Genomic DNA, 57,671 nt, shown 5'->3' with positions numbered 1-57,671 from the left:
ACCTTTAAGTTTGTAGGTCTTACCAGTTTGCGGGTCAAGAATTGAACCACCATCGTAGCTTGTGCCACCCGTATTTTTCAGACCGCGAACAATGGTCAAACCTTTCAAAGATTTGTTGTGGTACGGACCTTCACATTTTGTACAGGCATTTTCTTCACCAGGTGTTAAAATTGACTGAATACTTGCGGTTAAAGTTCCATTTTTTTGCTCAGTAAATCTTACCGTGGCTTTGGGTTGTTTGGTTTTATCGTCAATTGTTTTCCAAACTGTGCCGTTAAGCGGATCTGCAGCATTGGCTAAAGCGCTTAAACCTAACAGCCCGAATGCAAGTACAATTTTTTTCATTGTTTTGTTTCCCTGGTCTACTATCAGACAACTTTATTATTAAAAAGTCACAACAAATTTGCAATTTTTGAATGTGACCGTTTAGTGTACCCTTGTAAATTATGTTGGTAAATACACAAATATCCGATCAAATAAAGAACAAAATGGAAAAATCATGAAGATTAACCCCATGTGGAAACAAATTATTACAGAGCGGTTTTTAAAAACCACCATCCGCACACCTAGTCAGTTAAATTTACCACCCAATTCTTTACGTTTTGCACTTGAGCAAATGTGTCGTTTGTTTCCTATGCAAAAGTCGGTGCAGGTACGCACATTGCGTTTGGCAGGTTTACGTGCCGAAGAATTAAAACCTCAGGATGCTGCTACACAGCTAATTTTTCATATTCATGGCGGGGCTTTTTTTCTAGGTTCTTTAAATACGCATCGGGCATTTTTAAGCCAAGTGGCGGCACGTACTCAAATGCAGGTCATTCATGTCGATTATCCTCTTGCACCTGAGCATCCGTTTCCTAATGCCTTAGAAGCTGTCTTTGATGTTTATCAAAGTCTTTTAACACAAGGTATTCAAGCCAAAGACATTATTTTGTCTGGCGATTCTTGCGGGGCAAATCTGGCTTTGGCACTGGCCTTGAAAATACGGGATGAGCAATTGCCACAAGTCAGCGCCCTGATGCTGCTTTCACCCTTTCTGGATTTAACGCTCACCAGTGAATCCTTACGCTATAACCGCAAGCATGATGCCCTACTCTCGATTGAAACACTAGAAACAGGCATTGATTATTATGTGCCGCCTGAACTGGATCGTGCTGCGCCACAAATTTCACCCTTATTTGATGATTTACACGACTTGCCCCCTGTTTTGGTACAAGTTGGCTCTAAAGAAATTTTGTTGGACGATGCAGCCCGTTTTAAAGAAAAAGCTGAACAAGCAGGGGGAGAAGTACATTACAAACTCTACACAGGCATGTGGCACAATTTTCAAATGTTTTCGCCATGGTTTGATGAAGCCAAGCAAGCTTTGGCAGATTTGGCTGAATTTGCTCATCTGCAAGATCAAAGCTAAATTTGAAATTAAGCTAAAACCGTTGATGACATCATTGCAGCTCTATGCGCGTAAACGGAGTTTTCAATAAAACTGACAATAAAAAAGCTCAGCATCCTTAAGATACTGAGCTTTTTTATTGGGAAAAATACAGCCTAAATTGCCTGAATTTGTTGCAAGGCCTTAGCAACTGCCTGATCTTTAAATTCAGACATACTCACACCTTCCGCACGAATCACTTGCACATCATTCACGCCTGTAAAATTGAAGATGGTTTTTAGAAAATCTTCCTGAAAATCGGCAGGGCTGTTATCACCATAGACGCCACCACGGCTACTGGCGATATACGCTGTTTTCTCACCCGCCAAGCCCACAGGACCTTGCTCGGTATATTTAAAAGTTTTGCCTGCCACACTAATGCGGTCAATCCATGCTTTCAAGGTAGAAGTCAAACCAAAGTTATACATGGCAGCACCCACGACCACGACATCGGCATCTATATATTGCTGGATAATTTTTTCACCCAAAGCGGCTTGTTCTACATCTTGGCCCATTAAAATTTCGGCAGTTAAATGCGGAATCGGTTGCTGTGCCAAATCTAAATAATCGACCTGCGCATGGGCATGTTTTGCAGTCAGTTGTTGCACAATGGCCTGACTCAACTGACGTGAAACTGAATTTTCACCTAAAATACTGGAGTCGATATGTAAAATTTTCATGGCTGCATCTCAATTCTTTATTCATTCAATAAAGTTATTTTAATCTTTGCGCTAAATTGAATAATCTGGAGAATTAAGACACTCTGTTTTATTTTTGGAACAAAATTGGCAAGATCGCTGCGCCACAACCCACTTTGGTTATGCAATAGCTACTCCAAATTTACACGACTACTCCATTCAGACTTGGCTTTGATAAGGTTCCAAATAATTGACCCACATTGGCTCTTGTAAAGCTGCTTGCATCCAAGCCTGCATAGCGGGATGCTGCATCACCAGTTGCATATACTGCTGACTTTCTGCGCTCACGGGCAAAGCATAAGTCATAAAACGTGTCACCACAGGGGCATAAAAGGCATCGGCAATGCTGAATTCACCACATAAAAAGCCACCTACAGTTGGGCGTGTTGCCCAAATCTGTTCAATGCGAGCCACATCCTGCCTCAAACCTGCATGTTCTTGCCATAATTTTGCGCCAACTTCCGCTAAATTGGCGCGAATATTCATCCCACATAAACTGCGTAAATCTGTAAAACCGCTGTGCATTTCTGCACAAATACTGCGTGCCCAAGCGCGTTGTTGTGCATTACGTGGCCACAGGGCTTGCTCTGGAAATTGCTCAGCCAAATATTCACAAATGGCAAGAGAATCCCAGACCAATAATCCATCATGCAATAAAGCAGGTACTTTACCGTTTGAGTTCACTGCCAGCACCTGCTGTTTAAAATTACCCTGACCACGTTCTGTGGGAAAATTGATCTGAATTTCCTCAAAAGGCAGATGAAATGCTTTTAACACCAGCCACGGACGCAGCGACCAGCTCGAATAATTTTTATTGGCAATATACAGTTGCATCATAATTGTGATTCCTGTGCTGTGTCCAACTGACTGAGCTGTTGCAATAAAGTACGCTCGGTAAATGCACCTGTTAAACGTAAACTGCGAATTTCTTGTTGTTGTGCATCTAAAAACAAGAATGTCGGTGGCCCTAAAATTTCCCATTGATTAAGCAAGGCCTGATGACTTTCATCATAATCACTTAAATCGAGTTTAATCAGATAATACGCTGCCAATGCCTGTTTAACCTCAGCAGCCTTCAATACTTGCTGCTCAATCGGACGACACGCTACACACCAGTCGGCATAAACATCGATCATCACTTGCTGATTTTTAGGGGCTTGAGCCAGTAACTGTTGTAATTCGGCAGCAGTTTTGGCCTGATGCCATTGTAATCCTACTACACTTTTTTGCTGCCAAAAGCGCTGACTGTGTTGATACTGGCTATAAATCAGATAAGGCACAACCAACAATAACGCACTCACATAAAGGGCTCGCAAGCCACCATGATAGCGGCTTAAACGATGCAGCACATAGCCAATAAAACTGAGTCCAAGTGCCAAGCTAAGCCATTGCAGCCATGCTTCACCAATTAAAGGACGGACAAAATATAGTGCTAAAGCCAGCATAATAAAGGCAAACAGCACTTTAATTTGATGCATCCACAAGCCTGCTCGCGGCAATACTTTTGCCCCAAGCACACTGGCCAACAATAACGGCGTACCCATGCCAAAACCGAGTGTAAATAGTAGTAACGCACCCTGTATCTGACTTTGGGTTTGGGAAATAAACAATAATGCCCCTGCTAACGGCGCAGTCATACACGGCCCAACCAACAAGGCAGATAACATGCCCATTAGCGCAGCACCAGCTAAATTACCGCCCTTTTGCATAGATTGCGCCTGATCGAGTCGATTGACCCAAGCACGTGGTAACTTGATTTCAAACAAACCAAATAGGTTTAAAGCAAACAGCACAAATAACAGGCTAAAGGCAATTAAGGTTGCAGGCTGCTGCAACCAACGCTGAAAATTCAAACCTGCTGATGACGCAATTAATCCCAACAGCGCATAGACCATGGCCATACTGCAGACAAAGACCAGTGCAATCATCCATGCTTTGATGCCTTTGTGTTCACGTACCAATAGGGAGGTCAAAATGGGCAACATCGGCAAAGAACACGGGGTAAAAGCCAGCAGCAGCCCCAATCCAAAAAATAATAGCAAACCATAGGCCAACGAGCTTTGTGCCAGTTTTTCAGACCACTGCTGATCTTGTGCCGTTATAGGTTGTGCAGCTTCAGGGCTTGTCTGCAAATCAGTTGGAGAATTGGCAGGTGCAGTTGAAAATCCTTCACGAGTGGAACTACTTTGCCCAGCCCAAATACTTTTTTGTGATGCACTTTGATTTTCTAAAATGACCAAACCTGTGTTATCGGTCTGGAATTCTATGCGCTGCGGTGGATAACAAATCCGATCTTGGGCGCACCCTTGCCAAGTCACTTGATAGTGCTGCGCAGTTTGGGTGGGAATTTTAAAACTCACCTGCCGATAATAAACTTGAGTGTGTCCATAATTTTCATCATAAACATCTTCAGCGGGAGGCAACTCCAAAGCCAGCACTTGCTGCCCATGCTCGACCTTAAATTGATGTCGATACAAATAATACTGTTCAGGCATGTTCCAGCGCAGTTCTGCCTGATGCGAATCTACAGATTCAACACTAAACTGAAAGGCTTTTTCGGGCGGAAGTAATGGCGTTTCTGCCTGCACATTCAAACTGAACAGCAACAGCCAACCCAACAATAAAATACGCACAGCTTTATGCAAATAGTGACTCAGATGATAAGCCACGCCTCGAATCACTGCATTTAACTGTGCTGCACTCGGCTGAAAAAAAGGCGGTGTCATCTTGTTTTAGCTGCCTCCGCATACACTTTGTTGTTATTGAATAAATGCAGCGCGTGAAATCACTGTTTACACGCGCTGCATTTTGAGTTGTTGTTTAAGTGCTGTTCACTTAAAACAGGAACGACATCCCTAAACCTGCACGGTAACTTTTATCTGCACCGTCTAAATCTACACCAACACTGGCATCGAGTTGGGTACGCTCATTCAGTGTATAAATCAGCCCTGAACCCAAACCATATTCATAGTCCTGACTTTCTGCTTTGCGATATACCAACTCAGAAAAACCCGACCATTGATCATTTAAACGATATTGAATATTTGGAATCGCAGTTGCCGCCCAATCACTATTTTGCACCGCATAACGCATGGTGATGCCCGTTTTTAATAGGTCGCTATATTGATAGCTCACCGCTGTGCTTAAACTGTAAATATCGTCATGTTCAGTAAAACCGTCATTGCCTGTGGCAATTAACGCTTCTAACAATACTGCCATCGACAATTTATCGTCATTTAAATCAATTGCTTGTTTTAGGCCAATGCTGACATCGCCCAAACCATCATCTTCAACCGATTGCCCTGCAGTTTTGCTTTGGCTCCACGCGGGACCCTGCCAACCTAGTTGCAACTCTAAGTCCTGCATTAAACCTGTACGCAACAACATGTCAGCATTTAAGCGTGTGGTTTTCACTGTTTCGCCCAAAGCGTTGTTACTTTCCTGATAACTTGCACTTGGTAAAGCCTGTTCCCAAGCCAATTTTCCTACAGGGGTGATGCCTGTGCTCATTCCTGCACCAGGACGATCAAATTCAAACTCGGTTGCTCCAACCTGCATACTGATCGCTGCTGCCACCAGAATTCCAACTGTTTTTAATGCTGACATATTTTTAATCTCTGCAGTTAGGCCAATTCTTTACTCATTTTTGCGCCATGGCGACGCAACAATTCTAAAGTCTGTTGTTCTTCTGGCAAAGCATCAGACCATTGAATTTCATCAAAATCACAGTCAAACAATAAATCACTGATTGAAGATAAAATAGTTAAACCGTCTTCATCTTTGGTATTTGGATCCACTTTTTCATCTAACAGACGTTGTACGGCAGGTGCACATGCTGCACTCGCAGCATCCCAAAGTGGTCCGTAGACTTCTTCGGCATCCCATAAATGCAAATTCACTTTGGCTTGAATCAAGGCTTCTAAAATATCTAGATGGACTTGTAAATCTTGTTGTTTTTGCTGATCACTTAATGGCTGACCCGCTTCATAAGCTTCACAAATTTTTTCCCACCACTGAAATAAACCGTCAGACCAGACCGAAATGACAGGCCCCTTTTCGGCATCCATAAAATTCGGATCCAAACCCTCTGCCAAAAGGCGTTGCACTTGGGCAAGGTCTAATTCTTCTATTGCTTGCACCAAAACTTGTTGTTGCGCAGTTAACATGCAGAAAGCTCTCTTCAATCAATATTCAATTTAAGACTATTATGCCCAATAAAGCGGCATTTGTATGAGATAAATGTCAGCAAATCGTGAATTTACATCTGCACAGTTCTATCAGGCATAAAAAAGCCCCGCAATATTTGCGAGGCCAGAAGTCTGCAGTACTTAAACTGCATGTTTCTTATTCGTCAGCATCGACATCTGTATCTACAAATTCAGGGCGTGCACCACGAGGGTTTTCATTTTTTTCAAACGCATGTTCTAGGCTGCGTTTTAAACGGTCAATCGCACCATGAATTGCAGTATCAATGTTGTGACCACGATGATTTACAACCACTGGTTTTAAACCTGCTGGACGGGCTTCAATCATGCAACGGATGTCGTCATCACCGCCTTTTTCCCCATTTTCATCACTAAAATGTACTGAAAAATGGGTAATACGCTCACTGTGGCGTTGGAATTCATTATTCAGTTCTTCACGAACGTAACTAATTAATCGATCACTGTTTTGAATGTTTTTATCGGTACGGATTTCAATATTCATGATTTCATCCTCTTGCGTTCGTTATTTCTGAATCTTGTTGTGCCAAAATCTTACATATAATTTTATACATATACATTTTAGCGTGTTTATAATGTGCTGTTTTTACAGCATAAAGTACATCTTCAACTTAGTTTGGAATAACTTCCTCCCGTTTGAATGATGAACACTTTTAAGTCTGCAGAACCGTGTCCCTATACCTTGAATATCGGGCCTATCTAAAAAATATGCAAGCGATATTTATAGAAAAGCAGCAAAAGAATAACCCTTTTAGGACAAGTTTTCGCTCAGATGTTCAATAAGCAACCAATTTGACTGTTCAAGCAGATGTGATTGATTTTTCAACACAGAAACTTGATGCTTTTAAGGGGCTTAGCATGGCATGCAAAAAGCTAGACATTATTTTTACCATTGGTTTTAAATCCTGCAAAAATGCAGCGCTTTTAGAATTGGCAAAAAATACCAAGAAATGACCTGTCAATAATCGAATTTTGCTTTATTTTTGCTTAAGAATCTGTATCCTTGAAACGCTTTTCTTGGGGTCTTATTTTATGAAATTTACACATATTGCTGCGCTATGCGCTCTCTCTACTGCTGCAACTTTTACGCAAGCAAATCCTATTGTATGGCAGGATTTCAGCTTGACTGGTCTTTATGGTGAAAACTATGAAGTAGGTACTGAAGATCGTACGACTCTTACTGCTGAATATGCAGCTAAACTCAAATATTCTGATGTGTTCTTCTTCGTTGACCAACAATGGGATGGTAATGATGATGACTCAACCTATTTTGAATTAGCACCACGTTTAAGTTTGGGTGAAATTACAGGTCAAAACCTATCTTTTGGCCCAGTGAAAGATGTTCTCATTGCAACGACTTGGGAACATAATGCAGGACATGGTGCAAATACTGAATTTAATAACTTTTTATACGGTGTAGGTTTCTCTTTAGACATTCCATATACGCAATATGCAAATGTAAACTTCTACAAAGCAGATAACGATAAGAATATCTCTAAAGATGATTATCAAATGACCATCACTTATGCTGTACCATTTAAAATTGGTTCTGAAGAGTTCTTGGCTGATGCGTTCCTAGACTGGTCTACTGCAGAAGATGACCACGCCAGTGAACTCAACTGGACTTCTCAATATAAATGGAATGTGGGTAAACACATTTCACCTAAAACTAAATTATATGTGGGTATCGAACACTCTGTTTGGAACAACAAGTTTGGTATTAAAGGCGTAGATCAAAACGATGTTAGCGCATTGGTAAAATACCACTTCTAAGCCAGCCTGATCGCTATTCAAAAAAGCAAGACTTCGGTCTTGCTTTTTTATTGGCTGTTAAAATTTTTTAATTTATATTCAGGTATAAAATTAGCATGCGACTCATTTGTACTTCACTTAAAACTCCGCTACATTTACTTTAAATTTCAAATAAAAAGCAATGTGACTTCACATGCAAAAAACTGATTTTATTATTCTGCTATTTTGTGCCATTGCCGCAATTTTACATGGCATGAGTGGTTTTGGCTTTCCCATGCTTAGCACCGCTGCAGTGGCGATGCTGTATCCGCTGAGTACCGCAGTCGCCTTGGTTCTCATTCCCTGTTTACTGTTAAATCTATACATGTTGCGGGGTGACACCAAGCAATCTTTATTGAGCAGTTTATATGGCTACTGCAAAAAATATTGGGGCTTAATTCTCAGTGCGTTAATTGGCAGCTATTTAGGCGTCAGTTTGCTGCTGATTCTAAATGAAGGCTATTTAAAATTTGCGATGGGGACACTGATTCTGCTTTACGTGGCCGATCAGTTTAGAACCCGCCCCTTACAAATTTCAGCCTCACTGAAAAATATGCTGATTTTTGGTTTTCTAGCAGGTGTGATTGGTGGAGCCACCAATGCCATGGCACCGTTTTTAATGATGTATTTGCTCAGCACCCAACACAGTAAAACCGATATTGTGGTGATTAGTAATCTTAATTTTATTGTCTCTAAACTCATTCAACTGGCAGTGTTATATCCAGTAATTCAACAATTTAGCAGCACACAATTTAAGGTTTTGGCGCTAATTTGCCTAATTTCTGTAGCAATGGTTTATGTGGGCAGTCTGATTCGTAAAAATATTTCTCAGGCTGTATTTAAGCACATTGTTTTTACTTTACTTAGTTTCATGGCTATTTACGCAATTGCTCAAGGATTAGCCATCATCACAAAACAGCCTGCATTGTTGATATAAATCAATAAAATGAACATAACAAATGGAAAATTATTTAGATTTTTTTTTAGCTTAAATAATTTTTTACACCTATAATTAAGACTAGCTTAAAAAACAGTCTGTTAAGACTGCTTCGGTCGTTTGCACCGACCAATCTTCCAACTTTTCCTTTTATTCCATTTTTACGGAGCGAACTTCTATGGAAAATAACCATATAGAAGTGCCAGCCAGTATTAAGCGAAAAGAACTGATCAAGACTTGGGCCATTGTTATTCTTGCGACCCTGCTCTCTTTCGGTTTGTATAACGTCTTACCCTATGATGAAAACGCCAATAAGGGTCTAAGTCTGTTGCTTTTTATTGGTATTTTATGGCTCACCGAAGCGGTACACATTACCATTACAGCACTGTTAGTACCTGTGCTTGCTGTGGCTTTAGGTATGCCACTTGAAAATGCCAGCAAAGAACTTGTACCAATTTCAACCAAGCAAGCATTAGCAACTTTTGCAGACCCTGTCATTTTCCTGTTCTTTGGTGGTTTTGCTTTAGCAACTGCGCTGCACATTCAGAAACTGGATCGTAAAATTGCGATGTGGATTATTTCCATGTCGGGCGGTCACTTGGGGATTTCGGTTTTATCTATTTTTATCGTCACTGCTGCGTTGTCGATGTGGATTTCCAACACAGCCACGGCGGCGATGATGTTACCGTTGGCACTAGGTTTGTTATCACACCTCGATGCCACCAAAGAGCGTAAAACCTTCGTTTTCATTTTATTGGGGATTGCCTACTCTGCCAGTTTAGGTGGTTTGGGTACGTTGGTGGGTTCGCCACCAAACGCTATTGCAGCCAAAGCATTAGACTATGACTTTGCTGACTGGATGAAAATTGGTTTACCAATGATGCTGATTTTGCTACCAGCGATGTTGGTCAGCTTATATTTGGTATTGCGTCCAAATTTAAATCAAAAAATTCATTTTGAAACTGAAGTGATTCCTTGGACCAAAACCCGTGTTGCAACGATGATTTTATTCGTATGTACTGCAGTGGCGTGGATTTTTGGTAAAAAACTTAGCGAAACCTTCGGCATTAGCCAACCCGATACATGGACTGCATTAGCTGCTGCATGTTTGGTAGTCATGCTAGGTACTGCATCTTGGAAGCAAGTAGCTGAAAATACCGATTGGGGCGTGTTATTACTGTTCGGTGGTGGTTTAACCCTCAGTGCGATCTTAAAAGATTCAGGCGCATCTTTGGTATTGGGTCAAACCCTTGCCAATACCTTTGGTGATACTTCGCCATTGGTAGTGATTTTTGCGGTGACCATCTTCATTATTTTCTTAACTGAATTTACCAGTAATACAGCGTCTGCTGCGTTATTGGTTCCTGTATTTGCTGCAATTGCAGACCAAATGGGTATTCCAAAAGAAATTTTAGTGGTGATTATTGGTATTGGTGCATCGTGTGCCTTTATGTTACCTGTGGCAACGCCACCAAATGCGATTGTATTTGGTACAGGTCAAATTAAACAAAGTGAAATGATGAGTGTGGGCATGGTGTTGAACGTCATGTGCGTATTTATTATTTCATTATTTGTATATTGGTTCTTTAGTTAAGGATCAATAAAAAATGGAGCACAAGATGCTCCATTTTTTTCGCCTCAATTTTAGAATATTTTTAATCATCAAATGGCTTTGTTGCATAAATATGTAAGCATCTGATTTAAATAAATTTAATTTTGGATCAAAAAATAATCAAAACTTTTAAAATCATATAGTTATGAAATCTTTGTGCAACAAAGCCAACACCAATCAAAATTACAATAAAAAGCATCCATTACTTTTTTGAAATAATGGATGCTTTTTCTAAATTAAATCAGCTTAAACCGCCAAATCGGCTAAATTACCTTTTTGCTCTAACCACACTTTACGGTCTGCAGAGCGTTTTTTAGCCAGCAATTTATCCAATAAACCTGCGGTAAAATGACTATCATCCAAATCGAGTTGCACCAAACGGCGTGTATTTGGATCCATCGTGGTTTCACGTAACTGACTGGCATTCATTTCACCCAAACCTTTAAATCGGGTAATTTGCGGATTTTTGGTTTTGGCTTTTTTCAGCGTATTTTCTAGCTCATCTTCATCTAGCGCATAATGCACATCTTTACCGTCATCAATACGGAATAATGGCGGCATGGCGACATATAAATGCCCATCTTCCACCAAGCTTGGGAAATGCTTCACGAACAAGGCACACAGCAAAGTGGCAATGTGTAAACCATCCGAGTCGGCATCAGCCAAAATACAAACCTTACCATAACGCAATTCAGATAAATCATCACTGCCCGGGTCAACCCCAATCGCAATTGCAATATCGTGTACTTCCTGCGAACCCAAAACCTCGTCCGAAGATACTTCCCACGTATTTAAAATTTTTCCGCGAATTGGCATGATCGCCTGAAAGTTTTTATCACGTGCTTGTTTGGCAGAACCACCTGCGGAATCACCTTCGACAATAAACAGTTCCGATTCTTCACGGGTTTGTCCCACGCAATCTGCCAATTTACCCGGCAAGGCTGGGCCTGAAACAATTTTTTTACGTTCTACTTTTTTCGCTGCTTTTAAACGACGACCTGCTTTGGAAATTGCCATTTCTGCCAATTGCATGGCAATGTCAGAATTTTGGTTCAACCACAAGGCAAAAGCATCTTTGGCGATATTCTGCATAATGCTTGCCGCTTCACGGCTCGATAAACGCTCCTTGGTCTGCCCAGAAAACTGCGGCTCTTGGAACTTTAACGATAAAATGTAGTTAACCCCATCCCAAACATCTTCGGCAGATAGCTTTAAATTGCGCGGCAATAAATTGCGTAATTCACAGAACTCACGTAAAGCATCGGTCACACCAGAACGTAGTCCATTGACATGCGTACCGCCTTGCGCAGTCGGAATCAAGTTGACATAACTTTCCTGAATTTGCTCGCCACCTTCTACGTTCCAACAAATTGCAAATTCTGCACTAGCACGTTCTGCCTCACCTGTCGCCACAAAAGCAGGAGCAGGTACAATCTCACGATCTTCCAGCTCATCCATCAAATAGTCGACTAGACCATTTTCAAACTGCCAGACAATTTTTTCATCGTTAATTTCATCAATGTAATGAATTTCTAAACCTGCAGCCAGTACCGCTTTGGCTTTTAAATTGTGCTTTAAGGCTTTTAGCGCAAATTTAGGTGAATCAAAATATTTAGCTTCAGGCCAGAAATGTACCAACGTACCCGAAGCACGTTTTGGCGCTTTGCCTTCCAAGACTTCTAAAGGTGCAGCGGCTTCGCCCTGATCAAAAGCCATTTTATACAGGTTGCCCTGACGCTGTACGGTCACTTCAACCCGACTGGACAAGGCATTCACTACAGAAATACCGACCCCGTGCAAACCACCCGAAAATTGGTAGTTGTCGGTGCTGAACTTACCGCCTGCATGCAGCTTGGTCAGAATAATTTCAATCCCGCTTTGCCCGTATTCTGGGTGAATATCGACAGGCATACCACGGCCATTGTCTTCTACCGACAAAGAGCCATCTTTATAGACTTTTACGGTAATTTTATTGGCATGCCCTGCAAGTGCTTCATCCACCGCATTATCAATAACTTCTTGCGCCAAATGGTTCGGACGTGTGGTGTCGGTATACATGCCCGGGCGACGACGTACTGGATCTAAACCAGATAAAACTTCAAGAGATTGAGCGGTATATTGAGACACGTTGTACTGTTTCCTTAAGCTAGGGAATCCGATAAAAATTGCAGTAACATCGGAATTTTGTCTGCAAAATCATCCATGGCATGATTGCCGTGCGCTTCAGTCATGATCATGGCCGAAGGTGAGGCAGCACTATAATAACGCTGCGCTTCACGATAATCCAAAACTTCATCGCCTTGTTGCAATAACACCAATATTTTGTCTGCATCTTGCGCAACTGGCAACGCAATGTCTGCTAAGTCATCCAATTGCGCTGCAGTTAAGCTCCAGTTCGGATGTACCACATAGGGCAGCACATCGCCAAACAAGTCCTGAAACAATTGCCATGGTCGCATAGCAGGGTTAATCACAACAGCAGGCACATGATGCTGTGCGACCAGTTGTGTCGCATAAAAGCCGCCTAGACTGCTGCCCACCAATGCCACATTGGGCAAACGTCGAATCAATGCCGATACGTTTGCCAAAACCGCTAAAGGTGGAGCATTTAAATCGGGCAAATGCATCTGAATATCAGGGCGATGCTGCTGCACATAGGCATACAATAGCTGCCCTTTCATGGACAAAGGGCTACTTTGAAAACCATGTAAATAAATCAAATTCATTGTTGCTATGCCCTTATTTTTTCTCTCGATCTCGTGAAATTTAGCCACTTTTTATGTGTTTTTAATTTATTTTTCATGGAAAAATGCAATTGTTAGACAAAAAGACGCGTGCATCTTGGCAGTCATCGGTATTTTAAAAGCAGATCGAAATAAACACGATAAAATGAAAGCGTACAAGTTTATACCGCGAACTCAAGTAAAAATAAAGCGTTCGGTATATGGGAACACAAGGGGCAACACAGTATGCCAAGTTTAACACCACTGCATGAAACCTATTGTAGATGGGACCGTACACCTCCAAGTCAGGCCGATATTTTAGAAGGCTTGGCACAACTGGTCAGCACACGTCTGAATGCTGTCATGACCGATGTCATTCAAACCATCCAGCGTGAAGTCCTGCTTAGCGTGTTTGGCATGAGCGAACAACGCTCCAAAAAATTCCAAAAAACAGCCACATTTCAAAAGCTGTATAAATTTGCCTTTAATAGTTTGCAACAATACGGCTACCACTTTGTTGCACCAGGCTTACGCCATATTAATGCACAATTCCCCAATTTACATGACAAAGCTCTAACCCCCAGCCTGCACTTTTTAGTAGGTGTACTCAATGGGGTGTTGGGAGATTATTTACTCGAGCAGCAAAATCCGCTCGCGTTGCCTATGGTGCTATACGATCACTATGGTGCAGTTCAACAAGGCGATTTGTCTGGGCGTATTGTGATTTTTGCGCATGGTTTGTGTCGTAACCATTTAGATTGGACATCACATCAAATGGGTGGTTTTGGTGAAAAACTACTGGCGCAACGTGATCACAACACCATGCTGTATCTGAACTACAATACAGGACGCAGAATTTCAGCCAATGGGCGTAGTCTCGCCAATACACTGGAAGACTTAATTCAGCGTCATCCTCAAATTACCAGTATTGATTTAATTGGCCACAGCATGGGCGGCTTGGTGTCACGCAGTGCGCTGTTTTACGGCAAACAAAATATGCATGGCTGGATTCATTTGGTGGAAAATCTGGTATGTCTAGGTTCACCGCACCACGGGGCAGTACTGGAGCGTTTTGGGTTCCATTTGCAAGATAAATTAGGCCGCTTCCCGATTGTGAAAATTGTCGGGCATTTGGTCAATATCCGCAGTAACGGTATTTTAGATTTGCGGCATGGCAGTGTGCGTGATGATGACTGGGAACATAATCAGGCACGGATTGGACAGGTCGATGACAATCGTAAACCTGCGCCCTTACCGACCCATATCAACACCTACTTTGTTGCAGGCAGTATTGAGCGTGAGAAAAAACAAAAGCTGAACCGCAAAGTGATTGGCGATTATCTGGTTAGCGTGAAAAGTGCTTTGGGCGAACATCCCAACCCACGTTTTGAATTGAAATTGCCCGAATCACATAAAGCGGTGTTTTATGGTTTAAACCATTTTCAGTTGCCTTATCACCCAAGTGTGGCCGAGCAATTGGTGAAGTGGTTTTATCCACCACAAGAAGATGTACCTGAACAGCAAATCCATGAATTTATTGGTGATTGGTCAAGTTTAGAAGGCATTGCCCTGACTTAAAATTTAAGACTCACCAACTAAAAATATAAAAAAAGCGCCATCTCAGTTTTGTAGATGGCGCTTTTTTAAATCCAATACCAGATAGACTGAACTTATTTTTTCTTGATTTTGCCAAATGAAGCAGGCTCAACAAAAGGATAGTTACGCAGTAATTGCCATAAACTGACCAAGGCCAACACACTAAAAAACAGCAATGACCATACTGGTAAAGACTGCCCCAAGAACGTCCAATCAATTACCGCACATTCGCCTGAACCCGACAGCACTTGCTGCAACACAGACTTCATTGGCAAAGCCTCAACCAAGTAATCCAGTCCCGGACCACAGCTTGGAACTTGATCGGGTGGCAGGTTTTGCAACCATACATGCCGTGCTGCCACACCCACTGACCATAAAATGCCAATACTGCCCAACAAGGCATATATGCGTTTGACCACATTGGAGCGTGGGTTATGCACAAAGGCAATCAGTGACATTACGCCCAAGGCGATTAAACCGACACGCTGAAACACACACAATGGACACGGTGCCAAACCTTGCACATGCTCCAAATACAATGCAAATGCCATCCCCACGACACTGGCTAAAAATAAAAAACCACTTAGCAGACGATAACTAATTTGCATGCTCGAGCCTCGGAATGATTAGCGATATTTTGCTAAATAGTCTGTAAAACTCAGACTATGTTCTTGTTCAAGTTGTTGTTGTTGCTGAATTGATTGTAGCGCAGCAGCATCAAAATAAGCCTGTGTTTCTGGGCTAAGTTGATGCTGCTCATATACATGCGCATGTTGCTGTGCCATATAACTGCCAAAGCCCCACGTTCCGCCATGACGAATAGTATCTGTAATCATATGCGCAGACAGCGTTTCATCCACCTCATGTAAACGCACCATCATGTGTGTTAAGGCATTCGAGTACAATTGGGTGTCATAACTTTGGTCAAGTAAAGCAGCCAAAGGTTGCATGGCGGTGACATAGTGCTGCCCCCACGCTTCAATTGGAGTTTTGACTTCGCCTTCCTGAATTTGTGCATTTGGCGCACGACCACGATTGACCACTTCGGCCTGATTTTGCTCAATAATCGTTTGTTCTGCATCAAACAAGGCTGGGCTGTCGCTCAGTAAACAATACAGCGCCAAGACTTCCAAAAAGCCTGCCGTATGTTCATCAATCCCGATTGGGCTGTATGGGTTAACATCTACCGCACGTAGTTCCACATAACCAATACCACGATTCGCCAAGGCTTGTGATGGTGTTTCACCATCCTGCGGCACTTGTTTTGGACGTACCAAACTGTAGTACTCATTTTCAATTTGCAGGACATGGTCATTAATTTGAATCGCTTCACCCGTTTCATCATCCAAACCTAAACGGCTAAATGGTAAATACGGCGTTTTCACGGCCTTTTGCAGACCATCCAAATAACCCGTTAAGTCGTTGTAATGGATACCGAGTTTTTTCTGTGCCGAGTTTTGATAACCAAAATTACCCATACGCAATGCGGTGGCATACGGCAAATACAACGTACCTCGTAACAACGGCAACAAATGGTGTTCACGCCCTGTCATAAAACACTGACATACCGATGGACTCGCACCGAGCAGGAACATCACCAAAGGCGTTAAACGAATAAAATTACGAATTAAACCCAAATAACGATGGCTGCGATAATCCTGCAAACTGAGCGCTTTTAGCTGATCATCGGTTTCGTGTTGTTGAAGGGCTGCAAATAAATGCTCAGGGAAGGATAAATTATAATGCACCCCTGAAATGGTCTGCATACGGCGGCCATAGCGCACACCCAAACCACGGCGATACAGGGTTTTAAAACGCCCAATATTGGAGCTGCCATATTGCGCCAGTGGAATGCCTTCATCGGTTTCATCAAGCATACACGGCATAGACAGTGGCCAAAGCTTTTCGCCCTCACCCAAGTGCTGATGCACCACACTGTGAATATCACGCAAATACGCCAAAGCCTGCGGAATACTGTTTTGCGGTGGAGTAATAAACTCCATCAACGCTTCAGAATAATCTGTTGTAATGTGTGGATGTGTCAGTGCCGAACCCAAAGCTTGAGGATGTGCTTGCTGCGACAAAAAGCCGTCACTTTGCATACGCAGACTTTCGCGTTCAATCCCGCGCAACATCCCTTGAAGCAGCGCAGCGTCTACCCAGTTCGGTAAAACATCTTGCGCATTTGGTTCGGGTTGACTCATTACACTCTCGCTTAATCCAATACACTACGAATACGACATAAACCACAAGCTGATTTTGGGTCGGTTGCAATTTTCTTAATCATGGGCATGATCTAAGATAAAACCATAACCTTTCAAGTATAACTTGATTTGGCAGCAGTACATGCGCTTGGGCTGTTTTTTCTAACAAAATGATGATTTTGGGGCAGGCTGACATTTTATATAGTGGTCAACGTCAATAAATTTTAATTTGGCAATTTTTTATCACAAAGTTGCACTATAAGACACGTTAAATTTGTGATTTTATAATCAAATGAGCAGAGGTAAATAATAAAGCGTATGAATTATCAAGATTTTTTAGATTTTTGGTTTTCTCCAGCTGCAGAAGCAAATTGGTTTGTGAAAACTGCAGAATTCGACGCCTTACTTGCAGAAAAATTTGCAGAAGTGCATCGCCAAGCTGCGCAGGGAGAATTATGGACATGGCGTGGAACACCCGCAGGGCGTTTGGCTGAAATTATTATTTTAGATCAACTATCACGTAATTTATATCGTAATGACCCACGTGCCTTCGCTCAAGATGGTATGGCCTTGGTCTTGGCGCAGGAAATGATTCATTTAAAACTGGATCAGGACTTAAAGCCAATTGAGCGCCGCTTTTTATATATGCCATTTATGCACAGCGAATCGAAACGCATTCACGAAGTGGCCTTAGGGCTTTTTGAAAGTTTGGATGACCCCACTGTTTTGGGCTATGAACTTAAACACAAAGTGATTATTGACCGTTTTGGACATTATCCGCACCGAAATCAGGTGTTAGGACGTCCATCTAGCGCAGAAGAGCTTGAGTTTTTAACCCAACCCAATAGTAGTTTTTAATTGACTCGGTTGTGATAACGGGTTGAATTGCGCAGGAGAGCTTTCTTATGAAATATTCCCTACTCGGTCTTGCCCTTGCAGGCAGTTTGCTATTTACAGGTTGTGCCACTACACCCTCAAAACCCTTAAGTTTTGAGCAATTAGGACGCTACAGCGCAACACCACTCAATGCACAGACCTATCGAATTAGTTTTCTGGCGGGTCACAACATGAGTTTTGGTACAGCCGAAGAAATCACTTTGGTTAAAGCGGCGCAAACCACACTACAACACGGTTTCCGTTTCTTTAAAGTTTTAGATGACCCAAGTAACCGCAGCCAAAAACCGCCTAGACAAGCGGTGGTCTACCCTGCACCGAGTTATTATCCATACAATTATTCACCGTATGGCTATTATCACCGCCGTGCACCGTTCTGGCCTGACCCGTTTTATGACATGCCACAGGTGGTCAATTTAGATCCAATGCAGGTGTCTTACACCATTCAGTGTTTTAAAGATCAGAAATCTGCCCCTGAAGATGCCTTTGATGCCACATTGATTTTACAGTCTTTAGGCGCTAAATATGGGTTAAGTCCAACAGGACAACCGCTGATTGTGCCTGCTGCCCCTGCGACACAGTAAGGCAGTAATTTGCATCAAGCATTGTTATTTGGTCACTCTCGCTTTAGAAGGATGTGTGCATGAATCCAGCACCTGCCAATAGCCCAACTCAGCACTCGGCAAACGTATCTCCAAGTTTGCAGCGCAGTAAACGCTTTGCCACCATTGCCTTGGTGATTGCGGTACTGACTTGGCTGGCATTAATGCTGACCGCAAAATTACTGCCTGAATATACCTGGTTGATTCATATTCTGATGCTATCTGCCGAGGCAGGTGTGGTGGGTGGTCTGGCAGACTGGTATGCAATTACTGTGCTGTTTCGCAATCCTTTTGGCAAAATGCCAATTCCCAAGTTTTTACGTGATCACACCGAAATTATTCCGCGCAACAAAGACCGTATTGCCGAGTCGATGGGACGTTTTGTACAGGAAAACTTTTTGTCGCCACAAGTGGTAGAAAAAAGCCTGCACAGTACAGATTTATCTTTAGCCGTGGGTAAATGGTTAGCCAATCCACAAAATAATACGCAAGTCACGCAAGTCATTCAGCAAACTGTACCGAAAATTTTTGAGTTCGTGGGACAAGAGCAAATTGGGCGCTTTATCCAAAGTAACAGTGTGCAATGGATTCGCAACACTCAGGTAAACCATTTGGCCAGTGAAATGCTGCGTGCCGTTTTAGAAAATGATTTCCACCAAGATGTGCTGCAACGTGGTTTAGACCTAGCTCATGACTGGATGCTAAGACATCCTGAAAAAAGCCGTGAATTAACCCGTCAGTTGTTTAAAGAATTGGGCGTCTGGAAACTGGCTAAAGGTGCTAGCTGGATTGGCATTGATGTACAGCAACGCACCATAGATTCCTTGTTGCAACGAGTCGAATCTATGCTGGCAGACCCAGATCATCCTTGGCGCCAAAAGATTGAAGATGCTGGACAACAGCTGATGCTGCAACTGGCAGACAACAACAGCAGTGCGAGCCTGCGTCTGAATAACACTAAAAACACCCTGTTAGACAGCCCACCGGTCTTGAACTTTATTAGTGGTGCAGTGGTGATTCTCTGCAATGCGATTAAGGAAGATTTGCAAAAGCCTGACTCGGGGATTGCCCAAAACCTGCGTGTCGCAATTCAGCAAGTTGGTGAAAATATCATTGCCAACACGGCTGTGCGTCAGTTACTAAATGAAAAAATGGGCGCTATTGCGGTCAACTTGTCAGATCAATACAGCGAAAAAGTGATTCGTTTTATTAGTGAGCGTATTCATGAATGGGACTCACGCGAAATGATTGGCAAAATTGAAAACGAAGTCGGTGGCGATTTACACATGATTCGGGTCAATGGTGTCGTCGTCGGTGCATTTATTGGTTTGGGTCTAGGGATTATTCGGGCGTTGGTCGAGTTGATTTGAGATTGATTTTGTATTAAACCCCAATACTTTAGTTTAGATAAATCATCTAATTGATGAATTAATGACGGGTAAAAATTTATCATTTTTCAGTTGTAAATTTAGGCAAAATTTATTATTTTAAAAGCAAGGTCGCCTACCGTACTTACGCATGAGTAAAAAAGGGATTTAAACTATAAATTTATAGTTATCAAATTATGTCTGAAATTTAATTTTCTTAAGTATCAACTCGTTTGGTTCTTAGCATTTAAACATGCGTTGCTAAAAGTCTTATGACACCAAAAATTCTTTGAATAAGAGTTTAGAGTTGAAGGTAAAGAAAATTATGTCTATTCAAGAATTCGCTTTTCAATTGTCCAAAAAAGTTCAAGAACAATATTCTGTTAAGCTTGCCCGTTCACATATTTATGAATTAATTGCGTTATACCAAGGCTATAAAACTTATAGTGCCTTTGTAGCTCAAAATCTTTTAATTCTAGCTGAATATGATAATTCTGAAGAATATTATCAGCATGAATTAATTGGAGCTTTAACTTTAGAAATATTACACAATCCCCCCGAAACAGATTATTCAAATTATGACGAAGATGAACTGCACTGGGATGATTACGAAGGTCGTTCATTACTCAAGCATCTTACAACAATTATCATAAAACTTAAGAATCTGTTAAAAGTTGATATTTCAGAACAACTTTATTTTTCAATTTCTAAAACTATCTATCGAGAACTTTTATGGCTAAATTTAGAAGCCATCAACTTTAGATGTTTAAGAGAAGAGCTAAGCTATATCGATTTTGAAAATGGGCCAGTAATTGATCTGGAATTTGAAGATGAATATTTTGATTTTTCAAAAATAGCAGAACATTTTGAAAAAATACTTTCTTATGCAAAAGAACGAAACAATGCAGATGTCTATGCTTTAATCGGGGCTTATTACCGATATTTAGCTAATCAGATTGCGCCTTTTGGTCGCTCTGGCTCAAATTTTGGAAGCCAATGGGACAATAATAAACAAAAATATATCCTTTCTGACGAAACTAAGAAAAATAAAGCTCAGTATGAAGAATATATAAAACAAGCTGAATATTTTGAATCTTATATTCAAAACTCACCACTAAATCTCAATGAAATTAATTGGGATGCAGATACAGAAACAGTCTATAAACAAGTCCTATACTTGTGTAATCGTGGTGACGTTGATGCGATTGAATATTTTCTTTATAACAAAATATTCAAAACTGATGAAGAAGCATGGCTATACATCTATATAGCACAACTTTATGACGTAGATTTTACTCAAGATGATTTCAGAGCTTACAATGCCTACACTGGAGAAGACTATGATGATTATGGGCCTATGGCAATTTCAGGTCGTGAAGCAATTCAGTATGCTATAAATTTGCCTGAGCTAAATAAGGAAAAAGATGATTTAGCTCGAAAGTTTGCCCAAGAGTTATTTGAAGAAATTTAATTTAGTATCTCCATTTACAATATCTAAAAATGGGAGTTATTGTGCTCCCATTTTAGTATTTGAGGGATTATATCTCTCGATATTTAACAAAGTTATCTACCACTCGTAAAACTAAAAAACCAACCCTATCCCCATTTGCATTCAACCCTGAAAACGCTACGATGTAAAGCAAACTGCTGCCACCATCAGAACCTCTCTATGCTCAATATTCACGCAAAACTCCCTGCTCAAGGCCTCAGTATTTTTAGCCGTATGTCGGCTTTAGCTCAACAACTCAATGCCTTAAATTTATCGCAGGGTTTTCCAGATTTTCCTGCACCTGCAGCACTACTAGACGCATTAAGCCACGCCACACATGCAGGTTTCAATCAATATCCTTCAGGTGATGGCTACTTACCACTGCGTGAACAACTGGCGCAGCAGTTTTTGCAGCGCGATCAATTACAGCTTGACCCTGTCAGTGAAATTACCATCACCCCAGGGGCAACCCTTGCCATTTTTAGCATTATGCAAACCGTGCTGCAAGCAGGCGATGAAGTCATTATTTTTGACCCGAGTTATGACAGCTATGCCCCATGTGCAAAGCTGCTGGGTGCAAAAGCTGTGCACATTCCATTGCAAGCTCCGCATTTTCAGGTGGACTGGAATAGGGTTAAAGATGCGATTCATGCCAAAACCCGCATGATCATTATCAACACACCGCACAACCCCACAGGCACGGTATGGTCAGAACAAGAGTGGCAACAGTTAATTCACCTGATTCAGGCACATAACATTGTGGTACTGTCCGATGAAGTCTATGAACATTTGGTCTTTGATGATCAGCAACACCGTTCTGCACTGTCTTTTCCTGAACTCAGAGAACGTAGTTTCGTCGTCGGTTCTTTTGGTAAAACCTTTCATGTCACAGGTTGGAAAACAGGCTACTGTGCAGCCGCACCTGCTTTAATGCAACTCTTCCGCCAAGCCTATCAGTTTGTGAATTTCTGTGGGGTGACGCCTGTGCAAGTGGCACTGGCCAACTATATGCAGCAGCATCCTGAACATATTGCAGAGCTGGCAGGCTTTTATCAGGCCAAACGTGATTTATTTAATCATGGTATTGCCCAGTCACGTTTTCAGTTGAGTCCTGCACAGGGCACGTATTTTCAAAATTTGGATTACAGCAATATCCGTCCTGATTTAAATGCCGTAGACATGTGCCATTTCCTTGCCGAGCAACATGGCATTGTCGGTATTCCTGTGTCTGCGTTTTATCAAAGCCCGCCTGATGACTTACGTTTAATTCGTTTCTGCTTTGCCAAAAAAACCGAGACGCTGTTACGTGCAGCGGAAATTTTATCGGCAGTTTAAGTCAGGAATTGCATCGCTGAGTTACTGAAAAGCTAAGGCTTTTTAGGGGCGAATCATGCTAGGGTGAATAAAACAACCGCAGTTCAAACGCAGGATTTGGCATGGCAAGACCTCAGGCATTGGTCGATCACCCTCAGCTTTGGAAAACCTTTTTGGTGTTTCTATTGCCGTTGATTGCCACCAATATTTTGCAAAATCTCTCAGGCACCATTAATACTGTGTTTGTGGGACAAATGCTCGGGGTCGATGCGATTGCTGCAGTGTCGGTATTTTTCCCGATTATTTTTTGCCTGATGGCCTTTGTGATTGGACTCTCGGCAGGGTCTACCGTATTGGTCGGACAAGCATGGGGCGCACAAAATGTTGAAAAAGTACGCTGTATTGTGGGTTCGACCTTATTTATGACCCTAATTGGGGGCAGTGTCATTGCCTGCTTGGGCGTAATTTTTGCCAAGCAAATTCTACTATTACTTGGCACTGACCCGAAAGTGATGCATCTTTCAGTACCTTATGTGCAATGGATGCTGGCAGGCAGTCCGCTGCTATTTGTTTATATTATCTATACCTCTATTTTACGTGGTGTGGGCGACAGTCTAACGCCATTGATTGCATTGAGTTTGACCAGTCTCATGGGCGTCGTGATTACACCTGTACTGATTGCAGGCTATTTTGGCTTTCCACGTTTGGGCATTATTGCACCGGCCATTGCCACCATTTTAGGTTATCTGGCTGTTTTAATTTTCTTGGTGATTTATTTAAATAAAAAAGATCATCCACTCAAACTAGATTGGCACTTGTTTCGCCAAATTCGGCATCAACCCCATTTAAGCAAAGTCATTTTACGCTTAGGCATTCCGACAGGCTTACAAATGGTCACCACGTCTATGGCAGGTTTGGTGATTGTGGGGTTGGTTAATCGGCATGGCGCAGAAGCCACAGCAGCCTATGGTGCGGTCAATCAGGTGTTGAATTACATTCAGTTCCCTGCACTGTCTATTGCCATTGCCGCTTCTATTTTTGCTGCACAAGCGATTGGTGCAGGTAAAGCCGAACTACTGGCCAAAGTGACCCGCACCGCCTTAGGAATGAATCTGGTGATTACCGGTATTTTAGTCAGTTTAGGCTATTTGTTTTCTAAATATCTGATGGCGCTGTTTATTACCGACCCTGCGGTGGTGGTGCTAGGTCAACAACTGTTATTTATTGTGTTGTGGGCCATTGTATTCTTTGGTGCCAGTGCAATTTTTGCCTCAATTATGCGTGCCAGTGGCACAGTCACTGTACCCATGATCATCAATATTTTAGCCATTGTGCTGATTGAAGTGCCATGTGCCTATTTGTTTAGTCAACGCTGGGGCTTGGAAGGTATTTGGTATGCCTATGCCTTGGCATTTGTGAGCCTGTGCATCGGTCAAGGCGCGTATTATCAATTCGTCTGGAAGAAAAAGACCATCCAGGTTTTAGTCTAAATGGTCTTGTTTAGTCTAGATTAGATTAACTACGTTTTTTACCCAGCTTGGTTGCCCATGCTGTGACTTTTTGATAACCCGTTGGAACAATACGCTGAATCAAGTCTAAGCTTTTCGCATCATTACCAATCAATAAACGGCGTTTATCTTTTTGTACCGCTTCTAAAATTTGACGTGCTGCTTCTTCAGGTGGACAACGCAATAATTTATTAAATGCACGTGCCGATTTTTCAGGATTCATACCCAACGTGCGCATGCTGTCATTCATTTTTGCGTTATTGGCAATATTGGTACGAATCCCACCTGGATGTACACTCAATGCACTCACACCGCAGTTTTCCAAGTCCAATTCCTGACGCAAAGACTCTGTAAAACCACGCACCGCAAATTTGGTTGCGTTATAGGCCGACTGAGTCGGTTGTGCGGTTAAACCAAACAAACTTGAAATATTAATAATATGGCCATCGCCCGTTTGTTTAATTAAAGGCAAAAACTCTTTGGTGCCATACACCACGCCCCAAAAGTTAATGCCAACAATCCACTCCAGTTCTTCGTAAGTTGCGCCCTCTACAGTAGAACCCAAAGCCACGCCTGCATTATTAAAAATCATATTCACCGAGCCGTGATCTTGTACAGTTTCTGCCGCCCAAGCACGCATTTGCTCCAGCTGAGACACATCTACCTTTTTAATGGTCACACGCACATTGCTGTTTTTTAACAAGTCTACCGTTTGGGCCAAACCTTGTTCATTCACATCACTAAGCGATAAATGACAGCCTTGCTGTGCCAAAAGCACTGCCAGTTGCTGTCCAATCCCCGAGCCTGCACCTGTAATTGCGGCAACTTTATTTTTAAAATTTTTCATGTGGTTTCCTTGAGTGTGTTGCCTGCACAGTTCAGACCTGCTTGTTTTTCTGTAGGGCTGTGCAGTTATATCGCTTTCAATATAATTTTGACAATAACTATTGTCAATATAAGTCAAAACGAATATCGCAAACAAATATGAAAACATAGGTTTAACAGATAATTATTGCTAATATAAAACCCATTAACGAATTTATTTGGCTCAGGTGAAGATGACAGAACAACTGCCCATCCACGCAGACACACAACAACAGCCCCAAAAACAACAAAAAGAACGTCAGTTTAAAGGTCTGTCTTTAACTGAACGCAAACAGGCACGTCGGGAAAAACTGATTGAAGCGGGTATTCAGGCCTATGGTACGCATGGTTTTTTTGCCGTGACTGTCAAAGATATTTGTACCGAAGCCAAACTGACCGAGCGTTACTTTTACGAATCCTTTAAAAAAAGCGAAGAACTATTTCAGACTATTTTTTTAAAACTGATTGATGAATTGCAGCAAAATGTCATGCAAGCCATTATGCAGGCATCCACCGACCCGAAAAAAATGATTGATGCAGGCCTGACCGCCTTGCTGACCACCCTAAAAAACAACCCACAAATGGCACGTATTATTTATATAGATGCCATGTTGGTACAGGAACTGCATAATCAGGCCACTATTCACGAAACCATGTCACGTTTTGACCGTATGATTCAGGCCTTTGTGATGTTGATGATGCCGCATTTAGACCGCCCTAACCGTGAAATTTCCTTGGTTGCCACAGGCTTAAATGGCTATGTCACCCAAATTGCGATTCGCTGGGTCATGAGTGATTTTAAACAATCGATGGAAGATGTTTTGTCGTCTTGCCGCATTGTATTTTTATCACTGCTTCAAACCTTTTCAGACAAAGAGCAAGTGCTTGATAAAGATTCCAGCAATCTGTCATAAAACTGAAAAATATTCATAATATTTTTTAATTTCATTATTTTACTTTGACTGAATATCTGCAGATATTTCATCAAATCGACACTAGTTTGTCACAAATTATTGCAAAAATAGCCTGTTTACCCCTTTCTGCAATGATACTGTCATAATTAATCTTTGTAATAAGCCTGTCATAAATAAAACGGTCCACCGTTAACATCTATAGGATATTGCGTTGTGAAAGATGACTACATTTTAATCGTCGATGACGAACTCCCAATTCGGGAAATGATCCATACCTCTTTAGATATGGCAGGCTTTCAGTGCTTACAGGCAGAAGATGCAAAACAAGCGCATCAAATGATTGTCGATCAACGTCCAGCGCTTATCTTGCTTGATTGGATGATGCCAGGCGGTGTCAGCGGTGTAGACTTGTGCCGTCGCCTAAAACGTGACGATAACCTTGCAGAAATTCCAGTGATTATGCTGACTGCACGTGGCGAAGAAGACCACAAGGTTCAAGGGCTAGATGCAGGCGCAGATGACTACATGACCAAGCCTTTCTCGACCCGTGAACTGGTGTCGCGTATTAAAGCGGTATTACGTCGTGCCAATGCCCTAAGCGGTGAAAAAACCATTGATGCCAACGGTTTAATTCTAGACCCAGTTAGCCAGCGGGTGAGTTTTGGTGACAATATTTTAGAAATGGGGCCAACTGAATATCGCTTACTTGCGTTCTTTATGACCCATCCTGAACGTGCCTATACCCGTGCACAATTGCTTGACCAAGTCTGGGGCGGCAATGTATATATTGAAGACCGAACTATTGATGTGCATATTCGTCGTTTACGTAAAGTCTTGGAACCGTATGGTGTAGACCGTTTTGTGCAAACGGTACGTGGTACAGGTTATCGCTTCTCGACGCGTGCGGATGTTGCTTTAGGCTAAAATTATTTTATGTACGAACCTTACCCAGTCCCTGAACTCGCCCGTGACCTCAAACAAGTTCGTTACAGCAGTTTATGGACTTTTGCCAAACAAGACTTTCGTTTACTGGCCTTTTTTCTCATTATTGCAAGTTTGATTGGATTTGGGATTGGGTATTTTTGGATTTGTATTAGCATCGCCTTTTTGCTGTTTTTTCTTCAGCAAATGCGCTCTTTATACTTAGTCAACGACTGGATTTCTAATCGTCCCTATGATGTGCCGCCCAATCTGCACGGCATTTGGGGGGCATTGTTATTCAATGTTTATCGCTCACAACGTCAGGAACGTATTGTTCAGGCCGAAATGGTCGGGCTGATTGACCGCGCACAGTCATCTCTAGTGGCATTAGATGAAGCTGTCATGCTGATTGATGAAAATCACCAAATTGAATGGTGGAACCCTGCCGCAGAAAAACTTTTAGGTATTCAGCCCTTAGACCGTGGACGCAATATTCTGACTATTTTGCGCCAACCGAATTTTATTGAATATTTTAACCATATTGACCAAGCACCCGATGGCTTAAAGATGAAATCGACCGTATGCGAAGGGCAATACGTACAGGTTAAAATGACCCAATTTGGTGGAGATAGCCGTTTGTTATTTGCCTACGACATGACCCGTATGCATAACCTTGAGCAAATGCGTAAAGACTTTGTCGATAACATTTCACACGAATTGCGCACCCCGCTGACCGTACTCAGTGGCTATATTGAAACCTTTACCGATCAAGAAGAGATTAACCCACGCTGGAAACGTGCTTTCGAGCAAATGCAGTCACAAACCCGCCGCATGAATGCGTTGGTGAATGACCTGCTTTTATTATCTCGCTTGGAAAATGAAAAAACCATCGCCAAAAATCAAATCATTGAAATGCCAAGTTTAATGAATCAATTATTTGATGATGCGCATGCCTATAATGTCGATTATGGTCATACCCTCAACTTAAATATTGACAGTCATTATGATTTAATCGGTTCAGATGTAGAACTGGCCAGTGCCTTTAGTAACCTGATTACTAATGCCATTAAATACACCCCGAAAGGCGGTACCGTTACCATTGGCTGGCATGATGATGGCAATCAAGGCTATTTTACTGTGGAAGATACAGGCATCGGGATTGATCCTAAACATTTACCACGTCTGACCGAGCGCTTTTACCGTGTAGACAGCGCACGCAGCCGACAAACTGGCGGCACAGGTTTAGGCTTAGCAATTGTGAAGCACGTTTTAATGCAGCACAACGCACACTTGGAAGTAGAATCTAAAGAAAATCAAGGCTCTACCTTTAAAGTCGTGTTCCCGAAAGAACGTTTATACCATGTGACTTAAGTTCAAGTTTAAAAATATCCTGCTCATTGAAATCAAAAAAACGCCAAATCAATTTGGCGTTTTTTATTTCTCAACCCATAAAATTATACTGCGGTAACGGTATGCCCCAAGGCTTTACCCATTTCCACCACCGAATTGGCTTGGAATTCAGCATCCCACTGCATTTTATTTTCTTCAAATAAAACAATTGCCGTTGAACCCAAATAAAAACGTCCCAATTCTGCACCCTTTTCAAGGAACAATTGGTGTTGATTCAGTTCTAAACGCCCCGATGGTTTCACCTTGCCTGTAGCTACGGTTTCAATACCCGCTACAATCATCGCACCCACCAAAACAACCGCCATACGACCCAGTTCGGTATCAAACAAACACACCATACGCTCATTGCGGGCAAATAAACCTGGAATATTTTCTGCTGTGGTTTGGTTCACCGAAAATAGCTCACCTGGCACATAAAGAGTTTCAGTCAGTGTGCCTGCAAACGGCATATGCACGCGGTGATAATCTCTCGGAGATAAATATACCGTGGCAAACTGACCATTTTTAAATGGTTCTGCCAGTTGCGGGTCGGCAATTAAATTTTCAACAGTAAATTGCTGGCCTTTGGCTTGAAAAATAGCGCCATCTTCAATTTTACCCAATTGCGAAATTGCACCATCTGCAGGCGATACAATGCTGCTCGGATTGCTGTCAATTTCACGTACGCCCTGCTTTAAAGAACGGGTGAAAAATTCATTAAAAGATTTATATTTCAAGGCATTGCTTTGCTCTGCCAATGACATATCAATGCCATACTGGGCTTTAAATGCCGTAATAACCGCATTTTTCAGTACAGGATGCTCGCTAGCTGCAAGTTTACCTACAACACGTGATAATTGATGTTGTGGCACAACGCGCTGTGCCTGAATGAAAATTTGTTTTTTTAAACGTGATGTGAGGCTCAAGACGGCAACTCTCCAGTAATAACAGGACTGTCAGGGCGGTTGCCCCATTCACTCCACGCACCATCGTAGGCCTGAATTTGCCAACCCAGTAATCTTCCTAAAATATAGGCCAGACCTGAACGGTGATGTGACTGACAATACACCACTACAGGTTCATTGAGATTGAATCCGAGTTGTTCCAGACGCTGTCGTGTGCGTTCTAAGGGGTGCAATTTTAAATGATTTTCACGATTAAGGGCAGTACTCCATTCAAAATGCAATGCCCCTGGTATGTGACCACCGCGTCGTGCAGCCAAACGCAGCCCTGTATATTCATCTACAGTACGGCAATCCCACAGTTGAACAGACTGGTTTTGGCACTTTTCTAATAGCTCATCATATTGAATACGATACTGATTTTGCGCTACAACAGGAGCAAGTGTACTGACAGGTTTCAGTGATTCAACTTCAGAAGTGGTCGGAAAACCTGCGGCCAACCAAGCATGAATACCGCCATTGAGCAAACTGGTATTTTCAAAGCCTAAACAGTGCAAGTTCCAGATCAAACGCCCAGCCCATGCACCGCCTTCATCATCATAAGCCACCACATGATGCTCAGGCGAGATATTCAAATACTGAATCAAATCCTGTAAGGCTTCAGGTTCTGGCAATAGACCCGAAGTATCTTCATCCTGACGTAACAGCATGCTCGGTTTGACCTGTAAGGCATGCGGCAGATGCAATTGCTCATACACCGAATTACGGCTTAAATCGACAATGCGTAATTTGTCATGTCCTAAAACGGGGACTAAATCTTCTGCTTCAATCAGCAGTCCAAAATCGAATGGTGAAGCGTTCATTTTTATGCTGTTCAGTCTGGTTGGCAATCCACTTTAACTTAGTATAGGTCATTTTTGGGCGCATACTGTTTTTTTCATAACTTTCTCAGAATTTTAACAATCACATGCTTTAATCTAGAAAAAAACCGAAGATTTTCTTCGGTCTTTTTTCAGTTTTTATAGGTTTGTTGGTCTTTAAACTGGTGCTTGAATATCAAAAACTTGACGCAAATATGCCAAGAAGGTGTCATTATCGGTCATGGTTTTACCAGGACTATCTGACAATTTCGCCACCGACTGACCATTACACTCGACTAGCTTCAACACAATATTCAGTGCCGTTTGCCCCATGTCATTGGTCAAATTGGTACCAATCCCAAAACTGACCTGAAAACGGTCTTTAAAGTACTGATGCAAGGCCCATGCTTTTTCAACATTCAATCCATCACTAAAGGTCAGCATTTTAGTTTTGCTGTCAATTTTCAGCTTTTTATAATGTGCATAGGCTTTATCGCCCCACGCATACGGGTCGCCACTGTCATGTCGCAAACCATCAAATAACTTGGCAAAATATAGGTCAAAATCACGCAGGAAAGCATCCATTCCCACAACATCGGTCAGGGCAATACCTAAATCACCCCGATATTCCTGCACCCAAGTTTCCAACGCAGCTTTTTGGAAATCGCGCAGACGCACATCCAATGCCTGAAAAGCCTGTAAAAATTCATGTGCCATGGTACCAATAGGCGTAATACCTAATTCTTTGGCTAACAGAACATTACTGGTGCCACGGAATACATCGGGTACAGCTTGATGAAAAGCTGCTACCACATGCTTTTGCCAAGCAAAGCTATAACGACGACGCGTACCAAAATCTGACACTAAAAATGGCGGGTCTTCAGGTTGTTGCTGCTGTTGATAGTCCTGAATCAGGGCAATTTTTTGCTGTAAACGTCGCTCGCCTTCTGCCCAGACCTCATCTGTGCGAATTCGCTGGAAATACAGTTCATTCACAATGGCCAGCACAAAAATTTCAAACATCATGGCTTGTACCATTGGGCCTTCCACCCGAATGTCCAAGCGGCCCTGTGCATCAATACTAGCCTGAATAAAACGGCGTTTGAGCTGGAACAGTTCTAAATAATCGACAAAATCACTTTTAATAAAGCGTAAATTGCGCAAATACTGCAATTCATCTTCTTTAAATTTCAGCTGACACAAGTGATCTAGCTGTTCATTTAGTTCATCTAAAATATCGGTCAGTGGATAGGCAGTATCTTCAAGATTACGGCAGCGAAACTGATAAACACTGTGCGTTTGCGGAAACTTATGCAGTACCACCTGTAACATGGTGAATTTATACAAATCTGTATCAAGCAAAGATTGAATAATTGGGGTCATAGTGCTCATCATTTCGCGATCCTTCTTGCATTAAAGCATAATTTTTTCAGCAAAAAAGGGCTTTTATCGACAATCTTGTTACAACTTTGCTGCACCGTACGGCTCCATTCCTGTTTCATTTTCGGTGGGTTTATCGCTTAGTTACTTGGAGTAAGCTGATCTTTAATCACGCCAGCGGGCATGAATTTGTTAGAATCTCGCCATCTCTTCACTTAGATTAATACTGAGTATGCGTGCATTATTACAACGGGTTCTTGAAGCTAAAGTCGTGGTCGATGGCAAAATCACTGGCGAGATTCAACAGGGTATTTTGGTGTTCTTAGGTTTAGGCAAAGACGATAATTTTGAAAAAGGCAAAAAGCTGATTGATAAAATTCTGAAATATCGTTTTTTTGATGATGAACAAGGCAAAATGGGCTGGAATGTCAGTCAGGCCAATGGCGGTGTGTTATTGGTTTCACAATTTACCCTCATGGCACAGACCCAAAAAGGTTTACGTCCTGATTTTGGCCCTGCTATGCCCCCACAAGCCGCTCAAGAGCTCTACGAACAATTGGTGGACTATGCCAAAAGCCAGTTTGATCAAGTAGAAACGGGTATTTTTGCTGCCGATATGAAAGTACATCTGGTAAATGATGGGCCAGTGACTTTCTGTTTAGAAGTAGAATAAAGTGCATTAAAAAACCTCTGTCAAAACTGATCAGAGGTTTTTTCACATCATGGCAACTTATTTGCCTGTTTTTTGTTTAATAAACTGACGTGCTAATTTAATTTTTTCTTTTACAGGTTTTGGCAATTTAGGCGGAATTAATTTCGCTGCTTGGTTAAACCAGACCAACAAGCCAAAATCACCTTCCATTTTAATGCTGCCATTTTGCATACCAGTCATAAACGCAGTTGGGTCACCTTTCATCAAGGTTTTTACCCCTTGCTCGCTGTCTGCAAACTGCAACACAAAATCCGCTTTTTCTGCATCGCCAGCAACCGTATCAATATGACCATTGTTGACAATAATTTGACGCGCCATGCCCAAATCTGTACCAATTTGAATACGGAACTGACGCTCATGCACCAACTCAATAAATTTTGGACTGGTACGTGCCAGCTGTTTCATGCGTAATGCCAAACCTGCCACTAAAAGGTCAAGTGGATCGGTACTGACATCAACTAAAGGAAGTTTGACCACAGGAATTGCAGAAAGTTTCATGACTGTGAAGCCTATTGTAATTGTTGGAGAGTTGATCGCATCATCCTATCACAACTCCTGCTTTTTACCGCAAGGCTTTGTATAACAATCTTAAGCTGGATGTTAAACTTTTGTCGCACACTTTATGGGTGAGTTAGCCGTGTTTATAAACTAAAAAAGATGCAAACCTGTTGCATCTTTTTTAAATCAAGGATCTATTTTAATTAACGGCTTGAGCATTGCTGCTGATCATCTTCATACACTGGGGTATGTTCAATATAGCGGCGTTTTGCCAAAGCACGTTCTGCGCGTCGATCTTCTCGTAATAATAATAAAGTTACCAATGCCATCGCCAAGCAAATTGCAGACAGATAACTATAGGTAATTGGCAGCTCAAACACACGTTGTACACTGTAGCGTACCACTTCTAACAAGCCCCAAAAAACCATACCTGCCAACATAAAGTTTAACCAGCGACGATAAGGCGAAAAGAAAACAGCAATCAACGCAGCTGCGACTAGGCTTAAGCCAACAATGGTCGCTAAATTCGCTGTTACCATAAAAACCTCCGTCTAAAGATGCAGCCTCATTTTTTAAATTGGTCTGCGACTTCAAATACCGTTTAAATAAATAATGGATGTCGATTTAAATTCTATGCATGCATTATGCTGCGTTTTTTCGATAAAAAAAGACTTGTATTTTCATAAAGCGACACACCTTGTCGCAATATTATATTGTCATTACATTTTTTTAATTTGGTAGTTTTCGGGAAGTGAAGCAGGCTCTTTATTCGCGTGTCATTACAAAAAAACACCTTATATTTTTGCCCTAAAAAAATTTTTTTTGATTCGATCTTGTTGTTGTTTTTATCGGCAGTTTTTCCTTACCGTTTATCGTTATCTGCTGATTATACAAACAAAAAACGCAGCATGACTGCCGCGTTTTTTTCATTGATTTGTCATATTAGGCGCGGTTCAAATCTTTGTCATGCACACCCAATAAGTACAGCACACCATCTAATCCAACACTAGAAATGGCTTGATTGGCATTCTGACGCACCAAAGGTTTAGCACGGAATGCTACACCTAAACCTGCAATGGAAAGCATTGGCAAGTCGTTGGCACCATCCCCCACAGCAATGGCTTGCTCTAAAGAAATACCCATTTTTTCTGCCAGTTCACGCAGTAATAATGCCTTACGTGCCCCATCGACAATATGGCCTTTAACCTCACCCGTTACCACGCCATTTTCCACATCTAAAATGTTGGCATGTACTTCATCAATCCCTAGTTTTTCCTGTAGGTATTCTGCAAAATACTGGAAACCACCCGACAAAATTGCAGTGCGATAACCCAAGGATTTCAGCGTTGAAATTAAACGCTCGGCACCTTCAGTGACTGTAAGTCGCTCTGCAATTTTAGGTAACACTGCAGCATCTAAGCCTTTCAGCAATGCCACACGGGCACGGAAACTTTGCTGAAAATCCAATTCACCCTGCATGGCACGTTCGGTAATTTCAGCTACCTGATCGCCTACACCTGCTTCAATAGCCAACTCATCAATCACTTCCTGCTCAATCAGAGTCGAGTCCATATCAAAACAAACCAAACGGCGGTTACGGCGGTAGGCATTGTCTTCTTGAACGGCAACATCCACACTCAGTTCATTCGACAAGCTTAAACACGCGGCACGCATAGCCACAGCATCGAGCATTTGCCCACTTAAACCAAACTGCACACAGGCACGTTTAGGTTCATCTACAGATGCATTGAGCTGTGGACGACCCGACAAACGCGTCACTGTTTCAATATTAAAGCCCTGACTAGACACAATATGCGTGACAGCCTGCAAATGTGAGGCATTTAGCTCGGGTGCCAGTGCCGTTACGATATAACGGGTGCGGCCACCTTCGTTTACCCATTGCTCATATTCGGTTGCAGAGATTGGTTTAAAACGCACTGTTAAGCCAATATCATGTGCTAAAATCAGAATCTCCTTCATGGCTAAAGCAGTTGCAGTCTGGTCTTCTGATGCAACAACAATACCTAAAGTCAGTTGATTATGAATAACAGCTTGGCCAACATCTAAGATTTGTAAGGAATGAGCGGACAATACCTGCATTAATCGAGTAAACTGATTAGGTTGGTCAGGTCCTAAAAATGATATAAGAATGATTTCTCGCATGAATTGACTCGGGTCTGAGCTACAACTATTGTGAGAATCATAATCTAAATTGAATATAAATGCCTTGGAAGTTTTACCTTGAATGCGCCTAGACAAGGGCTATTTGCTAGCCTATTGATTGTAAGTTTTGCTTTTCACACCTTTTTATTGGTGCTTGCAACAACACACCAATTGAATGAAAACCGCGCCAATCAGGGGCAGTTAATGACCAGCCAACTGGTCACCGACAGCCTTTCTGAGCTGGAACCTGCCAATACGGTATCGCTGGCCTTGTTGGTGAATCGCTATGCCACCAATCCAAGCATTGCTTCTATTCGCATTTTAGATGCCCACAATCAGGTCTTGGCCACAGGTGGACAATCACGTACTCGTCAAGGCGAAGTTTTTGTACGTGATGCGCTGGTGAATGAAAAGAAAGTCGGCAGCATTGAAATTACGCTGATTCAACCGAGTATTGGTGAAATTTTACGAACACAGTGGCTAGCAACATTATTGTCTTTAATTATTCACAGTTTATTGTGGTTAGCATATCGAGCCATTGCCCGTCCAAGCCGTAGTGAATATCTGGCACGTATTAACAACGAGTCACGCTTAAAACATGAGTTGCAAGCTTTAACACAGGCACTGGAACAAGAAAAACACCAAACTGCCTTGGCATTGGCTCAAGCTCAGCAGCAGCCTAAACCAGTCTTGCCACCTAAAACCAATAAAGCCATTGAGCCTGCGCAACCCGAAAATAACATTGCACTCAATATTCAGTTTTATGATCCAAAACAGTTATTAGACACCGTCAATCAAACTGTTTCTGTACCATATTTTAGTCTGTGCCAAATTTTTCTAAATAAAAGCATTGAATTGTGCGTACAGCACTACAAACTAAACCGTTCAGATATTCAAACCGTGCAACCCTTCCATGAAGAAGGTGCAACCCTCAGTATTGCAGCCAATACGCCTAATGCTGTGCCATGTATGGCCATGATTGGCACCGTATTCCAATTGTTGTCAGAAGTACTCTATAAGCGCTACCGTGAAGAAAAACGCTTCGTGTTACAAACCCGTAGTGGTTTATCTACTTCGGTAGACGCCATGCAGCTGTCTGCTGCTCAAGCGGCAGAGCGATTGGTTAATCAACTGTCTGCCCGCGAAAATGCCGTGCACTTGCCCAATGAATTGTTAGACGAGTTATCTGCGCATTATGAGTTGGTAAGTATGCCAAATCCAACCAATGTATTGATGCGACACGCCTTTATGGTCAATGGCATGGACAGTGCTTCGGCTGAACTGGCACAAAGCCTTAGAACTGAAATTTTAAAAGGTAAATCTTCTAAAAGTGCTTAAATAATAAAAGTACGGTGAAGCTCACCAGAAAACAAAAACCTGAGTGGAAATATCACCACTCAGGTTTTTTATTTTGGGATACTTGCCTGTTTATAGATTCAGTTGCTTTTGTTCCACCAAATGCATTTGTGCACTATAAGCCGCTGATTGACCAACCTCTGCTTTGTTCCACTCACCATTGGCCTGAAGTTCCCAAGCATTTTGGTTGTCATGTAAATAACTCAGCAAGCCATCTTCTACAATGCGTTGTTTAATTTTCTCATCCAAAATTGGGAAGCAGGTTTCCACCCGTGAAAATAAATTGCGTCCCATCCAGTCGGCACTGGCACAGTACAATTTTTTCGCCCCGCCATGCTCAAAATAATAAACACGAGTATGTTCCAGAAAACGTCCCACAATCGAACGCACATGAATACGTTCCGACATGCCTTTGACTTGTGGAATCAAACAGCAAATTGAGCGAATAATTAAGTCAACCTGTACCCCTGCCTGCGAAGCACGGTATAAGGCCGTAATCAATTCAGGCTCTGTCAGTGCATTGACTTTAATCATAATTCGGGCAGCTTTGCCTGCTTGCGCAAAGGCAATTTCTTGCTCAATCAGTTTCAACAACTCACTATGCAAGGTAAATGGTGCGTGCAGCAAAGTTTTTAATTTTGCCGATCTGCCCATGCCTGTAAGTTCCTGAAACACACGATGCACATCTTCACAAATATCAGGATGTGTGGTCATTAAGCCATAGTCGGTGTACATGCGCGCATTGCCCGCATGATAGTTCCCCGTACCCAAATGCACATAGCGCACCAACTGGTCTTGCTCACGGCGCACAATCAAAATCATTTTGGCATGGGTTTTATAGCCCACAATACCATACACCACCACAGCACCCGCCTCTTGTAAGACGTTGGCCACCATAATGTTGGACTCTTCATCAAAACGTGCCCGCAGCTCAATCACTGCCGTAACTTCTTTACCATTACGTGCAGCTTCTGCAAGTACCTGTACAATTTCAGAGTCAGGGCCACTGCGGTACAAAGTTTGCTTAATTGCCAATACATTTGGGTCTTTCGCCGCTTCTTTAAGTAAATTAATCACAGGCTGAAAAGAGTCAAAAGGATGATGCAGCAACACATCCTGCTTTTTTAGAATTTCAAAAATTGGTTTTTGCTTCCGAAATACTTTGGGAATAACAGGCACAAAAGGTGGATACTTTAATTCAGGACGGTCAAAACTACTGGTCAGACGTGATAGATTGATTGGGCCACTAATCCGATAGAGTTGTTGTTCATCTAAATCAAATTCTGTTAGCAAGTAGTCAATAATGTCTTGCGGGCAGTCATCTTCAATTTCCAAACGCACTGCGCGACCAAAACGACGCGATGAAAGTTCATCTTTAAGGGCTACCGCCAAATCATCAACATCTTCTGCCAAAATCAGGTCTGCATTACGCGTCACCCGAAATGCATAGCAGCCTGTAGCCTTCATGCCTGGGAATAAATCATTGATATGCTGTTGGATAATAGCCGTCAAGAAAATGTGTTCTGTCGCACTGCCTGCAACTTCTTTAGGTAAGTTGATTAAACGAGGCAATGAACGTGGCGCAGGTACAATCGCCATTTCAATTTCTCGCCCAAAGGCATCCTTGCCCTGCAAACTAACAATAAAGTTCAGGCTTTTATTGACTAAACGTGGAAATGGATGCGAAGGGTCAAGGCTGATTGGCGTTAAAACAGGTTGTACCTGACGCGCAAAATAGTCGGCAATCCAAGCCTTATGTTTATCTAGAATGTCTTGAAACTGAATAAAATGAATCCCCAAGCTTTGTAACTGCGGCAAAATTGCAAAGTTTAAGGTGTCATATTGCTGTTTGACCGCCTGATGGACTTTATCTGACAGCTCTGCCAACACGTGTTCAGTTGGAATTGCATCTGGGGTACGGGTAATCGCATTCAAATCGAGCTGCTTCATTAGCCCAGCGACTCGAATTTCAAAAAACTCATCTAAATTACGTGAAAAAATAATTAAAAAGTTCAACCGTTCTAAAATAGGTAAATCAGGGTCTAATGCTTGCGCCAAGACCCGACGGTTAAACTCAATTAAGGAAAGTTCACGATTAAAATAAGTATCAGATGAATGCTGAAAGTGTTCCATATCTTCTCTATGCTGTTTTGGGACAGTCTGCTTATTTCGCCTCAGTGCAGGCATGGTAGGTAGAGATTATGACAATCATGTTACACCCACAACCAATTGCAGAACATTTCGTCAGTACAAGGTCAATCTAAGAAATTGATTTTGTTTGTTTTATCTTACATTCAATACATTTTTATAGCAAAACAGCACTTTTAGTGACTTCTTTTATCTTAGACCATGTATCTGACATTAATTTAAAATATCTGCACTTTGAATCCGCTGCACACCATGTGCCAGCATTTGTTGCCATGCCTGCTGCAAAGAACCATTTAGATCAATGGCTTTGGTGGCATCTTCAATCACATAAGTCTGAAAGTCTAACTGGCAAGCATCCATTGCCGTCCATGCCACACAAAAATCGGTGGCAATGCCCACAATATAAACCGTATCAATCCCACGTGCCTTTAAATACGCGGCTAATCCTGTTGTGGTTTTGCGGTCGGCTTCCATAAAGGCAGAATAACTGTCTATTTCAGGGTGGAAACCTTTGCGAATAATCAGTTGTGCTGTTGGTAAATCTAGGTCTGGGTGTAGTTCAGCATCGGACGTACCTTGCACACAATGCACAGGCCAAAGTACCTGCTCACCATAGCTGAGCTGAATCTGTTCATAAGCTTGCTTGCCCGCATGGTTTGCCGCAAAGGATACATGCGTTGCAGGATGCCAGTCTTGCGTAATCACAATATTATGAAACACGCGCCCAAGCGCATTAATGCAGGGAATGATTTGATCGGCGTCGGCAACGGCCAAATTTCCACCCGGACAAAATCCGTTTTGCACATCCACCACAATCAGGGCGCTATTGACCTGCTGCATGCTGTTTCCTTTTCAAAGCTAAACACTGCCATCAGCATAGCTGAAATTTAAACCTGAGTTGTATCACTTTGATAAAAATAAAAAGAACCCTGTTCCACACAATGTTGATAGGCGGGCAGTTGTGACAATAACTGCCGTACAAAACGCGGATAGACTTTGGCTTTACGTGCTGTGGCAGCATGGAAATAAAAATAAGGCAGTGGATGCCGAGTCAAATAGTTCACCAAATGTTGTCGGGCTAAAGACATGACCTGAAAGGCATCAATCCCTGCATTAACATCTTCATAAGTGGCTTGATCTGCAAACGCCAGCCATGCGTTTTGTTTTGGGGATGTCCGTGTTGCCTGAAACTTGCGTTTAAGTTCTAAAATAAATTCGTATTCAACCAAATACAGTGAAAACTGCTGTTGGCTGACCTGAAACTCAGCAATCAATTTTTTCTGTTTCATGTCCATCACACTCTTATTTTTTTAACTGTTTTTTTACGTTCTATTATACCCTTTGTGGTGGATATCCCTCGATAAAACAGGCAGCTGTGCGACAGTACTTGTCACACTAAATCAAGCGGTTTGCTCACTCAAAATTTTCAATCAAAACAAAAAATAGCCCGCATTGCGGGCTATTTTGACTTCAAGCTGTTCTCATCCTTTTAAACAGTTTGAATACGGCGTACCAATAACAACATGAAGACTGCTGAAATAATGATACAAGGAATGGCTGCTGATACGACCCCTGCCGCACCAAAGCCTGCTGCCAATAACTGACCCGCAATTGCAGGGCCAAGCATTGCCCCCACACGGCCAACGGCAGAAGCCACACCTACCCCTGTACCACGTACTTCAGTTGGGTAAACAATACTACCAAAAGCATACAACACGCCCTGACAGCCAATCACGAATGCACCCACCAAGGCCGATGCCATATACATTTGGGTCAGTGAACCTGCTGCATTCAGTGCAAATAAGCCTGCCAAAATGCCACCGTACATCAACAAAATAACGTAGGCTTTTTTCCAGCGGTCGGTCAGCATACCTAAAATTACGGTACCTACAGTTGCACTCACCATAAAGTAGAACTGTGCTGTACTGCCTTCTTTACGTGAGAAACCTAACTCCATAAATAAGGATGGCAACCAGCTCAACATGATGTAAACCACCATTAAGGTAAAGAAGTAGCTCACCCAAATAAATAAGGTACGCATTAAGTTTTGTGAGTTAAATAAATCTTTAAAAGATGCTTTAGGCGCAGCATTTTGTGCGGCCAAATGATTGCCTGCTGCTTGTGCTTTTAAAAACTCACGTGATTCTGGCAATAACCACATCATCAACGGAATCACAATAAACGGAAGCAAACCGCCCAAATAGAAAATGTTTTTCCAGTTTGAACCAAAATCTGTACTGGCCACTAAAGATAAAATGGCTGCACCCACAGGCATACCACAATACATTAAGCCCACAGCACGACCACGGTTTTGTGGTGAAACTGCTTCAGAAGCCAAGGTAATCAAAATTGGCATAGCAGCACCTAAGCCCGCACCCGCCAAGAAACGTACCGCCAATAAACTTTCAAAGCTATTGACCCAAACGGTACACAAAGTAAATAAGGCAAATACCGCAGTCGACCAAATCAGTACTTTTTTACGACCAATACGGTCTGCAAATCGTCCACCAACCAATGCCCCAGGCAATAAACCTAAAATACCCGCACTAAAAAACACCCCAAGTTGTGAGCTGTCTAGTCCAAAATGTTCACGAATACCCGCAGCCGCAATACCCGCTGCCTGAATATCTAGGCCTTCAATGACTGCAATTAAAAAACAGATCGCAACGGTAATCACCGCATGCCGTTGATCTGTATGTTGTGTTGATCTATCCATTGGGTCCCTCTACTAGAATTAGATAGCCATGTGAAAGCCTGCATCTTGCGCAGTTTTAAACAGCAGCAATAGCTATCAATAAGTGTTAGACCAAAGTGATTTTTTGAAGATCAGAAGACAGTACAAATAAATTGTGCGGCAAAAAAACATAGCGAAAAAAACAATAATTCAGCTGCGTTCCCATCATTTTTTTGAATAAATACCACTATTTCGCTAGAAAATTCTCACTATTTAAGAAGCCTGCATGAAGCAGAGTAGACTTAAAAGCTATTAATCTAAAAGGCAAAAACCCCATATATTCCGATTAAAACACTCAGATATAAGAGCTATAAACTCTGAATTGAGTGTTTTTTTCTATAATAATCATGGTTTCAGCGACAAATTTCAGCCTGCAGCATTAAAAATGGCTCACGTAGCATGATCTAAATACCTGCAGAAAATCATTTCAGCTTTGCTGCGATCGTTTTTGCTTTTTATTGTGAAAACAAATACCTGTTCAATTCATTTTTTTACTGAACTTCACAAAGTTTCTGTTTGCTTTGACGAAAGCATATTGTTCTGACACACTGAATCAGTCATAATTTGGCTAAGCATTATTTAATCAAATTGATTAAATTTTGACCCAAATCAAAATACTGCAACCATCCACGTCTTCTTTTCTACACCATTGTGGATGGAAAAATAGGATCTTTTTAAAAAATGACTCAGCAAGCACAGACCATTCAAGGCTCAATTGTCGCAATTGTCACCCCAATGTTAGAAGATGGCAGCGTAGATTGGAAAGGTCTCGAGAAGCTGGTTGAGTGGCACATAGAACAAGGCACCAACAGTATTGTTGCTGTGGGCACAACTGGTGAAGCATCGACCCTAAGTATGGAAGAGCACACCAAAGTGATCGCAGAAATTATTCGCGTCGCAAATAAGCGTATTCCTGTCATTGCTGGTACTGGTGCAAACTCAACGCATGAAGCCATCGAACTGACCAAAGAAGCACAACAACTGGGCGCAGATGCAGCCCTATTGGTAACGCCTTATTATAATAAGCCAACCCAAGAAGGTTTATATCAACACTATAAAGCCATTGCAGAAGCGGTAGATTTACCGATCATTCTATATAACGTACCAGGTCGTACGGGCGTAGACATGTCTAACGAAACCGTCATTCGCTTGGCCGACATCCCGAATATTGTGGGCGTAAAAGACGCAACAGGCGATGTGCCACGTGGTCAGGAATTATTGGCTGGCTTAAACGGCAAAAACATGGTGGTTTACTCGGGTGATGATGCGACGGCATATCAACTGATGCTACACGGCGCACAAGGCAATATTTCTGTAACTGCCAATGTTGCACCGAAAGCCATGAGCCAAGTCTGCGCAGCAGCAATTGCAGGTGATGCGGCAGGTGCAGAGCAACAGAACAGTACGATTGCAAATTTACACAATATTCTATTTTGTGAATCGAACCCAATTCCTGTGAAATGGGCACTTCATGAAATGGGATTAATTGGTACAGGGATTCGCCTACCATTAACTCCGCTTGCAGAACAATATCGTGCACCGCTACGCGAAGCCCTTCAGGCTGCGGGTGTCATTCAATAAAAGAGCTTAGTATGATGCAATTACGTTTTGGTTTTATCGCCGCACTTTCAGTATTGAGTTTGGCTGGTTGTAGTTCTCTGGCCATTAACAATGGTTCATTGGACTATAAAGACACCACCACTTTAGCACCACTTCAATATCCTGAAGGTTCTGTGGTTCGACCTGCAACGCCATTGTATCCTGCACCAAGCGTTGACCCGCTCGCAACGGCCAATGCGCCTAAGCTTGAAAATTCACGTGGCAACCGTTTTGCAATGCCACGTCCTGAAGCTGTGCAAGCGAATACGACTGTTGAAGACAGTACTCAAATTGGCCGTCCTCAGCCTGTAGTTGATGGAAACCAAAATCCGTTACTCAAAATTGATGGAAATTCTGCTACAATTTGGCAATACACTCTTGCCACCCTCAGCAGTCTGAATTACAGCATTGTTGGTCAAAGTAAGAACCGTTACGAGGCAACCATTAAGGTCGATCAACAGATTTATGTCTTAAGATTGACCTCTGTCGGTTCGAGCAACAACTTAGCCGTGTTCAATGCCGATAACAGCTTTGCAGACCAAGAAAAAGCTGCAGATCTGTTGGCCCAGATTTACCAAAATTGGCCAGCCTAGCCGTACTAGGCATTTTTTTTTGAAAAAGGTTCCCTCATGTTAAAACAAACCTTGCTCTATACTGGTAAAGCGAAATCTGTTTATACCACAGACAGTGCAGACCACCTGATTTTAGTCTTTCGTGATGATGCCTCTGCGTTCAATGGCGAAAAAATCGAACAACTAGATCGTAAAGGTAAGGTGAACAACCGTTTTAACGCCTTTATCATGGAAAAATTGGCTGAAGCGGGTATCGAAACTCACTTTGAAAAGCTACTTACACCAAACGAAGTATTGGTGAAAAAATTAGACATGATTCCTGTAGAATGTGTAATTCGTAACTACGCTGCAGGTTCACTTTGCCGTCGTTTAGGTGTAGAAGAAGGCAAAGAATTAACCCCACCAACATTTGAATTGTTCTTTAAAGACGATGCGCTTGGCGATCCGATGGTCAATGAATCTCAAGCGATTGCTTTAGGTTGGGCCAATGCAGAACAATTGGCAAAAATGAAAGAACTGACTTACCAAGTCAACGATGTATTAAAAGCATTGTTTGATGCAGGTAACATGATTCTGGTCGATTTCAAACTTGAGTTTGGTGTATTCCACGACCGTATCGTATTGGGCGATGAATTCTCTCCAGACGGTTGCCGTTTATGGGACAAAGACACCAAGAAAAAGCTCGACAAAGACCGTTTCCGTCAAGGTTTAGGCGGTGTGGTTGAAGCTTATGAAGAAGTTGCTGCACGTTTAGGCATCGACTTAGACAACATCTAATCTACAGTTGTCTTGAATTCTAAAGGCCGAGCTATTTTGCTCGGCTTTTTCATTTTTACTGTGCCAACAAAGCACAAATTACAAAGCGGATTTGTTCAACATAAATGAATTTAGAAGACATGACCTGATTGCCTTTTTTAAATTAATTTGAATTTAAATTGTGTATTCTGCAATTCCGTGTATGCTTGTACCCATACTAGAAAAATATGAAGTTCGTTTTAATCGTCTAAGTCCGTAGTTTTATTTTGTAATCCTTCGTTTTGTTCAGATTTTAAGTCGCATCTTTTTCCCAGTTATTCCAAATCTTTTTAGATTGCAAAATATTAAAATTCAGCAGGATATTTCCCTATGTCGAATACTACGATGAAAGGCACTGTAAAGTGGTTCAACGAAACTAAAGGTTTTGGCTTTATTCAACCAGAATCAGGTCCAGACGTGTTTGCACACTTCAGCGAAATTGCACACTCAGGCTTCAAGACTTTACATGAAGGTCAACAAGTTGAATTCAGCGTAACTCAAGGTCAAAAAGGCCCGAACGCTGTAAACATCAAACCGCTTTAAGTCTTTGCTTACAGACACCTCTTTGATGTCTGTAAACCAATGCAAAAAAGCTCAAGTGTATGCTTGAGCTTTTTTTATGCCAATTATTTTTATCAGCTGCACTAAATAGCTTATGACTGATTTTGCTGCCAGCGACGTTGCTGTAAACGCTCGCCTTCAACCTCACGCTTATTACGTGCTGACTCATACAGTTTAGTGCCTTTCAATTCAGGTGGCATATATTCCTGCAGCACAAAATGCTCTGGGTAATTGTGTGGATACAAATAATCTACCCCGTAACCCTGTTCTTTCATCAGCTTGGTTGGTGCATTGCGTAAATGCAGTGGCACTGGCAAGTTCGCTGTTTTTTCGGCCAAATCCATCGCTTTGTTAATTGCCAAATAAGTGCTGTTACTTTTGGCACTGGTGGCCAGATACACCGCACATTGTCCTAAAATAATCCGTGCTTCAGGCATACCAATGACTTGTACCGAACGGAAGCACTCGCCTGCCAACAACAAGGCATTCGGGTTAGAATTGCCTATATCTTCTGAAGCTGCAATTAACATACGGCGCGCAATAAAAGTCGGGTCTTCACCACCTTTGAGCATGCGTGCCATCCAATACAATGCTGCATCGGGGTCACTGCCACGAATTGACTTAATAAAGGCAGACACCAAGTCATAATGCTGTTCGCCCGACTTGTCATAACGGGCAATATTTTGTTGTGCGACCTTCACCACAATGGCATTGGTGATGATGTTTTCTACATCTGGTTCAAAGGTACTTGCAACCAAGTCCAGTAAGTTTAAAGCCTTGCGTGCATCGCCTGCGGCAAACTGAATTAGAGCATCAAATTCTTCAATCTGAATATAACGGTCTTTTAAGAACTGATCTTGCTGAATGGCTTGTGTTAGCAAGGTCTGAATTGCATCGGCATCTAGCGCTTTTAAGGTATAGACCTGACAGCGAGATAACAAAGCACTGTTCACTTCAAATGAAGGGTTTTCAGTCGTCGCACCAATTAAGGTGATTTTGCCCTTTTCAACTGCATTCAATAAGGCATCTTGCTGTGACTTATTAAAGCGATGAATTTCATCAATGAAGACCACAGGTGTAAGTAAGTCACCGCCTTCGGCAATAATTTCACGCAGCTCTTTGACCCCAGTATTCAGCGCAGAAAGGCTGATAAAAGGACGATCTACCGCCTGTGCCAACAATAAAGCAATGGTGGTTTTTCCGACCCCTGGTGGTCCCCAAAATATAATTGAAGGCAAATGCCCCTGATCAATCATTTGGCGCAATGGTGCTTGCTCACCCAGTAAATGATCTTGGCCGATAATTTGCGCTAAATCACGTGGGCGCAAGCGCTCAGGCAGCGGAATATGACTTTCTGACATCTTGTTATTTCTATACTTGACTTCACTCTAGTCTACTATGATCTCAGGCTTTGGAGTATTTCTAATCGTGCTGATTTATTCTGAAACTCTAAGCGTGACCTTACATTGAAAATAAATCAACGCACCCAGCGCACCACATAATCTTCAATATCTTCTTCTGCAACATCCAATTCTGAAATACAGCGCCCTGCCGCAGATTTTTTGGCTTTAATCACACTTTGTCGCGAACCTGTATTTAAATAATGCCAAGACGGCAAATTTTTACCTTCTTTTAAACGTCGATAAGCACAACTTGGCGGCAACCAGTGAATTTTTTCCAGTTTTTCTGGGGTAAGTTGAATGCAATCGGGTACGAATTCAAAGCGATTGGCATAATCTGAACAACGCGCTGTGTTGCAATCCAGTAACTTACACGACACTTTGGTATAAGCCACTTCCTGCGTGTCTTCATCTTCTAATTTGACCAAACAGCATAAACCGCAACCATCGCACAAGGCTTCCCATTCCGCTGTAGTTAAGGCATTCAGCGGATAGTTTTTCCAAAATTCAGGTCGTAATTGATCAGACATAGCGCACAAAAAATATATAAACCGCCCCATTATAACAGCCTTCTGGGGACTTGTAGGCTTGCTTTAGTCTTTAAACGAATCAAACACTTAACTTTAATAACTGAACATTTAATACACAAAAACAAAACAGTGCACTGCGCGCACATCCCTATACTGAATTCAGAAGCTATAAAAACACATGGAGAAAAATTATGTTTCGTTGGGCTATTATCTTTGCAGTAATTGCATTAATCGCGAGTCTACTTGGTTTTGGTGGTGTTGCAGGTCTGTCTAAAGACTTTGCCATTATCTTATTAGTCATTGCTGTTATTCTGGCAATTGTTGGTTTCTTATCTCGCGGGAAAGTCTAGTCAGACATTCTGCAAAACTTAAATAAAAAAGAAGGATGATTCCTTCTTTTTTTTTATGCCTGTTTTTAAGTAAATCCATACCCATTCCACGATTTTTAAAATATTTTCTCACATTTATAAGCAGGTTTTACCCTGTTTTTAAAAATGCGTGCCATATTATTATGCTTTAATCATGGCATTGAAAACGATAAGGAAAGAAGGCATGGCTTTAGCAATCAAAACTCGCGAAATTGAATATACTGCTGCAGATGGAAGCAAACTGATTGGTTATTTTGCAGCACCAGAAACCAGCGAAGCTGTCGCGGGCGTGATTGTCGCACCTGAATGGTGGGGACGCAATGAATACACCGAACAACGTGCCCGAGAGCTGGCTGAACATGGTTTTGCTGCACTGGCAATAGACATGTATGGCGACAAAAAAGTCACCACCACCGCCACTCAAGCCAACGAATGGATGATGCAAACTTTTGAAGATGCAGACACAATTGTGACTCGTGCGTCTGCAGCTTTAGACGCTTTAGCTGCCCAACCTGAAGTAAATCGCGATAAACTCGCTGCAATTGGCTTCTGTTATGGTGGCAAAGTGGTCCTTGATTTGGCGCGTTCTGGTGCTCCTGTGCAAGCCGTCGTGACCTTCCACGCGAACCTAAGCCCGAAAGCCCCTGCACAACAAGGTCAGGTTCAAGCCGAGATTTTGGTATTGCATGGTGAGCTAGACAGCATGGTGACTTTAGAAGATGTAGCAAGTTTCCGTGAAGAAATGCATGCGGCACAAGTTGACCATGAAGTGATTATTTTTGAAGATGCCAAACACGGCTTCAGTAACCCTCAAGCCGATGAGCGTGCTAAAGCCAACGGTGTAGATTTAGGCTACAACGCTTCTGCAGAGCAGCAAGGTTTAGCGGCAATGTATGAAGTGCTAGATCGACGTTTGGCCAATTAATCTGCTGTACATATAACGCAGCATATACTCAACGCAAGCCAAAGAAAATTTTAAAGAAGAGGATATAACAATGACTGAGCAATGCCCTTATTGCAATTATGATGATTACGATGTTTTGGCAAAAAATGAATTTGGGGTGATTTTGCCTGAACCGAATGCCCTGTCTAAAGGACATTGCGTAATTATTCCAATACGTCATGTGGGTTCTTTTTTTGAAGTCACCGACAAAGAGCGTAAAAGCCTGTTGTCTTTATTGGAACTGGCGCGCAATGAGTTGCAATTACGTCATCAGCCTGCGGGTTTTCACATTGGCTTTAATGATGGCGATGTATTCGATGCCAAATCTGAGCATTTACACATCCACATTATTCCGCGTTATGAAGGTCAGACCTTAAAACTGGATAACCGTTGGGGCATGAGCGGTCAAATCTAAGCGACTGCTTTTTTCTCTCAACAGGGTCAAGCCCAAATAAAAGAAGATGCTGCGTCATCTTCTTTTTTATGCACCTCATTCCTGCGCCAGTTTGGCTATACTAGGCCGCTACTTTACAAACTGGGTTCGCATGACTGCTTTTTCATTTTCTGATGCTCTCCTCACGTGGTTCGATCAACACGGACGCCATGACTTACCGTGGCAAGTGGCCAATGATCCTTATGCGGTGTGGGTGTCTGAAATTATGCTGCAACAAACTCAGGTCAAAACCGTATTGCAATATTTTGAGCGTTTTATACAGCGCTTCCCTACCGTACAAGACCTAGGCCGTGCCACATGGGATGAAGTTGCCCCTTATTGGGCCGGTTTAGGGTACTACGCCCGCGCCCGTAACTTGCATAAAGCAGCCGCAATTGTGGCACAGCAAGGGCATTTCCCAAGCACCTTGGAACAATGGATGGCCTTGCCTGGCATTGGTCGCTCTACAGGCGGTGCCATGATGTCACTGGGTTTACGTCAATACGGCGTAATTATGGATGGCAATGTAAAGCGCGTATTGGCACGCTTTTTTGCCATTGAAGATGATTTATCCAAACCTGTGCATGAACGTGCCATGTGGCAACTGGCAGAGCAGCTTTGCCCTGTCACACGTAACCATGACTACACCCAAGCTATTATGGACTTAGGCGCCACCATTTGTACCCCGAAAAAACCATTGTGCCTTTATTGTCCTATGCAGCAACACTGCAAAGCCCATCAACAAGGTTTAGAACAAGAGCTACCGTTTAAAAAACCGAAAAAAGCCGTACCTGTAAAATCTGCACAGGTGTTGGTGTTGCAATGTGCTGAACAATGGCTCTGGCAACAGCGTCCCAATACAGGACTGTGGGGCGGGCTATGGTGTCTACCTGTGATTGAAGATAGATTGGCTTTTGAGCAGTTGTGCCAAAGTTTAGGTCTTAAACACGTGCAGCAACGTGCACAAATTTCTCACAGTTTTACCCATTTCACCTGGCAGCTCGAAGCCATTTGTTTTCAGGTCGATGCCGATTTGCAAGAACACCTTGCGATTGAGCTAAATGCACAATGGTTAAGCCCGCAACAAGCCAGTGATTTAGGAATTCCCACTGCCATGAAAAAATTGATCTCGGCAATCAATCTATGACATAGTCAAACATTGTGAACACTCAACGCATTGCATTCACTGCTATTACAAGGATGTTCTATGTTTCGATGGATTGCCATTTTAAGCGTATCGATGCTCATGCTGCTGATAGCCGCCTGTAGTTCTGCCCCGAAAAAACCCAGTACACCCTTACCACCCGACTTGGTACGCAAACTCAATCAAATGCAATTAAAAACCCGCTTGCCCATTCCAGTGCGAGGCATTAAAGCAAATCGACTTAGTGACACTTGGGGTGCTTCACGCAGCAATGGACGCCTGCATGAAGGCATCGACATCATTGCCCCTAAAGGCAGCAAAGTGTATAGCGCCACCGAAGGTTTAATTGCAGATTTACGCGATAATCGCTTAGGTGGTAAAGTGATTTGGATACTCGGCCCCGCAGGCACTTGGCATTATTATGCACACTTAGATGGACATAAGCGTGGACTCAAAGTTGGCGATTATGTCAAAGCTGGGGCACATATTGGCTATGTGGGCAATACAGGCAATGCCCGACATACCGCAGCACATTTGCATTATGGGCTCTATTTAAATGGTAAAGGACGCGGTGCGGTCAATCCTTATCCTTATTTACGTTAATTTTGTTAGGAACATTTCATGTCTGAAGCCCTGATTAATCGACTGGTGGAATTTGCTGAATCTGGCAATCAACAAAAAATTGTATTGGCAGGACAAAGCCATCAAGGTTGGGTCATGGAAATTACCGAAGATGCCTTGCTCATCAGCACAGGCTACTCAGATAAAGTCGGTAAAGATAACTGGATTTCCTTTCAGGACTTAGAACAGGCCGAATTATATTATTGGGATAACCAAAACGACCAATGGGCGCAATTTCAGCTCTAATCTGCCCGATTATTTTATGCCTTAATTGATCAGGAGTACGCACATGACCTTACAACGCTGTGGCTGGTGCTCTGATGATCCGCTCTATATGGCCTATCACGATTTAGAATGGGGACGGCCTGTCTTTGCAGAAGCACATCTGTTTGAAATGCTTTGCCTAGAAGGCCAACAAGCAGGTTTGTCTTGGATTACCGTTCTAAAAAAACGTGAAGCTTATCGCCAGCATTTTTTTCAATACAGCATTGCTGAAATTGCAGCCCTCAGTGATGACGAGATCGCACTTAAATTACAAGATGCAGGCCTGATTCGGCACGCAGGTAAATTAACTGCCATTCGTGACAACGCAATTGCATGGCAAAAATTAAAAGATGATGAGATAGATGTTGTGAAATGGCTCTGGGATTTTGTCGCACAGCAGCCAATTTCTAATGACGTGCCAGACTATCGTCTTGCCCCTGCACAAACCACAACCAGTGTGGCCATGTCTAAAGCCTTAAAGAAAAAAGGGTTTAAATTTGTAGGGCCAACTACCTGTTATGCCTTTATGCAGGCCGTTGGTATGGTCAATGACCATGAAAATCACTGCAACTTTAAAACCCTGACAAAGGTTCAGCATACTAATCCTTAGCCGTAATCACACAGTCAGCCCATGACAAGGACAATGCAATATGAGTAATACCATTCGAGCCTATGCCGCAATGCAAGCGGGTGAACCACTACAAGCCTATGAGTTTGATGCAGGTGAACTGCAGGCACATCAGGTGGAAGTCAAAGTTGAATATTGCGGCTTATGTCATTCCGATCTCTCGGTCATTCAAAATGACTGGCATTCTTCGGTCTATCCTGTAGTGGCAGGACATGAAATTATTGGCACCATTACCCAATTGGGTGCAGAAGCCAAGGGCTTAAAAGTTGGACAACGCGTAGGTATTGGCTGGACAGCAGACAGTTGCCAATACTGCGATGCCTGTATAGCGGGTGAACAAGTACTGTGCAGCAATGGCACTACAGCCACCATTGTTGGGCATGCAGGCGGTTTTGCCGATAAAGTCCGAGCAGGCTGGCAATGGGTCATCCCCTTACCCGATGCGGTCGATCCTGTCAGTGCAGGACCGTTACTCTGCGGCGGTATTACCGTATTTGATCCGATTCTGAAACACCAAATTCAAGCAGTGCATCATGTTGCTGTGATTGGTATTGGTGGCTTAGGCCACATTGCAATCAAACTCTTAAAAGCATGGGGCTGTGAAATTACGGCCTTTAGTACTAACCCCGACAAAACTGCAGAATTGTTGGCCATGGGGGCAGATCATGTGGTGAACAGCCGTGATGCCGCTGCGCTTAAAACCCAACGTGGCAAATTTGACCTGATTTTAAGTACGGTAAATGTGAGCTTGGACTGGAATGCCTATTTAAGCACGCTGGCACCGCATGGCACTATTCACATGCTAGGTTTAGCGCTGGAACCCATGCCTATTAAGGCAGGCAGCTTGATTGGTGGTGCAAAATCAGTGACGGGGTCTTCAACAGGTTCACCCAAAGCTCTGCGTCAATTACTTCAATTTGCAGCACGCAAACAGATTGCCCCGCAAGTCGAAGTTTTTCCAATGTCACAGATCAATCAGGCCATTGAACATTTGCATCAAGGCAAGGCTCGCTATCGGGTGGTGTTAAAGGCCGACTTTGACTGATTTTAAGTTAAATCAGGATAGTCAAATATATTTATGTCTATCTTTATTTAGGTAAAACCGCTTATCTAAAAACCTAGATAACATGAAGATACTCGGAAGTGTCATCCACAACCTGAGCAAAAACAAGCACTGCTTTGTTTGCAGCGCAAGTCAACTGTGGATGAATAGTTCTAATATGGCGAATAAATAAGTGGTAATAGCACAGCATCGCAAGATGGTTTTCTTGCGATGCTTTCAACTTTTCATTTTACCGAATGAGAGTATATTTCGTAAAAGTGGGCCGAACCGAAGGTTAATCCAATTATTGGACGACAAGCCCACAGAACGCTGTCTTAATCATTTTACGATTACAATAAAAATTTTCCTGCAGCTCAAACTAAATCAGAGTTTTCTTAATTTGCTCACAGCGAATCCTGAATTGATAAGATTTATGTATAAAAAATGTTTTAGATATTCAGTCTGTTATAGAATAAACTGCGTAAGCAGCATATATTAAAACGTTGAATCGATACCTGCTTCAACGCAGGTATCAAAATAGAAAAGTCTGTAAAAAAGTCTGCTAAGATGAATGCTGCTTTTTTAACTATAAAATGAATTTGAGAAAACCTATGAGTAAAGCCTTACCCATCGCTGTTGCTGTAATTTTAGGCGGTGCTGCACTTGTTCCTGTTTATTATGCCTCTCAAAACCCTGCGGTTGCGACTTCTAAGGCGTCTGCAAATGCCTCAGCCGTTGAAAAAATCAGCTACGCTTTGGGTTATGAAGTGGCACATCAAACCCCACCAGAGCTGGACATCAACAGCTTTGTAACAGGTGTGCGTGAAGGTCATGCGCGTAAACAACCTGCTTATACTGAAGAAGAACTACAAAAAGCCTATGAACAGTTCCAGCAAGAGTTGCAACAAAAACAAGCGACTCAAGCACAAGCTGCCCAAACTGCCAGTGATTCATTCTTAACTGAAAATGGTAAAAAAGCAGGCGTACAAACCACAGCATCTGGCTTACAGTACCAAGTCGTTAAAGAAGGTACAGGCAAACAGCCAACAGCAAGCTCTGTGGTGAAAGTGCACTACACCGGTAAACTGGTCGATGGCAAAGTATTTGACAGCTCAGTACAACGTGGCGAACCAATTGAATTCCCACTAAACCAAGTGATTCCGGGTTGGACTGAAGGCTTACAACTTATGAAAGAAGGCGGCAAAGCCACGCTGTATATCCCATCACAATTGGGCTACGGTGAACAAGGCGTACCGGGTATGATTCCTGCCAACAGCACCTTAATTTTTGATGTTGAACTGATTGAAGTGAAATAACAACATCGCCCTTTCAGGAGAGCTTGGCTCTCCTGTATTGTCTTAGGACGGAAATAATGAAAAAACACCTCGCCCTTGTGTGTATTGCGCTACTCAGTAGCAGTGGTTTTGCAAAAACAGTAACCAATAAAAGCCCTGTCGCAGATCAGGTGGGTTATAGCTTTGGCTATTTAATGGGGCGAAGCAATGCTGAAACGCTAAAAGACATTGATTTAGAAGCCTTTATGACAGGCTTAAAAATGGCTACCCAAGACCAGCCTGCTAGTCTGAGCGATGAAGAAATGGCGCGGGTTTTAACCCAATTTAGAAAACAAGCCGAAGCCAAGCAACTGATTGAACTGAAAAAAGTAGCCGATGCCAATGCAAAAATTGGGCAAGCCTTTTTAAGTAATAATGCCAAAAAGGCAGGGGTAAAAGTCACTAAGTCTGGCTTGCAATATCAAGTCTTACAAGCGGGTGCAGGTAAATCACCAAAAGCCACCTCGACTGTCAAAGTCCATTATGAAGGTCGCCTAATTGATGGTACAGTATTTGACAGCTCCATTGCTCGTGATCAGGCTGCTGAATTTCAGGTGAGTCAAGTCATTCAGGGCTGGACAGAAGGTTTACAACTCATGAAAGTCGGTGCCAAATACCGCTTCTTCATTCCTGCTGCATTGGCCTACGGTCAAATTGGCTCAGGTGATGCCATTGAGCCAAACAGTACACTTATTTTTGATGTGGAACTCTTAGAGATTTTAAAATAATCACCGCTCACACTTTTGATCAAGCGCTGAGAGAAAAATACCGCAATTTAAATTGTGGTATTTTTTTACTTTGATGTTTGGGATGCATTCAACAGCGATTTCTGTATTTATGGTTTTAAATGACGTGGTCTAAAACCTGTTGCCAATAAACCAATCGCATACGCCAGTACCCCTACCACACATAGTGCAGTCACTTCAGCGACACGCATCCACTGTGATACATCACCGTTATACCAAGTTAAGGCGTACCACAACGCAGCAATCATCACCGCATTGGCAACGGAAAATTGCAGAATAAGTTTTTTCCAGTGTGCACCAAAACGGAAAATCTTACGCTGATGCAAATAAAAATACAGCATGCCAGCATTGACCAAAGCCGAACCTGAAGATGCCAACGCCAATGCCATGTGCTCAGCTTCCCAATCAATCAGTTTAAAGAAGCCAATGAACACCACGTTTAAAATGGCATTGGCTGCTACGGCCATTAAACCAACACGTACTGGGGTTTTGGTGTCTTGCTGCGCATAAAAGCCTGGTGCAAAAACTTTAATCAGCATGAATGAAATTACCCCTGCACTCATACATTGCAAGGCCAAAGCCGTCATTTGAGTGTCTTGAAAGGTAAACTGACCACGCTCAAACAAGGCCTGAATAATCGGGGTAGACAACATAAACAGTGCAATACTGGCAGGTACACCCACCAAAATAATCACCCGTGCCGCCCAGTCCATCATGCCACGGAATTTATCCATATTCTGTTCTGCATGACGTGCAGACAGTGACGGTAAAATAACTGTACCAATCGCCACACCAATTAAACCTAGCGGCAACTCTGTCATACGTTCTGCACTATACAACCAAGATACCGAACCATCCTGCATAAAAGAGGCCCAAATGGTATTGAGTAACAGGTTAATTTGCGTGACCGACACCCCAAACAAGGCAGGCAGCATCAGCTTCATAATCCGATCCACACCTTCGTGTTTAAAATCAACCTTGGGTGGAATCAGCAGTTTTTTACGCCACAATTCAGGAATTTGAATTGCAAGTTGTAAAGCACCCGCAATAATCACCGCCCAGCCCAGTGCCATAATTGGCTCTGCCATGTACGGCGTGAGCCATAATGCCCCTGCAATCATTGCCAGATTCAGCAATACAGGTGCAAAGGCAGGCGTAGTAAATGAGCCGTAGCTGTTTAAAATACTGCTGGCAAATGCCGTTAACGACATAAACAACAAATAAGGAATGGTCAGGCGGAACATATCTGTCGCCAAAGCGAACTTGGCTTGGTCGCTATGGAAGCCTGGTGCGTAGATATACATTACTGCAGGTGCAGCCACCATGGCAACAAAGGTTAGCCCTGTCATTACTGTCATTAGACAGCCAAAAACCCGACTAATCAGAATTTGCACTTCGGCATGGGTACGACTGGTTTTGTATTCGGTCAGTACCGGAATAAAGGCCTGCGAAAATGCCCCTTCGGCAAACAAGCGCCTGAAAAAGTTGGGAATACGAAACGCCACCACAAAGGTATCGAAATCTTTACCTGCACCAAATACATTCAGCAACACCACGTCACGGACTAATCCAAGTACCCGTGACAGCATGGTCATTGCACTGACAATAAAGGTCGATCGCCAAAGCGCCATCGTTACCACCCAATTAAAAATTTAGTCGCTATTGTAATCAAAGCATCAACAAAGTTTTGTTATTGATTGATCAATTTTTTCTGTAATGTTTAGCTTGAGATAACTGTTCACGAAAACGCTGCCAGTCAAAAAACGGCCCAGGGTCAGTTTTACGACCAGGGGCAATATCGGAATGCCCTGCAATATGCTGCTGAATACGTGGATACGCCTGTTGCAAGGCCTGCACCACTTGTACCAAACGTGCATACTGTACCTCTTCAAAAGGTAAATCGTCACTGCCTTCCAGCTCAATACCTATCGAATAATCATTACATTCAGGCTGTGCCATATAACTAGAACGCCCTGCATGCCAAGCCCGATCTGCAAAATTGACAAATTGTAGCACTTCGCCTGTTCTTAAAATCAGCAAATGTGCCGACACTTGCATGCCCTGAATAGTCTGAAAATAAGGATGCTGCGACCAATCCAGCTGATTCTGAAAGAACTGCTCAATATAGCCCCCGCCAAATTGTGACGGCGGCAAACTAATATTGTGGATGACCAGCAATTGAATCTCTTGGTCTGTCGGACGGGCGTTGAAATTTGGAGATGGGACTTGTCTTGCCCCCTGTAATTGTCCTTCAACCACCTGAAACGACGGCTCATGCTGCATAAGGCAACCCTCAAGCAATTAGAAAAGAAAAATAGAAGTCTATTTTCAGTTTAATGCCAAGCCATGGCAATGAACATCTTAAATTACACCCGAACGTGGCTAAAAAATACATCCAGACGCAGAACAATGCTAATATAACGCGCAATTTTCATGGGCAAAACCGACACGGAAAATCTTATGAGCATCTCTCCATCTTTGCTTGAACACTCTATCCAAATCAATATTCAGCAAGCGCTGCAAGAAGATATTGGCGATGGTGATATTACCGCATTACTGACCCCTGAAGATGAGCAGGCCACTGCGACCATTATCAGCCGCGAAGATATGATTCTGGCAGGCCAGCCGTGGGTAAATGCACTGATTCAAGCTTACGATGCCAATGTTCAAGTGACTTGGTTAAAAAATGATGGAGATCGAGTTGCTGCTAACGAAGCCTTTTTAAAATTGGCAGGTTCAGCTCGCAGTCTATTAACCGTAGAGCGTCCTGCATTGAATTTTGTGCAAACCTTGTCTGCGGTTGCCACCAAAACTGCGGCTTATGTACAACAGCTTGAAGGCTTAAACACCAAATTATTAGATACCCGTAAAACCTTACCAGGTTTACGTATTGCACAAAAATATGCCGTGACTGTCGGTGGCGGTCAAAACCATCGTTTAGGCTTGTTTGATGCCTTTTTAATTAAAGAAAACCACATTATGGCAGCGGGTGGCATTACTCAGGCAATTGCCAAAGCACATGCCATTGCTCCAGGTAAGCCTGTAGAAGTTGAAGTGGAAACTTGGGATGAACTCAATCAAGCCCTCGATGCCAAAGCTGATATTGTGATGCTCGATAACTTTAGCCAGCAACAGATGATAGATGCTGTTCAGCATGTGGCGGGTCGTTGCAAACTTGAGGCTTCAGGCAATATCACCATTGAAAATTTACGTGAAGTGGCCAGCACAGGTGTTGATTATATTTCGATGGGTGTCTTGACCAAAGATGTGAAAGCTATTGATTTATCGATGCGTTTCAATGCTTGAACTTAGATAAGTTGAAATTCAGGAGGCAAGCTTGCCTCCTTTTTTATGCCTGAATTTCTACTCAATCATCATCTTCGTTGTCGTTGTCGTTGTCGTTGTCGTTGTCGTTGTCGTTGTCGTTGTCGTTGTCGTTGTCGTTGTCGTTGTCGTTGTCGTT

Annotated in this window: 57 protein-coding genes (1 of these 57 only partly in view); 31 read left to right on the top strand and 26 right to left on the bottom strand. The window is 42.5% G+C overall.

From position 1 onward, the window contains the following. Positions 1-345 carry the 5' portion of a DUF2147 domain-containing protein gene (locus HHA41_RS03275; RefSeq protein ID WP_168460502.1) on the bottom strand. The gene continues 93 nt to the left of window position 1, outside the view, so 345 of the gene's 438 nt are visible here — the first part of the coding sequence; it begins with the start codon at positions 343-345; its stop codon lies beyond the left edge, outside the window. A 154-nt stretch (positions 346-499) separates the two neighbouring features. On the opposite strand from HHA41_RS03275, the gene HHA41_RS03270 reads away from it, so the two are divergent. Beyond that, complete coding sequence (locus HHA41_RS03270) at positions 500-1,411, top strand: alpha/beta hydrolase (RefSeq protein WP_168460500.1); 912 nt, start codon at positions 500-502, stop codon at positions 1,409-1,411. Between the two features lie 134 nt (positions 1,412-1,545). On the opposite strand, the gene HHA41_RS03265 is transcribed toward HHA41_RS03270, so the two are convergent. From HHA41_RS03265 to HHA41_RS03240, 6 genes are all read right to left on the bottom strand, one after another. Then, positions 1,546-2,109 (bottom strand): NAD(P)H-dependent oxidoreductase, encoded by a 564-nt coding sequence (locus HHA41_RS03265; RefSeq protein ID WP_168460498.1) that lies wholly within the window; start codon positions 2,107-2,109, stop codon positions 1,546-1,548. A 177-nt stretch (positions 2,110-2,286) separates the two neighbouring features. Next, positions 2,287-2,964 carry a glutathione S-transferase family protein gene (locus tag HHA41_RS03260; protein WP_168417685.1) on the bottom strand — a complete coding sequence of 226 codons (678 nt, stop codon included), beginning with the start codon at positions 2,962-2,964 and terminating at the stop codon, positions 2,287-2,289. Then, on the bottom strand, positions 2,961-4,853 hold the full coding sequence (gene dsbD, locus HHA41_RS03255; RefSeq protein WP_168460496.1) for a protein-disulfide reductase DsbD: 1,893 nt from the start codon (positions 4,851-4,853) through the stop codon (positions 2,961-2,963). Before dsbD ends, HHA41_RS03260 begins: the two co-directional genes overlap by 4 nt. A 109-nt stretch (positions 4,854-4,962) precedes the next feature. Next, positions 4,963-5,733 (bottom strand): transporter, encoded by a 771-nt coding sequence (locus HHA41_RS03250; protein WP_168417683.1) that lies wholly within the window; start codon positions 5,731-5,733, stop codon positions 4,963-4,965. Positions 5,734-5,750: 17 nt separating this feature from the next. Beyond that, complete coding sequence (locus tag HHA41_RS03245) at positions 5,751-6,293, bottom strand: ankyrin repeat domain-containing protein (RefSeq protein ID WP_168460494.1); 543 nt, start codon at positions 6,291-6,293, stop codon at positions 5,751-5,753. Between the two features lie 178 nt (positions 6,294-6,471). After that, positions 6,472-6,834: an HPF/RaiA family ribosome-associated protein gene (locus HHA41_RS03240; RefSeq protein WP_168417681.1), complete on the bottom strand. Its 363-nt coding sequence runs from the start codon at positions 6,832-6,834 to the stop codon at positions 6,472-6,474. A 548-nt stretch (positions 6,835-7,382) separates the two neighbouring features. Between HHA41_RS03240 and HHA41_RS03235 the strand changes: the two genes are divergently transcribed. The 3 genes from HHA41_RS03235 to HHA41_RS03225 all read left to right on the top strand — a co-directional run bounded on the left by HHA41_RS03235 (position 7,383) and on the right by HHA41_RS03225 (position 10,672). Next, positions 7,383-8,123: an outer membrane protein OmpK gene (locus tag HHA41_RS03235; RefSeq protein ID WP_168460492.1), complete on the top strand. Its 741-nt coding sequence runs from the start codon at positions 7,383-7,385 to the stop codon at positions 8,121-8,123. A gap of 172 nt (positions 8,124-8,295) precedes the next feature. After that, positions 8,296-9,078 (top strand): sulfite exporter TauE/SafE family protein, encoded by a 783-nt coding sequence (locus tag HHA41_RS03230; RefSeq protein WP_168460490.1) that lies wholly within the window; start codon positions 8,296-8,298, stop codon positions 9,076-9,078. A 178-nt stretch (positions 9,079-9,256) separates the two neighbouring features. After that, complete coding sequence (locus HHA41_RS03225; RefSeq protein WP_168460488.1) at positions 9,257-10,672, top strand: DASS family sodium-coupled anion symporter; 1,416 nt, start codon at positions 9,257-9,259, stop codon at positions 10,670-10,672. A gap of 264 nt (positions 10,673-10,936) precedes the next feature. Here HHA41_RS03225 and parE read toward each other — a convergent pair whose 3' ends face one another. Both parE and HHA41_RS03215 read right to left on the bottom strand, forming a co-directional pair. Beyond that, positions 10,937-12,817 carry a DNA topoisomerase IV subunit B gene (gene parE, locus HHA41_RS03220; RefSeq protein ID WP_004974183.1) on the bottom strand — a complete coding sequence of 627 codons (1,881 nt, stop codon included), beginning with the start codon at positions 12,815-12,817 and terminating at the stop codon, positions 10,937-10,939. Between the two features lie 14 nt (positions 12,818-12,831). Beyond that, positions 12,832-13,416 (bottom strand): YqiA/YcfP family alpha/beta fold hydrolase, encoded by a 585-nt coding sequence (locus tag HHA41_RS03215; protein WP_026438348.1) that lies wholly within the window; start codon positions 13,414-13,416, stop codon positions 12,832-12,834. A 243-nt stretch (positions 13,417-13,659) separates the two neighbouring features. On the opposite strand from HHA41_RS03215, the gene HHA41_RS03210 reads away from it, so the two are divergent. Beyond that, positions 13,660-14,991, top strand: coding sequence for an alpha/beta fold hydrolase (locus HHA41_RS03210; protein WP_168417674.1), 1,332 nt, complete (start codon positions 13,660-13,662; stop codon positions 14,989-14,991). Between the two features lie 92 nt (positions 14,992-15,083). Here the strand turns inward: HHA41_RS03210 and HHA41_RS03205 are convergent, their stop codons facing one another. Next, positions 15,084-15,617, bottom strand: coding sequence for a disulfide bond formation protein B (locus HHA41_RS03205; RefSeq protein ID WP_168460486.1), 534 nt, complete (start codon positions 15,615-15,617; stop codon positions 15,084-15,086). 18 nt (positions 15,618-15,635) lie between these two features. Then, complete coding sequence (gshA, locus tag HHA41_RS03200; RefSeq protein WP_168460484.1) at positions 15,636-17,213, bottom strand: glutamate--cysteine ligase; 1,578 nt, start codon at positions 17,211-17,213, stop codon at positions 15,636-15,638. Between the two features lie 318 nt (positions 17,214-17,531). Here gshA and HHA41_RS03195 point away from each other — a divergent pair, with 318 nt between their 5' ends. From HHA41_RS03195 to HHA41_RS03170, 6 genes are all read left to right on the top strand, one after another. Then, positions 17,532-18,071 carry a DUF924 family protein gene (locus tag HHA41_RS03195; RefSeq protein ID WP_168460482.1) on the top strand — a complete coding sequence of 180 codons (540 nt, stop codon included), beginning with the start codon at positions 17,532-17,534 and terminating at the stop codon, positions 18,069-18,071. Between the two features lie 47 nt (positions 18,072-18,118). Next, positions 18,119-18,691: a hypothetical protein gene (locus HHA41_RS03190; RefSeq protein WP_168460480.1), complete on the top strand. Its 573-nt coding sequence runs from the start codon at positions 18,119-18,121 to the stop codon at positions 18,689-18,691. 59 nt (positions 18,692-18,750) lie between these two features. Next, complete coding sequence (locus HHA41_RS03185) at positions 18,751-20,079, top strand: DUF445 domain-containing protein (RefSeq protein ID WP_168460478.1); 1,329 nt, start codon at positions 18,751-18,753, stop codon at positions 20,077-20,079. A 322-nt stretch (positions 20,080-20,401) separates the two neighbouring features. Next, the gene (locus HHA41_RS03180; RefSeq protein ID WP_171525217.1) at positions 20,402-21,547 is read left to right on the top strand and encodes a hypothetical protein; all 1,146 of its coding nucleotides are present in this window, start codon (positions 20,402-20,404) and stop codon (positions 21,545-21,547) included. A 198-nt stretch (positions 21,548-21,745) separates the two neighbouring features. Beyond that, on the top strand, positions 21,746-22,900 hold the full coding sequence (locus tag HHA41_RS03175) for a methionine aminotransferase (RefSeq protein ID WP_168460475.1): 1,155 nt from the start codon (positions 21,746-21,748) through the stop codon (positions 22,898-22,900). A 101-nt stretch (positions 22,901-23,001) separates the two neighbouring features. Further along, entirely contained in the window at positions 23,002-24,369 is a 1,368-nt protein-coding gene (locus tag HHA41_RS03170) for an MATE family efflux transporter (protein WP_168417666.1), read from the top strand. Between the two features lie 25 nt (positions 24,370-24,394). Here HHA41_RS03170 and HHA41_RS03165 read toward each other — a convergent pair whose 3' ends face one another. Continuing rightward, entirely contained in the window at positions 24,395-25,234 is an 840-nt protein-coding gene (locus HHA41_RS03165; protein WP_168417665.1) for an SDR family NAD(P)-dependent oxidoreductase, read from the bottom strand. Between the two features lie 211 nt (positions 25,235-25,445). On the opposite strand from HHA41_RS03165, the gene HHA41_RS03160 reads away from it, so the two are divergent. The 3 genes from HHA41_RS03160 to phoR all read left to right on the top strand — a co-directional run bounded on the left by HHA41_RS03160 (position 25,446) and on the right by phoR (position 28,457). Then, a complete protein-coding gene (locus tag HHA41_RS03160) occupies positions 25,446-26,165 on the top strand; it encodes a TetR/AcrR family transcriptional regulator (RefSeq protein WP_168417664.1) in 720 nt (239 codons plus the stop codon). A gap of 213 nt (positions 26,166-26,378) precedes the next feature. Next, positions 26,379-27,089: a phosphate regulon transcriptional regulator PhoB gene (phoB, locus tag HHA41_RS03155; RefSeq protein WP_004974162.1), complete on the top strand. Its 711-nt coding sequence runs from the start codon at positions 26,379-26,381 to the stop codon at positions 27,087-27,089. Between the two features lie 9 nt (positions 27,090-27,098). After that, a complete protein-coding gene (gene phoR, locus HHA41_RS03150; protein WP_168417663.1) occupies positions 27,099-28,457 on the top strand; it encodes a phosphate regulon sensor histidine kinase PhoR in 1,359 nt (452 codons plus the stop codon). An 83-nt stretch (positions 28,458-28,540) separates the two neighbouring features. Here phoR and asd read toward each other — a convergent pair whose 3' ends face one another. From asd to pncB, 3 genes are all read right to left on the bottom strand, one after another. Then, entirely contained in the window at positions 28,541-29,401 is an 861-nt protein-coding gene (gene asd, locus HHA41_RS03145) for an archaetidylserine decarboxylase (protein ID WP_168460474.1), read from the bottom strand. Further along, positions 29,398-30,240, bottom strand: coding sequence for a rhodanese-like domain-containing protein (locus tag HHA41_RS03140; RefSeq protein ID WP_168460473.1), 843 nt, complete (start codon positions 30,238-30,240; stop codon positions 29,398-29,400). Before HHA41_RS03140 ends, asd begins: the two co-directional genes overlap by 4 nt. 174 nt (positions 30,241-30,414) lie before the next feature. Next, the gene (gene pncB / locus HHA41_RS03135; RefSeq protein ID WP_168417727.1) at positions 30,415-31,620 is read right to left on the bottom strand and encodes a nicotinate phosphoribosyltransferase; all 1,206 of its coding nucleotides are present in this window, start codon (positions 31,618-31,620) and stop codon (positions 30,415-30,417) included. Between the two features lie 229 nt (positions 31,621-31,849). Here pncB and dtd point away from each other — a divergent pair, with 229 nt between their 5' ends. Beyond that, complete coding sequence (gene dtd / locus HHA41_RS03130) at positions 31,850-32,290, top strand: D-aminoacyl-tRNA deacylase (RefSeq protein ID WP_168417660.1); 441 nt, start codon at positions 31,850-31,852, stop codon at positions 32,288-32,290. Positions 32,291-32,347: 57 nt separating this feature from the next. Here dtd and HHA41_RS03125 read toward each other — a convergent pair whose 3' ends face one another. The 3 genes from HHA41_RS03125 to serB all read right to left on the bottom strand — a co-directional run bounded on the left by HHA41_RS03125 (position 32,348) and on the right by serB (position 34,990). Beyond that, entirely contained in the window at positions 32,348-32,827 is a 480-nt protein-coding gene (locus tag HHA41_RS03125) for an SCP-2 sterol transfer family protein (RefSeq protein WP_168460472.1), read from the bottom strand. A gap of 203 nt (positions 32,828-33,030) precedes the next feature. Continuing rightward, positions 33,031-33,366 (bottom strand): ciprofloxacin tolerance protein AciT, encoded by a 336-nt coding sequence (aciT, locus tag HHA41_RS03120; protein ID WP_019838067.1) that lies wholly within the window; start codon positions 33,364-33,366, stop codon positions 33,031-33,033. Positions 33,367-33,769: 403 nt separating this feature from the next. Then, on the bottom strand, positions 33,770-34,990 hold the full coding sequence (serB, locus tag HHA41_RS03115; protein WP_168417658.1) for a phosphoserine phosphatase SerB: 1,221 nt from the start codon (positions 34,988-34,990) through the stop codon (positions 33,770-33,772). A gap of 78 nt (positions 34,991-35,068) precedes the next feature. Here serB and HHA41_RS03110 point away from each other — a divergent pair, with 78 nt between their 5' ends. Continuing rightward, positions 35,069-36,328 carry a hypothetical protein gene (locus HHA41_RS03110; RefSeq protein ID WP_168460471.1) on the top strand — a complete coding sequence of 420 codons (1,260 nt, stop codon included), beginning with the start codon at positions 35,069-35,071 and terminating at the stop codon, positions 36,326-36,328. 90 nt (positions 36,329-36,418) lie between these two features. On the opposite strand, the gene ppk1 is transcribed toward HHA41_RS03110, so the two are convergent. From ppk1 to mhpT, 4 genes are all read right to left on the bottom strand, one after another. Then, the gene (gene ppk1 / locus HHA41_RS03105; protein ID WP_168460470.1) at positions 36,419-38,533 is read right to left on the bottom strand and encodes a polyphosphate kinase 1; all 2,115 of its coding nucleotides are present in this window, start codon (positions 38,531-38,533) and stop codon (positions 36,419-36,421) included. 174 nt (positions 38,534-38,707) lie between these two features. Further along, positions 38,708-39,334 carry a bifunctional nicotinamidase/pyrazinamidase gene (pncA, locus tag HHA41_RS03100; RefSeq protein WP_168417655.1) on the bottom strand — a complete coding sequence of 209 codons (627 nt, stop codon included), beginning with the start codon at positions 39,332-39,334 and terminating at the stop codon, positions 38,708-38,710. Positions 39,335-39,381: 47 nt separating this feature from the next. Next, positions 39,382-39,783, bottom strand: a complete 402-nt coding sequence (locus HHA41_RS03095) for a hypothetical protein (protein WP_168417654.1) — start codon at positions 39,781-39,783, stop codon at positions 39,382-39,384. A 200-nt stretch (positions 39,784-39,983) separates the two neighbouring features. Then, the gene (gene mhpT / locus HHA41_RS03090; protein ID WP_004974130.1) at positions 39,984-41,210 is read right to left on the bottom strand and encodes a 3-(3-hydroxy-phenyl)propionate transporter MhpT; all 1,227 of its coding nucleotides are present in this window, start codon (positions 41,208-41,210) and stop codon (positions 39,984-39,986) included. A gap of 699 nt (positions 41,211-41,909) precedes the next feature. Here mhpT and dapA point away from each other — a divergent pair. From dapA to HHA41_RS03070, 4 genes are all read left to right on the top strand, one after another. Further along, complete coding sequence (dapA, locus tag HHA41_RS03085) at positions 41,910-42,809, top strand: 4-hydroxy-tetrahydrodipicolinate synthase (RefSeq protein WP_168460469.1); 900 nt, start codon at positions 41,910-41,912, stop codon at positions 42,807-42,809. A 14-nt stretch (positions 42,810-42,823) separates the two neighbouring features. Further along, positions 42,824-43,420, top strand: coding sequence for a lipoprotein-34 precursor (NlpB) (locus HHA41_RS03080; RefSeq protein ID WP_168460542.1), 597 nt, complete (start codon positions 42,824-42,826; stop codon positions 43,418-43,420). Positions 43,421-43,456: 36 nt separating this feature from the next. After that, the gene (gene purC, locus HHA41_RS03075; RefSeq protein WP_004974116.1) at positions 43,457-44,176 is read left to right on the top strand and encodes a phosphoribosylaminoimidazolesuccinocarboxamide synthase; all 720 of its coding nucleotides are present in this window, start codon (positions 43,457-43,459) and stop codon (positions 44,174-44,176) included. 348 nt (positions 44,177-44,524) lie between these two features. After that, entirely contained in the window at positions 44,525-44,737 is a 213-nt protein-coding gene (locus HHA41_RS03070) for a cold-shock protein (protein WP_168417652.1), read from the top strand. Positions 44,738-44,847: 110 nt separating this feature from the next. On the opposite strand, the gene HHA41_RS03065 is transcribed toward HHA41_RS03070, so the two are convergent. Next, positions 44,848-46,116 (bottom strand): replication-associated recombination protein A, encoded by a 1,269-nt coding sequence (locus tag HHA41_RS03065; RefSeq protein WP_168417651.1) that lies wholly within the window; start codon positions 46,114-46,116, stop codon positions 44,848-44,850. A 116-nt stretch (positions 46,117-46,232) separates the two neighbouring features. After that, positions 46,233-46,685 carry a YcgN family cysteine cluster protein gene (locus HHA41_RS03060; protein WP_168417650.1) on the bottom strand — a complete coding sequence of 151 codons (453 nt, stop codon included), beginning with the start codon at positions 46,683-46,685 and terminating at the stop codon, positions 46,233-46,235. A 191-nt stretch (positions 46,686-46,876) separates the two neighbouring features. On the opposite strand from HHA41_RS03060, the gene HHA41_RS03055 reads away from it, so the two are divergent. The 10 genes from HHA41_RS03055 (at position 46,877) to HHA41_RS03010 (ending at position 54,190) form a co-directional block, all read left to right on the top strand. Continuing rightward, the gene (locus HHA41_RS03055; protein WP_004647174.1) at positions 46,877-47,035 is read left to right on the top strand and encodes a DUF1328 domain-containing protein; all 159 of its coding nucleotides are present in this window, start codon (positions 46,877-46,879) and stop codon (positions 47,033-47,035) included. A gap of 202 nt (positions 47,036-47,237) precedes the next feature. Further along, positions 47,238-47,978 (top strand): dienelactone hydrolase family protein, encoded by a 741-nt coding sequence (locus tag HHA41_RS03050; RefSeq protein WP_168417649.1) that lies wholly within the window; start codon positions 47,238-47,240, stop codon positions 47,976-47,978. Positions 47,979-48,048: 70 nt separating this feature from the next. Next, entirely contained in the window at positions 48,049-48,411 is a 363-nt protein-coding gene (locus HHA41_RS03045; RefSeq protein WP_004974104.1) for an HIT family protein, read from the top strand. Positions 48,412-48,541: 130 nt separating this feature from the next. Then, positions 48,542-49,576, top strand: a complete 1,035-nt coding sequence (gene mutY, locus HHA41_RS03040) for an A/G-specific adenine glycosylase (RefSeq protein WP_168417648.1) — start codon at positions 48,542-48,544, stop codon at positions 49,574-49,576. A gap of 60 nt (positions 49,577-49,636) precedes the next feature. Beyond that, complete coding sequence (locus HHA41_RS03035) at positions 49,637-50,176, top strand: M23 family metallopeptidase (RefSeq protein ID WP_168417647.1); 540 nt, start codon at positions 49,637-49,639, stop codon at positions 50,174-50,176. Between the two features lie 18 nt (positions 50,177-50,194). Next, a complete protein-coding gene (locus HHA41_RS03030; protein WP_168417646.1) occupies positions 50,195-50,440 on the top strand; it encodes a hypothetical protein in 246 nt (81 codons plus the stop codon). Positions 50,441-50,483: 43 nt separating this feature from the next. Then, positions 50,484-51,068, top strand: a complete 585-nt coding sequence (locus HHA41_RS03025) for a DNA-3-methyladenine glycosylase I (RefSeq protein ID WP_168460468.1) — start codon at positions 50,484-50,486, stop codon at positions 51,066-51,068. Between the two features lie 40 nt (positions 51,069-51,108). Continuing rightward, positions 51,109-52,131 (top strand): NAD(P)-dependent alcohol dehydrogenase, encoded by a 1,023-nt coding sequence (locus HHA41_RS03020; protein WP_168460466.1) that lies wholly within the window; start codon positions 51,109-51,111, stop codon positions 52,129-52,131. A gap of 608 nt (positions 52,132-52,739) precedes the next feature. Next, on the top strand, positions 52,740-53,444 hold the full coding sequence (locus HHA41_RS03015) for an FKBP-type peptidyl-prolyl cis-trans isomerase (RefSeq protein ID WP_168460465.1): 705 nt from the start codon (positions 52,740-52,742) through the stop codon (positions 53,442-53,444). Positions 53,445-53,500: 56 nt separating this feature from the next. Next, complete coding sequence (locus HHA41_RS03010) at positions 53,501-54,190, top strand: FKBP-type peptidyl-prolyl cis-trans isomerase (RefSeq protein ID WP_168417642.1); 690 nt, start codon at positions 53,501-53,503, stop codon at positions 54,188-54,190. Positions 54,191-54,297: 107 nt separating this feature from the next. Here the strand turns inward: HHA41_RS03010 and murJ are convergent, their stop codons facing one another. Further along, positions 54,298-55,848, bottom strand: a complete 1,551-nt coding sequence (gene murJ / locus HHA41_RS03005; RefSeq protein WP_194559200.1) for a murein biosynthesis integral membrane protein MurJ — start codon at positions 55,846-55,848, stop codon at positions 54,298-54,300. Positions 55,849-55,909: 61 nt separating this feature from the next. Further along, positions 55,910-56,491, bottom strand: coding sequence for a 1,6-anhydro-N-acetylmuramyl-L-alanine amidase AmpD (ampD, locus tag HHA41_RS03000; protein WP_168417640.1), 582 nt, complete (start codon positions 56,489-56,491; stop codon positions 55,910-55,912). A 177-nt stretch (positions 56,492-56,668) separates the two neighbouring features. Here ampD and nadC point away from each other — a divergent pair, with 177 nt between their 5' ends. Further along, entirely contained in the window at positions 56,669-57,514 is an 846-nt protein-coding gene (gene nadC, locus HHA41_RS02995) for a carboxylating nicotinate-nucleotide diphosphorylase (RefSeq protein ID WP_168417639.1), read from the top strand. Positions 57,515-57,671 lie beyond the last annotated feature (157 nt).

The sequence above is a fragment of the Acinetobacter sp. A1 genome, from assembly GCF_012371315.1.
Taxonomy (GTDB): domain Bacteria; phylum Pseudomonadota; class Gammaproteobacteria; order Pseudomonadales; family Moraxellaceae; genus Acinetobacter.
This window is presented reverse-complemented; position numbering and strand designations above follow the sequence as displayed.

Bases quoted from the DNA above. Each gene is read 5' to 3' on its own strand.
- HHA41_RS03270 (WP_168460500.1), top strand. From the start codon at position 500: ATGAAGATTAACCCCATGTGGAAACAAATTATTACAGAGCGGTTTTTA.
- HHA41_RS03265 (WP_168460498.1), bottom strand. From the start codon at position 2,109: ATGAAAATTTTACATATCGACTCCAGTATTTTAGGTGAAAATTCAGTT.
- HHA41_RS03260 (WP_168417685.1), bottom strand. From the start codon at position 2,964: ATGATGCAACTGTATATTGCCAATAAAAATTATTCGAGCTGGTCGCTG.
- dsbD (WP_168460496.1), bottom strand. From the start codon at position 4,853: ATGACACCGCCTTTTTTTCAGCCGAGTGCAGCACAGTTAAATGCAGTG.
- HHA41_RS03250 (WP_168417683.1), bottom strand. From the start codon at position 5,733: ATGTCAGCATTAAAAACAGTTGGAATTCTGGTGGCAGCAGCGATCAGT.
- HHA41_RS03245 (WP_168460494.1), bottom strand. From the start codon at position 6,293: ATGTTAACTGCGCAACAACAAGTTTTGGTGCAAGCAATAGAAGAATTA.
- HHA41_RS03240 (WP_168417681.1), bottom strand. From the start codon at position 6,834: ATGAATATTGAAATCCGTACCGATAAAAACATTCAAAACAGTGATCGA.
- HHA41_RS03235 (WP_168460492.1), top strand. From the start codon at position 7,383: ATGAAATTTACACATATTGCTGCGCTATGCGCTCTCTCTACTGCTGCA.
- HHA41_RS03230 (WP_168460490.1), top strand. From the start codon at position 8,296: ATGCAAAAAACTGATTTTATTATTCTGCTATTTTGTGCCATTGCCGCA.
- HHA41_RS03225 (WP_168460488.1), top strand. From the start codon at position 9,257: ATGGAAAATAACCATATAGAAGTGCCAGCCAGTATTAAGCGAAAAGAA.
- HHA41_RS03215 (WP_026438348.1), bottom strand. From the start codon at position 13,416: ATGAATTTGATTTATTTACATGGTTTTCAAAGTAGCCCTTTGTCCATG.
- HHA41_RS03210 (WP_168417674.1), top strand. From the start codon at position 13,660: ATGCCAAGTTTAACACCACTGCATGAAACCTATTGTAGATGGGACCGT.
- HHA41_RS03205 (WP_168460486.1), bottom strand. From the start codon at position 15,617: ATGCAAATTAGTTATCGTCTGCTAAGTGGTTTTTTATTTTTAGCCAGT.
- gshA (WP_168460484.1), bottom strand. From the start codon at position 17,213: ATGAGTCAACCCGAACCAAATGCGCAAGATGTTTTACCGAACTGGGTA.
- HHA41_RS03195 (WP_168460482.1), top strand. From the start codon at position 17,532: ATGAATTATCAAGATTTTTTAGATTTTTGGTTTTCTCCAGCTGCAGAA.
- HHA41_RS03190 (WP_168460480.1), top strand. From the start codon at position 18,119: ATGAAATATTCCCTACTCGGTCTTGCCCTTGCAGGCAGTTTGCTATTT.
- HHA41_RS03185 (WP_168460478.1), top strand. From the start codon at position 18,751: ATGAATCCAGCACCTGCCAATAGCCCAACTCAGCACTCGGCAAACGTA.
- HHA41_RS03180 (WP_171525217.1), top strand. From the start codon at position 20,402: ATGTCTATTCAAGAATTCGCTTTTCAATTGTCCAAAAAAGTTCAAGAA.
- HHA41_RS03175 (WP_168460475.1), top strand. From the start codon at position 21,746: ATGCTCAATATTCACGCAAAACTCCCTGCTCAAGGCCTCAGTATTTTT.
- HHA41_RS03170 (WP_168417666.1), top strand. From the start codon at position 23,002: ATGGCAAGACCTCAGGCATTGGTCGATCACCCTCAGCTTTGGAAAACC.
- HHA41_RS03165 (WP_168417665.1), bottom strand. From the start codon at position 25,234: ATGAAAAATTTTAAAAATAAAGTTGCCGCAATTACAGGTGCAGGCTCG.
- HHA41_RS03160 (WP_168417664.1), top strand. From the start codon at position 25,446: ATGACAGAACAACTGCCCATCCACGCAGACACACAACAACAGCCCCAA.
- phoR (WP_168417663.1), top strand. From the start codon at position 27,099: ATGTACGAACCTTACCCAGTCCCTGAACTCGCCCGTGACCTCAAACAA.
- HHA41_RS03140 (WP_168460473.1), bottom strand. From the start codon at position 30,240: ATGAACGCTTCACCATTCGATTTTGGACTGCTGATTGAAGCAGAAGAT.
- pncB (WP_168417727.1), bottom strand. From the start codon at position 31,620: ATGACCCCAATTATTCAATCTTTGCTTGATACAGATTTGTATAAATTC.
- dtd (WP_168417660.1), top strand. From the start codon at position 31,850: ATGCGTGCATTATTACAACGGGTTCTTGAAGCTAAAGTCGTGGTCGAT.
- HHA41_RS03125 (WP_168460472.1), bottom strand. From the start codon at position 32,827: ATGAAACTTTCTGCAATTCCTGTGGTCAAACTTCCTTTAGTTGATGTC.
- aciT (WP_019838067.1), bottom strand. From the start codon at position 33,366: ATGGTAACAGCGAATTTAGCGACCATTGTTGGCTTAAGCCTAGTCGCA.
- serB (WP_168417658.1), bottom strand. From the start codon at position 34,990: ATGCGAGAAATCATTCTTATATCATTTTTAGGACCTGACCAACCTAAT.
- ppk1 (WP_168460470.1), bottom strand. From the start codon at position 38,533: ATGCCTGCACTGAGGCGAAATAAGCAGACTGTCCCAAAACAGCATAGA.
- pncA (WP_168417655.1), bottom strand. From the start codon at position 39,334: ATGCAGCAGGTCAATAGCGCCCTGATTGTGGTGGATGTGCAAAACGGA.
- HHA41_RS03095 (WP_168417654.1), bottom strand. From the start codon at position 39,783: ATGAAACAGAAAAAATTGATTGCTGAGTTTCAGGTCAGCCAACAGCAG.
- mhpT (WP_004974130.1), bottom strand. From the start codon at position 41,210: ATGGATAGATCAACACAACATACAGATCAACGGCATGCGGTGATTACC.
- dapA (WP_168460469.1), top strand. From the start codon at position 41,910: ATGACTCAGCAAGCACAGACCATTCAAGGCTCAATTGTCGCAATTGTC.
- HHA41_RS03080 (WP_168460542.1), top strand. From the start codon at position 42,824: ATGCAATTACGTTTTGGTTTTATCGCCGCACTTTCAGTATTGAGTTTG.
- purC (WP_004974116.1), top strand. From the start codon at position 43,457: ATGTTAAAACAAACCTTGCTCTATACTGGTAAAGCGAAATCTGTTTAT.
- HHA41_RS03070 (WP_168417652.1), top strand. From the start codon at position 44,525: ATGTCGAATACTACGATGAAAGGCACTGTAAAGTGGTTCAACGAAACT.
- HHA41_RS03065 (WP_168417651.1), bottom strand. From the start codon at position 46,116: ATGTCAGAAAGTCATATTCCGCTGCCTGAGCGCTTGCGCCCACGTGAT.
- HHA41_RS03060 (WP_168417650.1), bottom strand. From the start codon at position 46,685: ATGTCTGATCAATTACGACCTGAATTTTGGAAAAACTATCCGCTGAAT.
- HHA41_RS03055 (WP_004647174.1), top strand. From the start codon at position 46,877: ATGTTTCGTTGGGCTATTATCTTTGCAGTAATTGCATTAATCGCGAGT.
- HHA41_RS03050 (WP_168417649.1), top strand. From the start codon at position 47,238: ATGGCTTTAGCAATCAAAACTCGCGAAATTGAATATACTGCTGCAGAT.
- HHA41_RS03045 (WP_004974104.1), top strand. From the start codon at position 48,049: ATGACTGAGCAATGCCCTTATTGCAATTATGATGATTACGATGTTTTG.
- mutY (WP_168417648.1), top strand. From the start codon at position 48,542: ATGACTGCTTTTTCATTTTCTGATGCTCTCCTCACGTGGTTCGATCAA.
- HHA41_RS03035 (WP_168417647.1), top strand. From the start codon at position 49,637: ATGTTTCGATGGATTGCCATTTTAAGCGTATCGATGCTCATGCTGCTG.
- HHA41_RS03030 (WP_168417646.1), top strand. From the start codon at position 50,195: ATGTCTGAAGCCCTGATTAATCGACTGGTGGAATTTGCTGAATCTGGC.
- HHA41_RS03025 (WP_168460468.1), top strand. From the start codon at position 50,484: ATGACCTTACAACGCTGTGGCTGGTGCTCTGATGATCCGCTCTATATG.
- HHA41_RS03020 (WP_168460466.1), top strand. From the start codon at position 51,109: ATGAGTAATACCATTCGAGCCTATGCCGCAATGCAAGCGGGTGAACCA.
- HHA41_RS03015 (WP_168460465.1), top strand. From the start codon at position 52,740: ATGAGTAAAGCCTTACCCATCGCTGTTGCTGTAATTTTAGGCGGTGCT.
- HHA41_RS03010 (WP_168417642.1), top strand. From the start codon at position 53,501: ATGAAAAAACACCTCGCCCTTGTGTGTATTGCGCTACTCAGTAGCAGT.
- ampD (WP_168417640.1), bottom strand. From the start codon at position 56,491: ATGCAGCATGAGCCGTCGTTTCAGGTGGTTGAAGGACAATTACAGGGG.
- nadC (WP_168417639.1), top strand. From the start codon at position 56,669: ATGAGCATCTCTCCATCTTTGCTTGAACACTCTATCCAAATCAATATT.